General features: G+C 56.2%; 50 protein-coding genes and 1 tRNA gene (1 of these 51 running past the window's edge). 11 read left to right on the top strand and 40 right to left on the bottom strand.

What is annotated here, in order from left to right:
- On the bottom strand, positions 1 to 1,007 hold the 5' portion of the coding sequence (gene pdxB / locus GRPL_RS14365; protein WP_032695484.1) for a 4-phosphoerythronate dehydrogenase PdxB. The gene continues 130 nt to the left of window position 1, outside the view; only the first 1,007 of its 1,137 coding nucleotides appear in the window; it begins with the start codon at positions 1,005 to 1,007; its stop codon lies beyond the left edge, outside the window.
- 108 nt (positions 1,008 to 1,115) lie between these two features.
- Here pdxB and flk point away from each other — a divergent pair, with 108 nt between their 5' ends.
- Positions 1,116 to 2,090: a flagella biosynthesis regulator Flk gene (gene flk / locus GRPL_RS14370; RefSeq protein ID WP_032699072.1), complete on the top strand. Its 975-nt coding sequence runs from the start codon at positions 1,116 to 1,118 to the stop codon at positions 2,088 to 2,090.
- Between the two features lie 95 nt (positions 2,091 to 2,185).
- Here the strand turns inward: flk and GRPL_RS14375 are convergent, their stop codons facing one another.
- The 4 genes from GRPL_RS14375 to GRPL_RS14390 form a co-directional block, all read right to left on the bottom strand.
- Positions 2,186 to 3,859, bottom strand: a complete 1,674-nt coding sequence (locus GRPL_RS14375) for a carbohydrate porin (RefSeq protein ID WP_032699071.1) — start codon at positions 3,857 to 3,859, stop codon at positions 2,186 to 2,188.
- Positions 3,860 to 3,918: 59 nt separating this feature from the next.
- A complete protein-coding gene (locus tag GRPL_RS14380; protein ID WP_032699070.1) occupies positions 3,919 to 4,230 on the bottom strand; it encodes a PTS lactose/cellobiose transporter subunit IIA in 312 nt (103 codons plus the stop codon).
- 24 nt (positions 4,231 to 4,254) lie between these two features.
- Positions 4,255 to 5,577 carry a PTS sugar transporter subunit IIC gene (locus GRPL_RS14385; protein WP_032695487.1) on the bottom strand — a complete coding sequence of 441 codons (1,323 nt, stop codon included), beginning with the start codon at positions 5,575 to 5,577 and terminating at the stop codon, positions 4,255 to 4,257.
- Between the two features lie 112 nt (positions 5,578 to 5,689).
- Positions 5,690 to 6,004, bottom strand: a complete 315-nt coding sequence (locus GRPL_RS14390) for a PTS sugar transporter subunit IIB (protein WP_032686631.1) — start codon at positions 6,002 to 6,004, stop codon at positions 5,690 to 5,692.
- Between the two features lie 196 nt (positions 6,005 to 6,200).
- Between GRPL_RS14390 and GRPL_RS14395 the strand changes: the two genes are divergently transcribed.
- Entirely contained in the window at positions 6,201 to 6,920 is a 720-nt protein-coding gene (locus GRPL_RS14395) for a GntR family transcriptional regulator (protein ID WP_032686630.1), read from the top strand.
- 15 nt (positions 6,921 to 6,935) lie between these two features.
- Here the strand turns inward: GRPL_RS14395 and GRPL_RS14400 are convergent, their stop codons facing one another.
- Together GRPL_RS14400 and fabB are read right to left on the bottom strand one after the other, a co-directional pair.
- Entirely contained in the window at positions 6,936 to 8,111 is a 1,176-nt protein-coding gene (locus tag GRPL_RS14400; RefSeq protein WP_032699069.1) for an MFS transporter, read from the bottom strand.
- 216 nt (positions 8,112 to 8,327) lie between these two features.
- Complete coding sequence (gene fabB / locus GRPL_RS14405; RefSeq protein ID WP_032686628.1) at positions 8,328 to 9,545, bottom strand: beta-ketoacyl-ACP synthase I; 1,218 nt, start codon at positions 9,543 to 9,545, stop codon at positions 8,328 to 8,330.
- Between the two features lie 158 nt (positions 9,546 to 9,703).
- On the opposite strand from fabB, the gene mnmC reads away from it, so the two are divergent.
- A complete protein-coding gene (mnmC, locus tag GRPL_RS14410; protein WP_032699068.1) occupies positions 9,704 to 11,692 on the top strand; it encodes a bifunctional tRNA (5-methylaminomethyl-2-thiouridine)(34)-methyltransferase MnmC2/FAD-dependent 5-carboxymethylaminomethyl-2-thiouridine(34) oxidoreductase MnmC1 in 1,989 nt (662 codons plus the stop codon).
- 109 nt (positions 11,693 to 11,801) lie between these two features.
- Here the strand turns inward: mnmC and GRPL_RS14415 are convergent, their stop codons facing one another.
- The 6 genes from GRPL_RS14415 to prmB are packed head-to-tail and all read right to left on the bottom strand — an operon-like array spanning position 11,802 to position 16,341.
- Positions 11,802 to 12,077, bottom strand: a complete 276-nt coding sequence (locus GRPL_RS14415; protein WP_032686625.1) for a YfcL family protein — start codon at positions 12,075 to 12,077, stop codon at positions 11,802 to 11,804.
- A 31-nt stretch (positions 12,078 to 12,108) separates the two neighbouring features.
- Positions 12,109 to 12,657 (bottom strand): elongation factor P hydroxylase, encoded by a 549-nt coding sequence (locus GRPL_RS14420; RefSeq protein WP_032699067.1) that lies wholly within the window; start codon positions 12,655 to 12,657, stop codon positions 12,109 to 12,111.
- Positions 12,657 to 13,466 carry a sulfite exporter TauE/SafE family protein gene (locus GRPL_RS14425; RefSeq protein WP_032686624.1) on the bottom strand — a complete coding sequence of 270 codons (810 nt, stop codon included), beginning with the start codon at positions 13,464 to 13,466 and terminating at the stop codon, positions 12,657 to 12,659. The genes GRPL_RS14420 and GRPL_RS14425 overlap by 1 nt, the downstream gene beginning before the upstream one ends.
- Positions 13,466 to 14,290 (bottom strand): penicillin-insensitive murein endopeptidase, encoded by an 825-nt coding sequence (gene mepA, locus GRPL_RS14430; RefSeq protein WP_004865256.1) that lies wholly within the window; start codon positions 14,288 to 14,290, stop codon positions 13,466 to 13,468. Before mepA ends, GRPL_RS14425 begins: the two co-directional genes overlap by 1 nt.
- A 3-nt stretch (positions 14,291 to 14,293) precedes the next feature.
- Entirely contained in the window at positions 14,294 to 15,379 is a 1,086-nt protein-coding gene (gene aroC, locus GRPL_RS14435; RefSeq protein ID WP_004865259.1) for a chorismate synthase, read from the bottom strand.
- Between the two features lie 29 nt (positions 15,380 to 15,408).
- Entirely contained in the window at positions 15,409 to 16,341 is a 933-nt protein-coding gene (gene prmB, locus GRPL_RS14440; protein ID WP_015583759.1) for a 50S ribosomal protein L3 N(5)-glutamine methyltransferase, read from the bottom strand.
- A 166-nt stretch (positions 16,342 to 16,507) separates the two neighbouring features.
- Between prmB and smrB the strand changes: the two genes are divergently transcribed.
- On the top strand, positions 16,508 to 17,059 hold the full coding sequence (smrB, locus tag GRPL_RS14445) for an endonuclease SmrB (protein ID WP_015583758.1): 552 nt from the start codon (positions 16,508 to 16,510) through the stop codon (positions 17,057 to 17,059).
- A gap of 20 nt (positions 17,060 to 17,079) precedes the next feature.
- On the opposite strand, the gene sixA is transcribed toward smrB, so the two are convergent.
- The 4 genes from sixA to GRPL_RS14460 all read right to left on the bottom strand — a co-directional run bounded on the left by sixA (position 17,080) and on the right by GRPL_RS14460 (position 21,672).
- On the bottom strand, positions 17,080 to 17,565 hold the full coding sequence (gene sixA / locus GRPL_RS0125635; protein WP_032699066.1) for a phosphohistidine phosphatase SixA: 486 nt from the start codon (positions 17,563 to 17,565) through the stop codon (positions 17,080 to 17,082).
- 209 nt (positions 17,566 to 17,774) lie between these two features.
- Positions 17,775 to 19,919 carry a fatty acid oxidation complex subunit alpha FadJ gene (gene fadJ, locus GRPL_RS14450; RefSeq protein WP_032699065.1) on the bottom strand — a complete coding sequence of 715 codons (2,145 nt, stop codon included), beginning with the start codon at positions 19,917 to 19,919 and terminating at the stop codon, positions 17,775 to 17,777.
- Positions 19,919 to 21,229, bottom strand: a complete 1,311-nt coding sequence (gene fadI, locus GRPL_RS14455) for an acetyl-CoA C-acyltransferase FadI (RefSeq protein ID WP_032686615.1) — start codon at positions 21,227 to 21,229, stop codon at positions 19,919 to 19,921. Before fadI ends, fadJ begins: the two co-directional genes overlap by 1 nt.
- 158 nt (positions 21,230 to 21,387) lie before the next feature.
- Positions 21,388 to 21,672 (bottom strand): YfcZ/YiiS family protein, encoded by a 285-nt coding sequence (locus GRPL_RS14460; protein WP_032686614.1) that lies wholly within the window; start codon positions 21,670 to 21,672, stop codon positions 21,388 to 21,390.
- A 365-nt stretch (positions 21,673 to 22,037) separates the two neighbouring features.
- Between GRPL_RS14460 and fadL the strand changes: the two genes are divergently transcribed.
- The gene (gene fadL, locus GRPL_RS14465; protein ID WP_094897952.1) at positions 22,038 to 23,366 is read left to right on the top strand and encodes a long-chain fatty acid transporter FadL; all 1,329 of its coding nucleotides are present in this window, start codon (positions 22,038 to 22,040) and stop codon (positions 23,364 to 23,366) included.
- 68 nt (positions 23,367 to 23,434) lie between these two features.
- Here the strand turns inward: fadL and mlaA are convergent, their stop codons facing one another.
- Complete coding sequence (gene mlaA / locus GRPL_RS14470) at positions 23,435 to 24,196, bottom strand: phospholipid-binding lipoprotein MlaA (RefSeq protein ID WP_015583753.1); 762 nt, start codon at positions 24,194 to 24,196, stop codon at positions 23,435 to 23,437.
- Positions 24,197 to 24,464: 268 nt separating this feature from the next.
- On the opposite strand from mlaA, the gene GRPL_RS14475 reads away from it, so the two are divergent.
- Positions 24,465 to 25,370 (top strand): formate/nitrite transporter family protein, encoded by a 906-nt coding sequence (locus GRPL_RS14475; protein ID WP_032695493.1) that lies wholly within the window; start codon positions 24,465 to 24,467, stop codon positions 25,368 to 25,370.
- A 74-nt stretch (positions 25,371 to 25,444) separates the two neighbouring features.
- Positions 25,445 to 25,516 (top strand) — tRNA-Arg (locus GRPL_RS14480).
- Positions 25,517 to 25,796: 280 nt separating this feature from the next.
- Here GRPL_RS14480 and GRPL_RS14485 read toward each other — a convergent pair.
- From GRPL_RS14485 to tssB, 21 genes are all read right to left on the bottom strand, one after another.
- Positions 25,797 to 27,191, bottom strand: a complete 1,395-nt coding sequence (locus GRPL_RS14485) for a VasL domain-containing protein (RefSeq protein WP_032699064.1) — start codon at positions 27,189 to 27,191, stop codon at positions 25,797 to 25,799.
- 82 nt (positions 27,192 to 27,273) lie between these two features.
- Positions 27,274 to 27,729, bottom strand: coding sequence for a type VI secretion system baseplate subunit TssE (gene tssE, locus GRPL_RS14490; protein ID WP_032695495.1), 456 nt, complete (start codon positions 27,727 to 27,729; stop codon positions 27,274 to 27,276).
- Entirely contained in the window at positions 27,729 to 28,274 is a 546-nt protein-coding gene (tssJ, locus tag GRPL_RS14495) for a type VI secretion system lipoprotein TssJ (protein WP_032699063.1), read from the bottom strand. The genes tssE and tssJ overlap by 1 nt, the downstream gene beginning before the upstream one ends.
- Complete coding sequence (gene tssG, locus GRPL_RS14500; protein WP_032699061.1) at positions 28,252 to 29,337, bottom strand: type VI secretion system baseplate subunit TssG; 1,086 nt, start codon at positions 29,335 to 29,337, stop codon at positions 28,252 to 28,254. The genes tssJ and tssG overlap by 23 nt, the downstream gene beginning before the upstream one ends.
- Entirely contained in the window at positions 29,301 to 31,055 is a 1,755-nt protein-coding gene (tssF, locus tag GRPL_RS14505) for a type VI secretion system baseplate subunit TssF (RefSeq protein WP_032699060.1), read from the bottom strand. Before tssF ends, tssG begins: the two co-directional genes overlap by 37 nt.
- A 42-nt stretch (positions 31,056 to 31,097) precedes the next feature.
- Positions 31,098 to 32,699, bottom strand: coding sequence for a type VI secretion system protein TssA (gene tssA / locus GRPL_RS14510; protein WP_032699059.1), 1,602 nt, complete (start codon positions 32,697 to 32,699; stop codon positions 31,098 to 31,100).
- A complete protein-coding gene (locus GRPL_RS14515; RefSeq protein WP_032699058.1) occupies positions 32,699 to 36,151 on the bottom strand; it encodes an ImcF-related family protein in 3,453 nt (1,150 codons plus the stop codon). The genes tssA and GRPL_RS14515 overlap by 1 nt, the downstream gene beginning before the upstream one ends.
- Positions 36,135 to 37,274 carry a hypothetical protein gene (locus GRPL_RS14520; protein WP_032695501.1) on the bottom strand — a complete coding sequence of 380 codons (1,140 nt, stop codon included), beginning with the start codon at positions 37,272 to 37,274 and terminating at the stop codon, positions 36,135 to 36,137. Before GRPL_RS14520 ends, GRPL_RS14515 begins: the two co-directional genes overlap by 17 nt.
- Entirely contained in the window at positions 37,271 to 37,528 is a 258-nt protein-coding gene (locus tag GRPL_RS14525) for a PAAR domain-containing protein (protein WP_032686604.1), read from the bottom strand. The genes GRPL_RS14520 and GRPL_RS14525 overlap by 4 nt, the downstream gene beginning before the upstream one ends.
- A 19-nt stretch (positions 37,529 to 37,547) precedes the next feature.
- Complete coding sequence (locus tag GRPL_RS14530) at positions 37,548 to 39,989, bottom strand: T6SS phospholipase effector Tle1-like catalytic domain-containing protein (protein WP_032699057.1); 2,442 nt, start codon at positions 39,987 to 39,989, stop codon at positions 37,548 to 37,550.
- Positions 39,977 to 40,507, bottom strand: a complete 531-nt coding sequence (gene tli1 / locus GRPL_RS14535; protein WP_032699056.1) for a T6SS immunity phospholipase A1-binding lipoprotein Tli1-KP — start codon at positions 40,505 to 40,507, stop codon at positions 39,977 to 39,979. The genes GRPL_RS14530 and tli1 overlap by 13 nt, the downstream gene beginning before the upstream one ends.
- Positions 40,508 to 40,573: 66 nt before the next feature.
- Complete coding sequence (gene tli1a, locus GRPL_RS14540) at positions 40,574 to 41,098, bottom strand: Tli1a family immunity protein (protein WP_032686599.1); 525 nt, start codon at positions 41,096 to 41,098, stop codon at positions 40,574 to 40,576.
- Positions 41,099 to 41,185: 87 nt separating this feature from the next.
- Positions 41,186 to 41,938: a toxin Tle1 chaperone Tla1 gene (gene tla1, locus GRPL_RS14545; protein WP_032686598.1), complete on the bottom strand. Its 753-nt coding sequence runs from the start codon at positions 41,936 to 41,938 to the stop codon at positions 41,186 to 41,188.
- Entirely contained in the window at positions 41,939 to 44,317 is a 2,379-nt protein-coding gene (locus GRPL_RS14550) for a type VI secretion system Vgr family protein (RefSeq protein ID WP_032699055.1), read from the bottom strand.
- Entirely contained in the window at positions 44,314 to 46,968 is a 2,655-nt protein-coding gene (gene tssH, locus GRPL_RS14555; RefSeq protein WP_032699054.1) for a type VI secretion system ATPase TssH, read from the bottom strand. Before tssH ends, GRPL_RS14550 begins: the two co-directional genes overlap by 4 nt.
- Before the next feature lie 302 nt (positions 46,969 to 47,270).
- Positions 47,271 to 47,762 carry a type VI secretion system effector Hcp gene (gene hcp, locus GRPL_RS14560; protein WP_032686595.1) on the bottom strand — a complete coding sequence of 164 codons (492 nt, stop codon included), beginning with the start codon at positions 47,760 to 47,762 and terminating at the stop codon, positions 47,271 to 47,273.
- 4 nt (positions 47,763 to 47,766) lie between these two features.
- Positions 47,767 to 49,479, bottom strand: a complete 1,713-nt coding sequence (locus GRPL_RS14565) for an OmpA family protein (protein ID WP_032699053.1) — start codon at positions 49,477 to 49,479, stop codon at positions 47,767 to 47,769.
- A complete protein-coding gene (gene tssL / locus GRPL_RS14570) occupies positions 49,476 to 50,165 on the bottom strand; it encodes a type VI secretion system protein TssL, short form (protein WP_032699052.1) in 690 nt (229 codons plus the stop codon). Before tssL ends, GRPL_RS14565 begins: the two co-directional genes overlap by 4 nt.
- Positions 50,162 to 51,502, bottom strand: coding sequence for a type VI secretion system baseplate subunit TssK (gene tssK / locus GRPL_RS14575; protein WP_032699051.1), 1,341 nt, complete (start codon positions 51,500 to 51,502; stop codon positions 50,162 to 50,164). The genes tssL and tssK overlap by 4 nt, the downstream gene beginning before the upstream one ends.
- A gap of 17 nt (positions 51,503 to 51,519) precedes the next feature.
- The gene (gene tssC, locus GRPL_RS14580) at positions 51,520 to 53,010 is read right to left on the bottom strand and encodes a type VI secretion system contractile sheath large subunit (protein ID WP_463666966.1); all 1,491 of its coding nucleotides are present in this window, start codon (positions 53,008 to 53,010) and stop codon (positions 51,520 to 51,522) included.
- A 95-nt stretch (positions 53,011 to 53,105) separates the two neighbouring features.
- Positions 53,106 to 53,603: a type VI secretion system contractile sheath small subunit gene (tssB, locus tag GRPL_RS14585; protein ID WP_032699049.1), complete on the bottom strand. Its 498-nt coding sequence runs from the start codon at positions 53,601 to 53,603 to the stop codon at positions 53,106 to 53,108.
- Between the two features lie 629 nt (positions 53,604 to 54,232).
- On the opposite strand from tssB, the gene GRPL_RS14590 reads away from it, so the two are divergent.
- Both GRPL_RS14590 and GRPL_RS14595 read left to right on the top strand, forming a co-directional pair.
- Positions 54,233 to 54,715, top strand: a complete 483-nt coding sequence (locus GRPL_RS14590) for a WbuC family cupin fold metalloprotein (protein ID WP_032686587.1) — start codon at positions 54,233 to 54,235, stop codon at positions 54,713 to 54,715.
- 210 nt (positions 54,716 to 54,925) lie between these two features.
- On the top strand, positions 54,926 to 55,723 hold the full coding sequence (locus GRPL_RS14595; protein ID WP_032699047.1) for a MipA/OmpV family protein: 798 nt from the start codon (positions 54,926 to 54,928) through the stop codon (positions 55,721 to 55,723).
- 10 nt (positions 55,724 to 55,733) lie between these two features.
- On the opposite strand, the gene cynR is transcribed toward GRPL_RS14595, so the two are convergent.
- The gene (gene cynR / locus GRPL_RS14600; protein WP_032686585.1) at positions 55,734 to 56,633 is read right to left on the bottom strand and encodes a transcriptional regulator CynR; all 900 of its coding nucleotides are present in this window, start codon (positions 56,631 to 56,633) and stop codon (positions 55,734 to 55,736) included.
- 142 nt (positions 56,634 to 56,775) lie between these two features.
- On the opposite strand from cynR, the gene GRPL_RS14605 reads away from it, so the two are divergent.
- Both GRPL_RS14605 and GRPL_RS14610 read left to right on the top strand, forming a co-directional pair.
- A complete protein-coding gene (locus GRPL_RS14605) occupies positions 56,776 to 57,234 on the top strand; it encodes a nucleoside deaminase (RefSeq protein ID WP_032686584.1) in 459 nt (152 codons plus the stop codon).
- The coding region (locus GRPL_RS14610) for an MFS transporter (protein WP_032699046.1) at positions 57,231 to 57,671 on the top strand (441 nt) is incomplete at its 3' end. The genes GRPL_RS14605 and GRPL_RS14610, both read left to right, overlap by 4 nt.

Here is a 57,671-nt window from a genome sequence, read left to right as displayed (position 1 = left end):
AATTCACCCGGCACGCCGGCCACTTTTCGCAGCGGCGCATCATCGCGGCGCACATCATACACCAAATGCACCAATCGTTTCAGCGTTGGCTGATCGAGCGCGCCGTGCAGGGTAATGCGACCAAACTCCGGGGCTGGCAGCAACGTGTCCAGCGCTACCTGTTGCGGATGGCCGATAAAGGCGCTGTAGGCTTCAAAAACCTGCGTCGTCCCGCGCGCTTTCCCTTCGAGGGTGTAGCCTGCAATGTGCGCAGTGCCAATATCGACGCGATCCAGCAGCGCAAGGTTCAAATCCGGCTCAGGTTCCCAGACATCAAGCACGACGCTCAACGCCTGCCCGCTTTGCAGGCAGGCCAGCAGCGCAGCGTTATCCACCACCGGTCCGCGGCAGGCATTGATCAGCACGCTTCCCGGTTTCAGACGGCGAATCAGCGCCTCATCGGCCAGATGCAGGGTTGTGTAACGACCTTCTTTATATAAAGGGGTGTGGAACGTCAGAACGTCCGCTTCCTCTACCAGCTCATCCAGGGTGCGGAAGTCGCCTTCATCTCCCCGATCGGCACGCGGCGGATCGCACAACAGCGTTTTGATCCCCAGCGCTTCCAGACGCTTTTGCAGGCGCCCGCCGACGTTGCCGACGCCGACGATCCCGACGGTACGATCGGTCAGCGCGAAACCGTCGCGCTCAGCCAGCATCAGCAGCGCCGAGAAAACATATTCTACGACCGCGATCGCGTTGCAACCCGGCGCGGCAGAAAAGCCAATTCCGGCCTGCTGCAGCCACGTCCGATCGACATGATCGGTACCGGCTGTCGCGGTGCCCACGAATTTAATTGCTTTGCCGGCGAGCAGCGCTTCATTGACTTTGGTGACCGAGCGAACCATCAACGCATCGGCGCCGGTCAACGCATCGACGGGGACCGGACGGCCGGGGACCGCCTCGACTTCGCCCAGGCGACTAAAAAGCTCGCGGGCATAGGGCATATTTTCATCAACGAGGATTTTCACGGTTCAGTACCTGTCTGAGAACGAGAGTAAACCGGGGAAGTGTGCCATAATCTCGCCGCCAGGAACATCATCACCGGGCCTCTGTACAGCAATACGGAAAGGATTAATATGACACAACCCGTTTCAGGTATGTCCGATCGTCCCCCGGGGACCGGCGCTTCCGTCGCCGGAGAGCCCGCGCTAACCATGCAACAACGTACCGTTCTCGAGCGACTGATTACGCGCCTGATGGCGTTAACCTCGCAGCAGAACGCGGAAGTGTGGGCGGGAATCAAGCACGATCTGGGGCTCAAAGGCGATGCGCCGCTGCTGGCTTGCCACTTTAGCGCTGCCGAAAACAACCTGAATCAACGCTTAACCGTGGCGCAGCAAAACCACCATCAGCGCCAGATGCTGGCGCAGTTGAGCGAGTTGCTGAGTCAGGGGAACAACCGTCAGGCAGTGAGCGACTATATCCGCCAGCATTATGGGCAAACAACGCTGCACGCGCTGACGCAGGAGCAGCTGCAAAATGTGCTGCAGCTCCTGCAAAACGGCCAGCTGTCGATCCCTCAGCCGCAGCAGCGCCAGCCGACTCTGCGTCCGCTATTGCCCGCGGAGCACAATACGCTGAATCAGCAGGTGAGCAGGCTTGCCGCGGCGACCGGCGAACCCGGCAAACTTATCTGGCAGTCAATGCTGGAGCTGTGCGGTGTGAAAACCGGTGAACTGATTCCGGCCACCCATTTCACCCCCCTCTCCTACTGGCTGCATGCGCGGCAGACGCTGAGCGCGCAGGCCGCTCCGACGCTCACCTCGTTACAGGCGGCACTGAAGCAGCCGCTGGAAGCTCAGGAGTGGCAAAAGATCGTCGATTTTGCCCAGCACAGCTGGCACGTCACGCCGCAAACGGCGTTGAGCGCAACGCAGATTCTGACGCTACTGAATAAGGTCTTTGTGCTTCGTGTCGCCCGGGCGCAAGAAACGCTGGCTATTCCCGCGCTGCCACCGGAACCCGCTTCACTCGCCGGGAGGCTCAAAAAGCCGGGAGTGATTGTTGTGGTGTTGATACTGCTTATCGCTCTGCTCTGGCTGGTGATGTAATTCCGCGTAGCTCGCGGTCAGACAGGGTATCGTTGGCGATTATCTTTTTACTCAAACGCCCGCATGATGCGGGCGTTGATGTCTTGATGAGGCAATTACCACCACACCTCGGCCTGCACGCCCAGCATCAATTCATCCTTACTGTCGTCGTTGAACCGATACTGTGACAGGTCGTTATCCAGAATATTGATATAGGTTCCGTAGAAACGAATTTCCGGTCGCGAACCTAACAGACTCGGCCCGACTTTCAGCGCATGATAGAGCGTCGTTTTATATGCCGATTCTTTCAAATCTCTGCCTTGCTCCGTTTTGTTTTTCTGCGCAAACCAGCCTAACTCCACCCCGGTCTGATTCCAGGTATCCCAAATCCATGCCGGACGAATCACCGCGCGGAAGCTGTCAAAATCACTATGCGCGCCGCTTTCGTAACTGTAGATATCGTTCCCGTGCGACCAGACCAGCGCATTAGCCATAATCACGCGATCGGCCAGGTACATTTCGCCCTGTGAAATCAAACGTAAAGCGACACCGTTAGTATGATCGCCATAGTAGTAGCGCCCGTGGGCCATGGAGTTACTGGCACCGGAGAAGTTCGAGAAGCTGCTGGCATAAGAGTTATTCGCCACCTGGAGCGTAAATTCATTAAAGCCCTTACGCTCCAGCTCCTGACGGATGATCCCGGTGGCCATCCAGCTATCCTTGAGCCTAAAGTAGCTATTGTTATCCTCGTTTTTCTCCTGTTCATCATTCTTGTTTGCAAAAGCATATTTGCCCATCAACGACAGCGAGCCGTTGTTCCACAGCGGAATATTGCGGTAGCGCAGATCCAGCGAATTGGTGTTCATTTGTGTGGTCTGCGTGAAATCACGCGAATAAACATCCACATCATTGCGACTGAGAGAAGCGTCAAGCTGCCCGACGCCCAGCGCCCAGTTCTGGATCCCGACACCGGCTGCAACATCGGTGGTCAACGATTTCCAGTCAAGCATCTGGATCTCATATTCCGGCAGTTTGTGTTTACCTACCCAGAAATCAGCCTCCGGCGCAAACGGCAGGAATCCTTTGGTGGTGAGATAGATATCGCTGAACTGAAGAATATTCTCGTTATTGGTGTCGCCAAACCAGGCATCGTTATACTGCTCACCAACATTACCATCGTAGGTCACGACGGCATTGGCGGTTTTCCCATCCTGGTTATAAACCCGCTGATTTAAGGTCAGATCAAACCAGCCGCTCATTTCATTACCAAAGCGGCCCAGCGAACCCGCTGCATAGGTCTGCGACGACCCGTGATTTGAGGTGCCCCAGCCGGAACGTAGATATCCCTGATAGCTGAAACCAATATCCTCTTTGACGAATTTGCTGAGATCTTTCATGGTCACGCTCTCAACTTTCGCCTTCTTACCGTCGGTATTAATGACCGCCACCTGCTGTGTCGCTTTGACTTCTGCCGGCGCCGCCCGTTGGCTGATTTCATTATTTTCATTGGCGATATTTTCTGCCGCCGGAGAGGTCGCCGTCGGGTAACCCGCGGTGACATTTCTTTTCTCATTTTCTTTTATACTTTTTTGTAACACGGCCACTTTATCTTTATACGTCGATAATTGTGATTGCGTTTTTTGCAATTCTTTTTTATTGGCTGATAATTCTGCTTCCAGCAATTCAAGACGTTGTTCAATAGTTAATTTCGCCGCTAAAACAGAGGGTGACGAAATAGCCAGAAGTACCGATAAAGACAATAAGCTAACCTTCAATTGACTTGAATACATAGAGTACCTTTCATATTTTTATAATACGCCTTCAGCCGGATGGCTGAAGGCAGAGAAAGTCAGGCAGTGAGTTCTTGTCGCAACGCAATAATTTCTTTAGCTAAATCCTGGCACAGCATCGCGGTCATTAAATGGTCCTGCGCGTGAACCAGAATAAGATTGACGGTAATTTTCCCGCAGCCTTCATCCAGACCAATCAGCGCCGTTTGTATCTTGTGCGCCTCCCGGCAGGCCATTTCTGAACTGGCCATTAGCTTCTCAGCGGTCCCCCATTCCCGGCGGCGTGAGGCGACGATGGCCTCCATGGCATCCGAGCGGGCCTGTCCGGCATGGATAAGCAGTTCCATCACCGTGCTTTCATCAGCAAACATATTTATTTCCCCACGTCTTTTTCATTACTCAGCGGTCGCTGCGGTATTCACCTTATTCGCCGCAATAACAAACGGTAAATAGATCAGCGTTGAAACAGCAAGGCACAGAATGCCGACAAAGAGCGCTAACCAGTTACCGCCGGTACCAAAGAAGGCAATCAGCGGACCTGGCGTGGTCCACGGAACCGCGTAGGCAATCGGCGGGATAAATTCCATGCTAATAAAGAAGTAACCGATCAACGAGTTAATAAAAGGAACCAGAATAAACGGAATCACCAGAATCGGGTTCAGGACTATCGGTAAACCAAACATCACCGGTTCGTTGATATTGAACAACCCCGGTACGAAGGCCATTTTCGCCAGATCGCGATAATCTTTACGCCGCGAAGCGATGAAGATTGCCAGCAGCAGACCCAGCGTCATCCCCGAGCCGCCGCAGTTGGCAAACGCATCGTTGATGCCGGTCCAGGTTATCGGATAAGGCGCCCCCCATGTGGTGCCGTGTGAGGCCGCATAGGAGAGGTTTTCCAGATTCGCTTCCGAGAAGATAGTTTCACGAATCGCCGCAACGGTATTGGGACCGTGGATCCCCAGCACCCACAGGAAGTTTGCCACCAGTCCCAGAATCAGAACGGTGATAATGTTGGTGCCCATATCCTTTAGCGGGGCCTGAATCAGCGTATAGATCAGATCGTTAAGGCCGTTCGGCGAGATGCGGGTCAGCAGGTAGTTAATGATGGAAAAGGAAATCATCACAAAGAAGATCGGCAACAGCACCTTGAACGAGCGCGCCACCGCCGGCGGTACCGCTGCCGGCATCGTAATCGTCACTTTCGGGTTACGCGCTAGCCGGCAAAAGACCTCGCTGGAAATCAGCGCAACGATAATGGCCACAAACAGCCCCTGCGGCCCGAGATATTTTGTCGTCAGATAAGCCTGACCATCGATGATGGTATAAGGTGTATAGACCACAAAAAAGGCGCCAATGGCCGTTAGTCCGCACAGCAGATCGTCCTGCTGGAAGCTAATCGCGATATTGCGTGCAACGAGAAAGGTAATCAATATTGCCATAATATTGACTGAGCCATTCATCACCGGAGTAAAAATTTGCTGCGCGTCAGCAAGATTCGGGAATATTGTTCCCAAATGTAAAATGCTTGCAATAAAACCATCAGGAGACAATATTGCAAAGTTAATTAAAATAATCAGCGAACTGGCCATCACGATTGGGAAGGATAAGATAAATGCATCCCGAATCGCCGATACGTGAATCTGAGAATTTAGTTTTATAGCCACAGGGACAAGGATTTTCTCCATGCCGCGTTCAAAGGCATTCATAAAACTCATGATGAATCCTTATTTTTATCGATAATCTGCGATAGCGCCCCAGCAGTGGAGCAGAGGTATCCGGCGGCACGACGCTGATATTCAGGCGTTAACCGGGGTAATAGATAAAAAATTATTTATTGGCCAGTAAGGTGAGCGCGCTGTCTAACACGGCCGGACCATCCATTTGCCCGTAATATTTCATATCAATAACCGCAACCGGCATTTTACCGTGAGCGACCTCTTCTATTTCACTTTTCTGGAAACGAACCTGCGGCCCTAATAAAACCACATCCACTTCGTTTTTTTTGATTTTTTCTTTGGCTTCAGAAATGGCCAGCGCATTGATATTTACCGCTATCCCCACCGCCGCAGCATGCTCCTGCATGCGTTTCACTAACATACTGGTGGACATCCCGGCAGCACAAACTAACAATATATTTTTCACTTTCCTTCCTTTTCCTGTTCATCAGTCTCAATTGACGAGCACTGTAATAATTGTTAATTTTCTTATCCGCAGTTGCGATCACAGTTAGCAAGAGAAAAGTTGTTCAAAAACCAGGAAAAAAATGAACGTGTTAGCGTAAATTTAACGACACACAACGACAACCCAATGTTTTAAAAGGGATTATTGAGGTTCAAAAGTGGTTTATAAAAATGTAGTTAATTTACTGAAAAACAAAATTAATAGCCCGCTCTATAGCATTGGCGATCTTCTGCCATCAGAAAAAGAATTAGCAGAACTTTATGATGTTTCGCGAAATACACTGCGTAAGGCGCTAAAGACTCTGGAGGAGGAGGGTTTAATCGAACGGAGACACGGTTCGGGAACCTGGATTAGAAATAAACATTTCCAGGCGTCGGTAACGCATTTAGACAGTTTTACCGAAATTGCCCGCAATGAAGGTAAAACGCCCTCTAGCCAAATTCTCAAATTTGAATTGCAAACCGCATCAGAAGAAATCGCAAAAGCGTTGCAGTTACAGCACGGTGAACCTGTATATTATGCTAAAAGATTGCGTTTTATCGATAGCATTGCGATGCAATTAGAAGAAACCTGGCTCTCGGCAACGCGCTTTCCTGACCTGACCATCGCCCATATGAAAAAGTCGAAGTTCTCGTATATCGAAAACGAATGCGGGATACGCATTGACGGTTGCTACGAATCCATAGTGCCGATACTTCCCTCTCCGGAACTGGCCACGCTGCTGCATATCAGCCCCAAAGATCCGATCATCAAAATGCAAACCCAGGCGATTGATGAGCAGCATCAGCCGATAGACTATTCCATTCTCTATACCAACATGTTTGAGTTTCAGGTGAAGTATTACCTTCCACGCAAAGCCCCCGGTCTCCCTCGCTGAAGACCGGGAATCGCGTTATCGACGTAGGGAGAACAGCGTCATGAGCATGCCCAGCACCGCGCATATTGCGCCCGCCAGAAAGACAGAAGAGTAGCCCAGCGACGTGGCAAGCAGCCCGGCAAGCGGGCCGGTGACACCGTATGAAATATCCTGAAAGGCCGCAAAGCCGCCGAGCGCGGTACCGCGAACCTGAGCCGGTACGCGTTTGACAACTTCAACGCCGAGGGACGGGAAGATGAGCGAGCAGCCGCAACCGGTCAGCGCCGCCCCGGCCAGGGCAACCCAGGCGCTCGGCGCCAGCCACAGCAGCGTCAGGCCAATGGCCTCGATCAGCAGTGACACCATCGCTACCTTTACGCCGCCAAAACGGTCCGGCATCCAGCCAAACAGAATACGCATCAGCACAAAGGCGCCGCCGAACGCGGTCAGCGTGAAGCCTGCCATTGCCCAGCCGCGGCTGGCGAAATAGAGTGAGACAAAGGTGCCAATCACGGCAAATCCCACCCCTTGCAGCCCCAGGCCGATACCCGGGCGCCAGATCATACCGACGACGCTCCATAACGATGGCCGTTCGCCCCCGTGCGCCGGAACTTTACTGACCGTACCATTGATGGCCAGCGCCAGCAGCGGTAGTCCCATCGTGACGCAGGCGAGAACCACAACGCCAAAGTGTGAGTAGATCATCAGTCCCAGCGGCGCGCCCACGGCCAATGAGCCGTACATCGCCATCCCGTTCCAGGACATGACCTTGCCTGAACGCGCAGGGCCAACCAACCCCAGTCCCCAGCTCAGGTTTCCGGTCAACAGCTGGCTTTCACCAAATCCGAGGATCAAACGCCCCAGCACCAGCAGCGCAAATTTTACCAGCACGGAAACCGGCAGTAACGCGGCCAGCAGCCACGCCGCCCCGGCTAATGCGCAGGCTAACATGCCCTGCAGCACCGAGCGCTTGGCACCATACTGATCGGCCAGACGACCGGCATAGCCGCGGGTCAGCACCGTCGCCAGAAACTGAATGCCCACCGCTACGCCCACCATCGTGTTGCCGAAGCCCAGCTCATGGTGGACAAAGAGCGGGATCACGGGTAGCGGCAGGCCAACGGTCATATAGGTCAGAAAAACGGCAAAGGTAATACGAAATAATGGAATATTCGCTGAAGAGGTATTTGTTGTTTCAGTTGCTGCGGACATGCTTTACTCCAGTTCGCAGAGTAAGGCGAGGTAGTAGCCACGCCCCCTCCACCTGATTATCAGGGTTAAGGCGCGTTGGTTGACGTTAAACGCTTACGCATTACCGGGGTGATAATGTTTCGCAGCAGTTTGCCTGTAGAGGTCCGGCTCTGTCAAGACGACAAAAAAGGGAGCCCGCAGGCTCCCTTTTTACATATCGGTTGAATAACCAGCCGATTATGCCTTGTGTTTACGCATGACCAGCGTGGCGTTGGTGCCGCCGAAACCGAAGCTGTTGGACATCACGGTCGTCAGCGCTTGTTCGGTCGGTTTGGTGACGATGTTCAGACCCGCCGCCTGCTCATCCATCTCTTCGATGTTAATGCTTGGCGCAATAAAGCCATGTTCCAGCATCAGCAGAGAGTAGATCGCTTCCTGCACGCCCGCGGCGCCCAGGGAGTGGCCGGTCATCGCTTTGGTCGCGGAGATAGCCGGGCTGTGGTCGCCGAAGACTTCGCGAATGGCGCCCAGTTCTTTCACGTCGCCGACCGGAGTCGAGGTGCCGTGGGAGTTCAGGTAGTCAATCGGCGTGTCTACACCGGCCATCGCCTGTTTCATACAACGCACTGCGCCTTCACCAGACGGAGCAACCATGTCCGCGCCATCAGAAGTTGCGCCGTAGCCGACCACTTCCGCATAAATGTGCGCGCCGCGCGCCAGAGCATGCTCCAGCTCCTCAACCACAACCATACCGCCGCCGCCGGCGATAACAAAACCGTCGCGGTGCGTATCATAAGTGCGGGACGCTTTATCCGGCGTTTCGTTGTATTTGGTGGACAGTGCACCCATGGCGTCGAATTCACAGGCCATTTCCCAGCACAGCTCTTCGCCGCCGCCAGCAAAAACGATATCCTGTTTGCCAAGCTGAATTTGTTCAACCGCGCTGCCGATACAGTGAGCTGATGTCGCGCAAGCGGAGCTGATAGAATAGTTCACACCGTGGATTTTGAACGGCGTGGCGAGGCAAGCGGATACCGCAGAAGCCATCGCTTTGGTCACAACATAAGGACCCACTGCTTTCAGGCCGCGCGGGCTACGCATCGCATCTGCGCCAAACACCTGAGATTTAGAAGAACCGCCGGAACCGGCAATCAGACCCACGCGAGGGTTGTTTTGATAAACTTCTTCTTTCAGTCCAGCATCGGCTACAGCCTGCTGCATAGAGAGATAAGCATAGATAGAGGCATCGTTCATGAAACGGACCACTTTGCGGTCGATAAGACCTGTGGTGTCCAGTTTAACGTTACCCCACACGTGGCTGCGCATACCAGAATCTTTGAATTCTTGAGAGAAAGTGATCCCCGAGCGCCCTTCACGCAGAGATTCCAGGACTTCCTGCTGGTTGTTACCGATGCTGGAAACGATGCCCAGGCCAGTAATCACTGCACGTTTCATTCAATACCTCTGTAAGTCACACTATTTTAAGTTTCGAGTCGCACAATAGCGTACACTTGTACGCCGAACAAGTCCGATCAGCCATTTTGTGTATAAATTTGCGCCCCCCGGCACACATCGTTAAGATCGTTCTACGCCTTGAGATTCGAGTAACTTACGTGAAACAAAACGCCATACAACCTGCCAACCTGGAATTCAACGCTGAGGGTACACCTGTTTCCCGAGATTTCGATGACGTGTACTTTTCCAATGACAATGGTCTGGAAGAGACGCGCTACGTTTTCCTCGGCGGCAACCGCCTCGATGCACGCTTCCCGGTCCATCCACACCCGCTGTTTGTGGTCGCCGAGAGCGGATTCGGCACCGGTCTCAACTTCCTGACGCTTTGGCAGGCGTTTGATGTTTTTCGCCGTGATAATCCTGAAGCTACCCTGCAAAGATTACATTTCATCAGTTTCGAAAAATTTCCGCTGACCTCCGCCGATTTACGGCGGGCTCATCAGCACTGGCCGGAACTGGCGCCGTGGGCGGAACAATTGCAGGCGCAGTGGCCGCAGGCGATCGCTGGCTGCCATCGCCTGCTGCTGGATGACGGGCGCATCACGCTGGATTTGTGGTTCGGGGATATCAATACGCTGACCCACGAGCTCGATGATTCGCTGAATCAGCAGGTCGACGCCTGGTTTCTTGATGGTTTCGCCCCGGCGAAAAATCCGGATATGTGGACACCGGAGCTGTTCGGGGCAATGGCCCGCCTGGCCAGACCGGGCGGCACGCTGGCCACCTTTACCTCCGCCGGTTTTGTCCGTCGCGGCCTGCAGGAAGCGGGCTTTACCATGCAGAAACGCAAAGGGTTCGGCCGCAAACGTGAAATGCTGATCGGTGAAATGGCCCGGACGCTGAATATCCCCGCCCGCACGCCCTGGTTTGCGCGAACCGGCAGCCAGCAACGCGATGCGGCGATTATCGGCGGCGGTATCGCCAGCGCCCTGCTTGCGCTCGCGCTGCTCCGCCGCGGCTGGCAAGTCACCTTATACTGCGCTGATAACGCACCGGCTGAAGGCGCATCCGGTAACCGTCAGGGCGCGCTCTATCCTCTGCTTAGCCAGCACGATCCGGCGCTGGCCCGCTTCTTTCCGGCGGCATTTACCTTCGCCCGCCGCCTGTATGACGCCCTTCCGATCATGTTCGACCATCAGTGGTGCGGCGTCACCCAGCTTGCCTGGGACGAGAAGAGCGAACAGAAAATCGCGCAGATGCTGGCACTCGATCTGCCGGCAGAAATTGCTGCGGCCGTCAGCGCGCAAACTGTCGCGCAGATCGCCGGCGTGGAAACCTGCTGCGGTGGCATCACCTATCCCTCCGGGGGCTGGCTCTATCCGCAGCAGCTGACGGCAGAACTTTTTGCGCTGGCGGCAACACGGGGCCTGCGCACCCGATATAACGTTAAGGTCACAACGCTTGCTGCTGACCATGACGGCTGGCAGCTCAATGCGCAGCTGCGTCATGAGGTGGTCGTACTGGCAAACGGCCATCATCTGACCGACTTCCCTCAGACTGCGCGATTACCGGCATATCCGGTGGGAGGACAGGTGAGCCATATTCCGACCACGCCTGCGCTGTCAGCTTTGCGCCAGGTATTGTGCTACGACGGCTACCTGACGCCACAAAATCCACGTTATCAGCAGCACTGCATCGGCGCCAGCTACCACCGCGGACAGACGGAGGCGACCTTTAGCGCCGATGATCAACAGCAAAACCGTCAACGACTGATCGACTGCTTCCCGCAGGCAGCATGGGCGCAGGACGTGGATACCCGCGGAAATGACGCCCGCTGCGGCGTGCGTTGCGCCACCCGGGATCACTTACCGATGGTGGGAAATGTACCGGATTATGACGCCACGTTAGCGCAGTACGCGACGCTGGCCGAACACAAAGCGCAGGCACCGACGGCACCGGTTTACCGCAATCTGTTCGTGCTGGGGGCGCTGGGTTCGCGCGGACTATGTTCCGCCCCATTGACGGCGGAAATACTGGCGGCGCAGATGAGTCACGAACCGCTGCCGCTGGACCGAGAGACGCTGGCGGCGCTGAATCCGAATCGATTATGGGTGCGGAAGCTGCTGAAGGGAAAAGCGGTGAAATAAGCCGGGCGGCGGCGACCGCCGTCGGTTGGAGGCAAAAAGCAGCGCGACATCAGGATGATACCCGGTGTCGCGCCGCCTGGCCGCTTTTTCAGGCCAGGCGGTCAGGGGATTATTGCTTTGCCCGCTGATATAAGTTATTCCACATTCCCTGCACCAGAATCTGGTCCGGCGGCGACAGTTCGCCTGCGCCGATCGCTTTCTCCAGGCTGCGCACCACCCGATCGTTGATTGCTTTCGCAGAGTGATCGTCCCCTCCTTCCAGCTCGGCTACCGCCAGCGTCAGGTGGCCGCGCAGATAGCCGCTGGCAAACAGTTCATCATCACTGGCGTGGTCTACCATTTCATCAATCAACGCCAGAATGCGTGATTCAAACTCCGCGAGCATTGTCTTTCCTCTTCTAGTGTCAAACGTGGCTTTATTGCAGGTCTTCCGGCCACGGGAATTGTTCTGCCGTCAGTGGCGGCGTCTGATAATATTCTTGTAACGCGCGGATAAACCGCGCCGGACGTTCAGGGATCCCTTGCTCCAGCAAGGTCATAACCTGGGCATGAACTCGCCGCTGAAAGGCAATGCGGTCAGGTTCGAAGTCGCCTTCCAGATTGTCACAGCTCACGTTAAACGGAAAACCTGCCGCCACGCAAAACAGCCAGTCCAGCGCCTGCGGTTTCACCTCAACATCTTCAAACTGACACTGGGTCATGGCATCACGGCCATCCGGGCAGTACCAGTAGCCGAAATCAACCTGCTCGCGACGCGCTTTGCCCGCGATGCACCAGTGAGAAATCTCATGCAGGCCGCTGGCGTAAAAACCATGGGCAAACACAATGCGGTTATACGGCACGTCGCTATCTGCCGGAAGATAGATCGGTTCGTCATCGCCTTTAATCAGACGGGTATTAAAATCATCGGTAAAGCAGCTGTCAAAGATAGCGATCAGCTGCTGATAATGGTGTTGCTGTTGCATTAATGAATTCCCAACCACTGAAGAATTTCAGCACCGTGGCTGTCATAAAGAAGTTTCGCGCTCATCACGGCGGAGACAACCACAATCATCGGACGAATCAACGATTGTCCTTTACTCAGAACCAGACGTGAACCGGCGCGAGCGCCAATAAACTGCCCCGCCATCATCACAAAACCGGTCGCCCAAATCACTTTGCCGCCAATGATAAACAGCAATAGCCCACCGACGTTAGAGGTCGCGTTCAGCACTTTGGCGTGAGCGGTTGATTTGGCGAGGTTAAACCCGGCAAGAGTGACGAAAGCCAGCGCGTAGAAAGAACCCGCGCCAGGGCCGAAGAAACCATCATAAAAACCCACGCAGCCGCCGGCGATCAGGGCAAACGGCAGGCCGTACAGCCGACGCTGACGGTCTGCTTCGCCTAATTTTGGCATCAGCAGGAAGTACAGGCCAATGCCGATTACCAGCACCGGCAGGATCTGGCGCAGAATATCGGACTGGACGTGCTGCACCAGCAGCGCACCGGCGGTTGAGCCGATAAACGTCATCAGGATATTGAGCTTCTGATCCGCCAGGTTCACCACCTTGCGGCGGATAAAATAGAGCGAAGCAGAAAGCGATCCCCCGCAGGCCTGCAGCTTGTTTGTCGCCAGCGCCTGCGCCGGAGGCAGCCCTGCCGCCATCAGCGCCGGAACCGTCAGTAACCCGCCGCCGCCCGCCAGGGAGTCAATAAATCCCGCCAGAATAGCCACGAAAAAAAGCGCCACCAGTACCGTCGGCGACACCATAAACAGCTCAATAAAGCTTTCCATTACAGCACATGCTCATCCAGTAGCGCCTGGCAGGAAGGCGGCAGCGGAGGCGGCGTCTTCTTCACAGGAGAGGTTGTTCCGGGTTTTGGGGGTTCAAACCAGCTTTGTAGCTCGGCTCCGCAGCCATCGCCTGGCGGCGGTGGCGCCTGTTCTTCGCACTCCAGGCTGCCCGCCGGGCAGCGCAGACGAACATGCATATGTGCGCGATGCTGGAACCATGGCCGGACTTTGCGTAGCCACCCGCGATCGTTGCCAGCATCGAGGCAGAGCTGCTGTTTGATTGCCGGGTTAACAAAGATACGCGTGACGTCGTTATCTTCTGCCGCCAGTTTAATCAGATGACTGATTTGCGGGCTCCACAGCGACGGCACCACGCGCTTGCCGTCGCGAGCCACCAGATCCAGCGCCTGCGGTTTCAGGAGCTGCGCTGAACTCCAGCGCGTCTGCGGGAGCTGAAGGAAAATATCAACATCCAGCCCGCTCTGGTGACTGGCATGACCGCCGTTAAAGCGTCCGCCCGCTGGCATCCCCATATCGCCAATCAGCAACGTCCCCATGCCCTGACTCTGCACCTGATTGCCCAGGCGCTGAATAAACTGGATCAGGTCCGGATGGCCGAAGTAGCGGCGCTGGTCGGTGCGCATGACCTGGTAACTGGTCGCGCTCAGCGGCAGCGCCTGCGCGCCGACAATACAGCCGTTGGCAAATGCGCCAATTGACTGCGCGCTGCCGCTAATCGGCTGGGTGATTTTTTGCCACGGCGTCGCCGCAAGGCAGGCAGAGCTGGCGACCAGCGCCAGCAGAGCGATAACGGTTTTTTTCATCGATTACCAGCGTGGAATTGATGTCGTCACGTCGCCATTTTGCGCGCGCTGACGCATAAAGTGATCCATTAGCACGATCGCCAGCATGGCTTCCGCGATCGGCACCGCACGGATGCCCACGCAAGGATCGTGGCGCCCTTTGGTGATCATCTCGACTTCTTCACCGTGACGGTTAATCGTATGACCCGGTACGGTGATGCTGGAGGTCGGCTTCAGCGCGATATTCGCGACGATCTGCTGACCGCTGCTGATACCGCCAAGAATGCCGCCCGCATGGTTGCTCTGGAAACCGTTTTTGGTGATTTCATCGCGATTTTGGCTGCCGCGCAGTTTCACTACCTCAAAACCATCGCCAATTTCCACGCCCTTCACCGCATTGATGCTCATCAGCGCATGGGCAATGTCGGCATCCAGACGGTCGAATACCGGCTCACCGAGCCCCGGAGGCACGCCGTCCGCGACCACGGTCACTTTAGCTCCGATGGAGTCGCCCTCTTTTTTCAGGCCGCGCATCAGTTCATCAAGCGCTTCAATTTTATCCGGATCCGGACAGAAGAACGGGTTTTGTTCAACCTGTTCCCAGTCTTTGATCGCCAGAGGAATATCGCCCATCTGGGTCAAACAGCCGCGGATAACAATGCCGAATTTTTCCGCGAGGTATTTCTTGGCAATCGCGCCAGCCGCCACCCGCATCGCGGTTTCACGCGCTGAGGAACGTCCGCCGCCGCGATAATCGCGCAGGCCGTATTTCTGCTCGTAGGTATAGTCAGCGTGCCCAGGACGGAAAACGTCTTTAATCGCGCCGTAATCCTGAGAACGCTGATCGGTATTCTCAATCAGCAGACCAATGCTGGTCCCGGTCGTCACGCCTTCGAAGACGCCGGAAAGGATCTTCACCTGATCCGGTTCACGGCGCTGCGTGGTGTAGCGCGAGGTACCCGGACGACGACGATCCAGATCGTGCTGCAGATCGGCTTCCGTCAGCGGAATGCCCGGCGGCACTCCGTCAACAATGCAGCCCAGCGCCAGACCGTGCGACTCGCCGAAGGTAGTGACGCGAAAGAGTTGTCCAATTGTGTTTCCTGCCATCACGGCTCCGTCATGTTTGCGTGTTGTTTTTAGTCTTTATAAATGCCGAAATGCGCGCGGGCGGCGATCAGCTGTGGTTTGGTCAGCATGAACACGCCATCCCCGCCATTTTCAAACTCAAGCCAGGTAAACGGCACGTCCGGATACTGCTCAATCAGATGTACCATGCTGTTACCGACTTCACAAATCAGAATACCGTCGTCGCTGAGATAATCCGGCGCATTACCGAGGATACGGCGCGTCAGCTTCAGCCCATCGCTGCCGGAAGCCAGACCCAGTACCGGCTCATGACGATATTCGCCCGGCAGATCGGACATATCTTCTTCGTCAACGTACGGCGGGTTGGTGACGATAAGGTCGTACTGCACTTTCGGCAGATCGCGGAACAGATCGGAACGAATCGGCGTGACCTGATGGATCAGGCCGTGCGCTTCAACGTTCTGCTCGGCAACGGCCAGCGCGTCAACGGAGATATCCACCGCGTCCACTTCCGCTTCCGGGAAAGAGTAAGCGCAGGCGATCGCAATACAGCCGCTGCCGGTGCACATATCCAGAATGTGCTGCGGTTGATGGTCAATCAGGCCGGCGAAGTGATTATTGATAAGCTCACCGATCGGAGAACGCGGCACCAGCACACGTTCGTCCACGAAAAATTCATGGCCGCAGAACCAGGCTTTATTGGTCAAATAGGCAACCGGAATACGTTCGTTGATCCGGCGAATCACGCGCTCAACGATGCGGTGTTTTTCGCTGGAAGTCAGACGCGCGGAGTGCATATCCTCCGGAATATCCAGCGGCAGGTAGAGCGATGGCAATACCAACTGCAGCGCCTCATCCCACGGGTTGTCCGTGCCATGGCCGTACCAGATATTCGCCGCGCTGAAACGACTGACCGCCCAACGCAGCATGTCCTGAATGGTATGCAGCTCATTGACCGCTTCATCAACAAAAATTTTATCCACGCCATCCTCCAGGACACGCTCTACTGTAAATTCGGCGGCTAGTTTGCCACGAAGACGGCGATAAATCAGCATTCTTACGTCAGGCGGACGGGGAAAAATACGTTTTGCTTGCCTGAATACAGGCCGAGTCGGGTAAACTAGCGAAAAGAAATGATGAGAGTGGGCAATGAAAAAGAAAACATCGCTAAGCGACGAGGATCAGGCGTTGTTCCGCCAGTTAATGACCGGCACGCGTCAGATTAAGCAAGACACCATCGTGCACCGCCCGCTGCGCAAGAAAATCACCGAGGTACCGCCAAAACGCTTACTTCAGGAGCAGGCCGATAACAGCCACTATTTTTCCGATGAATTTCAGCCGCTGCTGAATACCGAAGGGGCGGTCAAATATGTCCGTCCGGACGTGAGCCATTTTGAACTGAAAAAACTGCGCCGCGGGGATTATTCGCCGGAGCTGTTTCTCGATCTGCACGGGTTGACCCAGCAGCAGGCTAAGCAGGAGCTGGGGGCGCTGATCGCCGCCTGTCGTCGCGAACATGTCTTTTGCGCCTGCGTGATGCACGGGCACGGCAAACACATCCTCAAGCAGCAAACGCCGCTCTGGCTTGCGCAACATCCGCACATCATGGCTTTTCATCAGGCGCCAAAAGAGTACGGCGGAGACGCCGCACTGCTGGTGCTGATTGAAGTTGAAGAGTGGCAGCCGCCGGAGCTTCCGTAATACGGATGCTCCAGGGGGAGTCAGATAGCCTTCGCCATCTTCAGATTGCAGGGGCTCATCTGCCAGTTGAACTCGCCCTTGCCATCGGCATCAAGGGTGACACAGGCAATAGCCGAAGTGGTGAACATCGGGGGAGTTTCTCCCGGGCACAGCTCTGAGACGAGGTACCCCACCAGCGGCAGGTGCGAAACCACCAGCACCGTTGAAACACCTTCATTGGCCAGCGTCTGAAGCCAGGCGCTGACCATGCCAACATCGCCACACGGCGTGAGCTCCGGCATCACGTCGACATTTTCAGGCAGGTCCATGCACTCTCTTACCACATCCAACGTCTGTTCAGCACGCAGGTAAGGACTGACAAGAACCCGTTCAATATCCACTTTTTGACCTTTCAGCCAGGTTGCCATCTGACGGGACTCGTCACAACCACAAACGGTTAAGGGACGAACCGAGTCACTGGCTGCATCGAGGGCAGCGTCGCCGTGACGCATGATAAAAACTTGCATATTGCACCGCTTTTGTTAACCAGAAGCACCGCAGTCTTACCTGCGTAGATAGCACGCAGTCGACCCGGTGGCCGGGCATTGTGCCTGATTCATCCAACGAATGAAACGCTGTTTTTTACCTCAATGGCGTAAGTATAGTCAATGATCGTTTACAAAACAGCCAACCAACAGCGTCATTCATCGCCGGATTTATCTTCTTTGACCAGAACTTAGGTCGTCCGTTCAGCAGCGGGCCAAAAGGTTGCCCCCTGCCCGGCCATGCGCAATAAATTTTCGCATGGGGTAAACCGTGGGCCGTACTGAGCGGCCAGACGTTGCAAGATGGCAACAACTTCACTCGCCCCGAGTTGATCCATATAACGGAACGGGCCGCCAAGAAACGGCGGGAAGCCAATACCGAACACCGCGCCAATGTCGCCATCGCGGGCGCCGCGGATGACCTGCTCATCGAAGCAGCGCGCGGCTTCGTTAAGCATCATCATGACGCAACGCTCAGCTATCTGCCGGGCGGATAAGCGCGCCTGCGGAGCAGAAACGCCCAGCAGCGAATAGACCGCAGCATCGGGTCGTTTTTTGCTTGTACGCCCTTTTGGCTCATAAAGATAGAAACCGCGGTTATTTTTTCTCCCTTTGCGATCGTCATTCAAGATCGCATCAATGATGTTTGCAGGCGGGCTAAAACGTTCTCCCCACGCGGCTTCCAGAACCGGCAGAATTTTGGTCCCGGTATCAATTCCGACCTCATCCAGCAGCTGAATCGGCCCCACCGGAAAGCCGAATTTCACCAATGACTTATCGATATGATCAATGGGCTCACCTTCCATGAGTAAGCGCATCGCTTCGTTGATGTAGGGCGCCAGAATACGGTTGACGTAGAAACCCGCTTTATCAGCCACAACGATCGGCGTTTTGCCCTGCATTTTGGCCAGCTTGACTACCGTCGCAATCGTCTGCGGATCGGTATGCTGATGGGGGATCACTTCAACCAGCGGCATTTTCTCGACCGGGCTGAAGAAATGCAGGCCAATCACCTGCCCCGGTCGGCTGGCCTGCGCCGCAATGTCGCCGATGGGCAGCGAAGAGGTATTGGAGGCAAAGATCGTCTGCGGGCTGCAGTGTGCTTCGATCTCAGCCACCATCCGCTGTTTAAGAGCTAAATCCTCGAAGACAGCCTCGACAACCACATCGCGATGGGCGAAGCCCTGATAATCCGTGGTGCCGGAAATCAGCGCCAGCTGACGATCCCGTTCGCTGGCGCGCAGATAGCGGCGACGCACCTGCTTGTCCAGCAGTTCCCAGCTGTATTTCAGCGCATGGTTAATTCCCCGTGCCTGAATATCTTTGATACGCACCGCAAGCCCGCCTTTGCAAGCGGTAACATACGCAATCCCGCCGCCCATCAGACCGCCACCGAGAATGCCGATGCGATTCAGTGGCCCGGCCTGCGCATCGGCGCCGCGATCTTTCTTCAAATCCGTGCTGGCAAAGAATATCGATCGCAATGCCTGAGACTGCGGAGTCATCGCCAGCTCACCGAAGGCACGCGCTTCCTCGGCATAGCCGCTGCTACAGCCGTGAGCTAATCCATTTTCAATCACCTGCAGAATGCGCTCGGCGGCAGGATAGTTGCCCTGGGTTTTCTGTCGGGTCTTTTTCCCCACCAGCCGAAACAGCAGATTACGGCCCAGCGGTCCGGCAAGCACCCGTTCGCGGATCGGCATACTGCGGCTCGCCGGCCGTCCTTTCAGCGCCAGCTCCACCGCCGTCTGCAGCAGAATCGATTGCGGAACCACCTCATCCACCAGGCCCGCTTTTAACGCCTGACGCGCGCGAAGCTGCTTGCCGGTCAGAATCATCTCCAGGGCGCTGCTGACACCGATCAGTCGGGGTAATCTCTGAGTGCCGCCGGAGCCAGGCAGCAGCCCCAGCTGGACCTCAGGCAGACCCAGACGCGTTTTCTCGTCATCGCTGCATACCCGTCCATGACAGGCCAGCGCCAGCTCAAGGCCGCCGCCCAGGCAGGCGCCGTGGATGGCGGCAATCACCGGAATCGCCAGCCCATGGATCTCCGCCATAATTTGTTGCCCCTGGCGGGCGAGCGCTTCCGCTTCCTGAGCGCTGGCGCAGCGGGCAATCATATTGATATCCGCGCCGGCGATAAAATTGTCCGGTTTTGCGGAAATCAGCACGACGCCGCGCAGAGATTTATTATCACGAATCTGGCGAACGATCGCCCGCACCTGCTGGCCAAATTCGGCCTTCAGGGTATTCATCTTTTCACCGGGCGAATCGATAGTGATGACGCCGACGTTATCCGGGCGAATATCGAGGGTAAATGCCGATGCCATGTCCATTATTCCACCTCCAGAATCATCGCCGCGCCGAGTCCACCCGCCGCACAGGCGGTAACCAGGCCAAATCCGCCCCCCCTGCGCCGCAGCTCATGCAGCGTCTGGGTAATCATCCTCGCGCCGGTGGCAGCAAAAGGATGCCCGTAAGCAATTGAACCACCGAGGACATTGAATTTACTTTCGTCGACTTCCCCGGTCGCCTGCGAGCGTCCAAGCACCTCGCGGGCAAAGCGGTCGCTGGCCAGGCACTGAAGATTCGCCAGCGTCTGCGCGGCAAAAGCCTCATGCATATCGATAAGCGTTAAATCAGCCAGGCTCAGTCCCGCCCTTTCCAGCGCCAGCGGCGTTGACCACGCCGGCCCCAGCAGCATATCCTGGCGGACATCGATGGCGGTAAAGGCATAGCTGCGCAGGTAGCCAAGCGGGGTTAAGCCCAGCGCTTTGGCCTGAGACTCGGTCATCATGATCACCGCCGCGGCACCGTCGGTTAGCGGCGTACTGTTTGCCGCAGTGACCGTGCCATGCTTGCGGTCAAAAGCCGGACGTAACTTTTGGTAATCAGCCAGGGTTGAATTTTTACGAATATTGTTGTCGTTTTCCAGCGGTTCACGGAACGGCGGCACATACGCGGTCATCACCTCAGAGGCCAGTTTCCCCTCTTCCCAGGCTTTCGCCGCCAGCTGGTGCGAACGGTGCGCCAGCGCGTCCTGCTGTTCGCGGGTGATACCCCATGTTTTTGCCATTTGCTCTGCGGTATCCCCCATCCGCAGCCCGGTCGAATACTCGGCCACCGCAGGCGGTACCGGTAAAAGATCGCGAAGGCGTAAACGGGAGAAGAGCTTCAGACGCTGCCCGAGAGTGCGCGCTTTATTGGCATCCACCAGCGTTCGGGCCAGCTTTTTACTGACGCCGATCGGCAGAACGGATGAAGAGTCGGCGCCGCCGGCAATACCTGCGCGGATCGTTCCCGCCATCAGGCTCTCCGCGACGTTGGCAACCGCCTGAAAACTGGTGGCGCAGGCGCGACTTACGCTGTAGGCATCGGTGTGTACGCTCATGCCGGTGCCAAGCACAATTTCGCGCGCAATATTTGGCGCTTCGGGCATCTGCACCACCTGGCCAAATACCAGCTGCTCAATCATTTCCGGGGGAATATCGCTACGAGCCAGCATTTCGCTGATAACCATTTTTCCCAAATCAACGGCGGGAACACCGTGAAATACCGTGGCCTGGCGGGCAAACGGCGTACGTAAACCGCTGACAATGGCAATGCGATCGCCTTGACGGGTGACAAGCGGTAATGGCTGACTCATGACTTTCCCCTGTTAACCGATAAAACCAAGTGGTCTGACCTGATAACAGTTTTAACTAATTTTTTACATTAAGCCAATCAGCGAAGAGAAAAAGTGGGAGCCAAAACACATACAAAGCAGGAGATAACGCCCCTGACGGGAGGGGCGTTGAGGAGAAATTAACGCAGACCAAGCTGGAAAATCAGCGTTTCGGCTTCACAGCAGAAGACAAAATCGATATCCATCTGCACTCCGCCTTCAACGTCGGTAAAAGTCGGGGTAATTTTGCACGGTTCAGATTCCACACCCCGTGCTTTCTCAGTCAATGCGGCGAGAGTTTGTTCCGCTTCGGCGCGATTGGCAAAAACCCGGCTGTAAGAGGCGGTGCAATCGGTGTTGTCCATAATGGTGCCAACATCCATACAGCAGCAAACCGGGGTTTCATCAGCACTACATTTACTCATCGTAGATTTCCTCTGTATATGCACTCAAGGTGCCAGACAAATAATGAGGTTATTTTACGCGCGGCGCCTCCCGGCCTCCAGTCGTTAATGGCGACAAAAGTCCTAAGTGACCGAAATCACACTTAAAAATGATCCAAAACAAAAAATGCCCTGTTTAGATAATGCGAACGAGGCCAATTTTGCTAACTGGATCGCTTTTTTCGTATCACAACTGAAAAATCTCATAAACAAACTTGCAACATCTCATCTGGTCAGACCTATACTCAGCGCACTGGTCTGATTTCTCTGTCGTAAAGCAGACCCTACACTTCGCGCTTCTGTTACGGCATGTAACATAGTTTAAATAAAAATAACTCAATGAGGTTATGGGCATGAGCCAGAAAACCCGCTTTACCCAATCTGCCCTCGCAGTGGCTGTAGCACTTGTTTCAACACAGGCCTGGTCAGCAGGCTTTCAGTTAAATGAATTCTCTTCATCAGGTCTGGGCCGCGCCTATTCCGGTGAAGGTGCAATTGCTGACGACGCGGGCAATGCCAGCCGTAACCCAGCATTGATTATGATGTTCGATCGCCCGACGATGTCTGCGGGCGCGGTGTTTGTCGACCCTAACGTCAATATTTCCGGCCAGTCTCCAACAGGCAAAAGCCTGAACGCCGATAATATTGCGCCAACCGCATGGGTGCCTAACTTCCACTTTGTATCGCCGATTAACGATCAATTTGGTTGGGGGGCCTCTATCACCTCTAACTATGGTCTGGCGACCGAGTACGCCGATGATTATGCCGCCGGCAGCATGGGCGGAAAAACGGACCTGACCACCGCCAACTTCAACCTGAGCGGCGCCTATCGCCTGGACAGCCACTGGAGCTTTGGCTTAGGGTTTGATGCGGTGTATGCGAAAGCGAAGATTGAGCGCTATGCAGGCGATTTGGGGCAAATCGTTGCGGGCTCTGGCGCGCTGCCGCCGCAGCTGGCCGGCCCGGTATCGAAAATTCCTGCCGATACGCAAATTGCTCACCTCAACGGTAACGCGTGGGGCTTTGGCTGGAACGCCGGTATTCTTTATGAACTGGATAAGAATAACCGCTATGGCTTCACCTATCGTTCTGAAGTGAAAATCGACTTTGACGGTAATTACAAAAGCAGCTTACCTTCCGCATACAACCAGATCCTCGGTAACTTCGGGCTTCCGGCAGGCACCAACGGTCAAACTACCGATGGTTCTCTGACGCTGAACCTGCCTGAAATGTGGGAGCTGTCCGGCTATAACCGCGTTGCACCGCAGTGGGCGGTCCACTATAGCCTGACCTACACCAGCTGGAGTCAGTTCCAGGAGCTGAAAGCAACGGGTAGCAACGGTGAGACGCTGTTCTATAAAGATGAAAGCTTTAAAGACGCCTACCGTATTGCGCTGGGTACCACCTATTACTATGACGATAACTGGACCTTCCGTACCGGTATCGCCTTTGATGATAGCCCGGTCCCTGCAAGCACCCGTTCTATCTCCATCCCGGATCAGGATCGTCTGTGGCTGAGCGCGGGTACCACCTATGCCTTCAACAAAGATGCTTCGGTTGACGTGGGTGTTTCATACATGCACGGTCAGCACGTAGAAATTAAAGAAGGTCCTTATACCTTCCGCTCTGAAGGTACCGCCTGGCTGTACGGCGCGAACTTCAACTACCGCTTCTGATCGGTCTGGCAGCATAAAAAAAGGGTGAACGCGAGTTCACCCTTTTTTATTGTCATATTTACTCGCGTTTACTGCGAGTCGATATCTTTCAGATCGCCCTGAATCGCCTGAGCGTTAGGGTTCTCGACCGGCGTAAGTTTACCGCCGTTGGCAATAAAGTCATGACGCTGGAAGTAGGCTTCGCGAACCATGATATACGGGTCGGAAGACTGGCGCAGCAGGCCGTCGGAATCCAGCAACTGAGCACGGGTCTCAACCCCTTCAACCGCCCACTTACCGATAGACATCGGCCAGGTCAGCCAGGAAAGGACCGGATAAAGACCATCAGCCATATCACCGCCTTCATCACGCAGCGTAAAGCTGCCATAGAACGGCAGTTGTACGTAAGGGCCGTAACCCACGCCATAATGACCCAGGGTGCTACCAAAGCGATGCGGTTCAACACGCTGCAGTTTCGGGTTCGCCATCCCGGCGACATCAATCAGGCCGCCCATCCCGAGAAGGGTATTAAGGAAGAAGCGGGTAAAGTGCACCATACCTTTATAGGGATCGCCCTGCAGGAAGTAGTTCGCCATCACCGCCGGTTCTTCAAGGTTGCTGGTGAAGTTACTCAGCCCATTGCGCGCCGGCTGCGGGACATAATCACGCCAGGCAACGGCAACCGGACGCAGCACGTACGGATCCACCACGTTAAAGTTGAAGTCGAACATCGTACGGTTAAACCCTTCAAGCGGGTCTGAACGCCCCTGCGGCAGATCGCCAGAGCTGGAACTGGCACATCCCACCAGCAATGTGGCGCCAAGCGCAAGCGCCGACAGGCGAAAATTCATAGGTGTCTCCCTGTTAATTTTGGCTATTGCGGTGGGCTATCCGGGGACCACTGCCTCCATGACGATACCACCCGAAGCAAATTGCAATCTGGTGCCTGCTTTCAGCATAGCCTTCTTTGGCATAATTGTTGCGCCCTGATTCTATACATATTTTGCAATATTCGTATTGCTATTCTTGCCATCAGCAAAAATTTAGGAGGTTATCCCGGGCCAGTCGGGTGAAACATCTCTACGCTTATGAGAATGAAAAAACGCAGGAGGAAATGCCATGACGACAGATCCCAAACCTCACGAGCGCCCTCATAGCGAAGAGGTGGAGGTTGAAAGCGATGAAAAACAGGATGGCGAACCGATTGAGGTCAACGAGAAACGCCTGCCCTCGCGTGCAATGGCCACCCATGAAGAGATCCGTCAGGAGGGGGAAAAAGAGCTGGAGCGCGATGCCCTTGCACTTCTGTGGTCAGCGGTAGCCGCCGGTCTGTCGATGGGGGCCTCGATGGTGGCGAAAGGGATTTTCCATGTTCACCTGGGCGAACTTCCCGGTGGTTATTTAGTGGAGAATCTGGGTTATACCTTCGGGTTTGTTATTGTCATCATGGCTCGCCAGCAGCTGTTTACCGAGAATACCGTCACCGCGGTATTACCCATCATGCATAAGCCGACGCCCGGGAATATCGGCCTCCTGCTACGGCTCTGGGGCGTGGTGCTTATTGGTAACCTGGTCGGTACGGCAATTGCGGCCTGGGCCTTTAATATGATGCCGATTTTTGACGATGCCACCCGCGGCGCGTTTCAGGAGATCAGTTTAAAGGTCATGGAAAATACGCCGTCTGAAATGTTCGCCAATGCGATTATTTCCGGCTGGCTGGTGGCGACCATGGTGTGGATGTTTCCCGCCGCCGGCGCGGCAAAAATCGTGGTGATCATCATGATGACCTGGCTGATTGCGCTCGCCGATACCACCCATATCGTTGTCGGCAGCGTTGAGATTTTTTACCTGGTCTTCAACGGCTCGCTGCCCTGGCAAGACTTCATCTGGCCTTTCGCGCTGCCGACCCTGGCTGGCAACATTTGCGGCGGCACTTTTATTTTTGCGCTGCTCAGCCATGCGCAGATTCGCAACGACATGAGCAACGACAAAAAGGAGCGGCTCAAGGCAAAAAAACACCCTTAAGTGGCGAGAGTTTAAGCATTCAACCCATAGATGCTTAACGAACAAGGAAAAAAACGCTATACTCCCGCCGCTTCGTCCCCTTAGTTAAATGGATATAACGAGCCCCTCCTAAGGGCTAGTTGCAGGTTCGATTCCTGCAGGGGACACTTCTTAGCCGTTCGCCACACTCCGACACAGTTCGCTCAACCCCTTACGTACCCACTATTCAATAAAACGCCTGTTCGACAGCAACGGACTCTATCTCATGGTCAACATAACGGCTCAACGTGTCCGCGCATGAAATATCTCTTGCTCACGCTTACAGACTTGCAAACCGTCGGGCGGTGGATGGCGGAATAGAGGGAAAGCGATTGTCAGGAAAGAGTAAAAAAGCCGACAGGCTATCTGGCACGCCAATAAAATTAACACAATGAATAATATAAGTTTTTATTCTGATGCCTTCTGTTTTATTTCAGCATAACGGGCAGCCAATTGCTTCAGATGCATCTCCAGTTGAGTCCTGTCAGCAACCGGTAAAGGGTTGCCGGCAGGCGTTTGTGATAATGCCCGCAATTGCTCTTCAGCGGGTATGGCTTGATTAAAGGACTGCATAGCGGAAAAGACCACTGATTTCAGCTCACTGACCGTCATGTATTTCCCCTTCTGCTCATCAAGCCGGTTCAGCCTGTCGCTCAGTTTTTGTAGCGTCGTCATTCCCTGATACCAGCCATTGAGATTTTCTGCCGGCAATGAGGCAGCAGTAAGCTGTTGCTGCCACTGTTGTGCCAGAGATTTAGCCTGCTCCGGCCAAAGCGTCTGAGCCTGTTCCAGAAGCTGCCTGCTCCAGGCGATATTCCAGTCAGGGGGAAGCTTGTCCAGTCGGGCAAGCTGCTGCTGCGTTTGTGTGATAACCGCAGGTGATAACGAGGATCGCTGGCGCAACACATCCAGCTGTGCAGGTGTGAGCGTTGCAGGTAACGGCGCAAGTGAGGCGGCGAGCTGAGTCTGGAGTGGATCAGACCGCAGTAAGGTATGCCAACCCCACGCCGTCGCCACGCTTACCACCAGCATGGTGCACATCCCGGCAACAAAGGATTTCGTTTTTTTTACCGGCGCGGGCATTGCCGCCTGTACTTCGATATTCGCCTGGTGTTCTGCTTGCGCGACATACACCCACTTCGCTGTACTACCCACCGCGCGACTCCCTTCCGGCGGACCATCAGCCGGAGCGCTCATTGCTCCCCCTGAACCATTCATTACCGTGGCAGGCAGCCCGATCCCCGTCTCAATGCTCGCCCCAGCACAACCGGAGGTGTCATCACCGTTTTCCAGCCGGGCGGCATTGTTGTGCATCAGTGTACGCAAGGCAGCAAACTGACTGAGGTGTTTAAGTTCCAGGCGCTGTAACACGACGCAGAGAGCGGTAAGCAACTGCTCTGCCCGATATAGCTGGCAGAGGTCGCTGTAATTCGGCAGGAGCGTGCGCATCCGTTGCTGCAGACGCTGACTCAGACCACTGAGGATTTCGATGCGGGCATGTACAGGTTGAGGCCAGAGCGCGCCCCACTGATGGCTTATCAGGGCCTCCAGGATTGCCAGCCCTTCATTTAAACCAGACAATCCGGCCAGATGCGTCCGCGCAAGCGTATACCAGGCAGCCGTCTGCAGTTCAACACCGTTTTGTTCAAATAATGAAAGGCAGAGCTTTTCGGCATATTGCCAGTTCACATCCGGGCGCGCCGGATGGGTCAGCTTACTCAATTCATCACGTAGGGCTGCATAATCCGGCAGGGTACGCGGATCGCCGCCGGTTTTAATTTTATGTGGGGTAATGTCATTCATGACCAGATATCCATCTGACGTGTCTGAAACTATGGAGGATTTTTGAGGCCCGGAGATATGACTGATATGGCGCTATCCGGCCTTACATGCGGGTTGTCGTGTCGAGATACTGCCGTTGCTTCAGGTGTCGCAGCAGGACCCGCCCTTCGGGCATAAACTCGGTGCCGTAGCGCACCAGGCCAACACCGTTGAGTTCAGCGTCAATGGCATAGTGCAGTTCACCTGGAATTTCCTGTTTCTCCAGGACAACGGTTATTTTTTTCAGGCGCGGCTCATATTTCAGCAGAACCGCAGACAATGTCGCCATCAGCTCATGGGCGCTACCCGGCATCCCTTGCAGGATTCTGGTCATATCCGGCAGCCCGTAATCCGGCAGGTGCGCCAGCGTCCCGGCACGGCAGTTGAGAACCCGCAGCATGTTGTCCAGCACAGACAGGATGACCTGATTTTCTTCACTGACCTGATTGACAGCAAGGCCACCGGTAAAATGACCGGTGAGCATTTCATACAGCGAAGGCGTGCGATGTTCCCGGGGCATTAGTCGTCCTTGAGCGGTTGCAGCGTCAGATGATTGTTACCGGCTTCCAGAATGCGCGGCTTATCCGGATCGAGGTCTTCACGCTGAATCACCCGCTTCCAGGTATTGTTAACCATATCCGGGTGACGAAACAGTCCCGCCACTGCCACAAACTGCGCACCGGCTTCCATTGGCATGTTGAGGCTCGCATCTCCGCCCGGCTTCACCACCACATCACGGCTCGCCAACAGGTCAGCTTTCAGAATGCTATCCCCATCCTGGAGCAATTGCTGGTAAACCGTTTTGTCGAAGGTTTTGCGGTCTTTCAGTTGGTAGACACGGACCACCACTGGCTCAGACAGCGAGTTACTCTCGCGGGAGTCGGTGTTCAGCGCTTCACGGGCGGTGAAATCCAGGTGCAGCACCTTAATCTTTTTGTAGAACACGGCGTTAAACGCCGATTTGGTGCCATCGGTGATGCCCTGGGTCACCCCACAGCCCGCCAGACTGAATCCCAGCAGGGGTAACAGCCAGCGCGCAGTTTTAGTTAAATTTGTACGTAACACGTCGGTTTCCTTGTTGTGGTGTCGCAGGCTCCAGCCCGGTGTAGTCACCCAGTTCTGTCGTAAAGGTCTGAGGGAGATCCTCCGGGAGGTCATCGCCTTCCATGCCCAGTACGCCGTTCATGCCGAGCCAGAAAGGACCGTCGCCGAGCGGCGGAGCGGCCAACAGACGGGTCCGGGTGGTGAAGGTGATTTTTGCCTTAAAGCGCCAGCCGAGATAAACACGCAGCATCACCAGGAAATCGTGGTACAGCAGACCATCCGGTTTCCAGCCCTGCGCCTCCTGCTCGTTATCCGTCGTGAGCGCAACCAGCAGTTGGCTGCCCGCATCCATCGCTTCGTCACCCAGGGGGGTGTTGCCGTCCAGCAGAAAATCATCATCGCCGTAAAAGCCCAGTGGCCGGCTGACTTCCACCGGCCGCAGGCAATACGGGCTGACCCTGACGGTGGTCTCCGGGGCCAGCAGGGTCACCAGCGCCTGCATCCCCTCCTGGGTTTTACCAGGCTGGCGCAGCACCCCCAGCAGCGCCAGAAATCGGGATACCGGTGTGGCAATGTGGTTCGCCGTGCCGGGAATACCCAGTCCCACCAGGCCCAGCAGTGACTGCGAAATGGTGTCGGTCCCCCCTGGCTCAAACGTGGCGGGGTAAGAGTATTTACGCCAGATGCGATAAAACTGCGTCAGGATGCGGTGGCTGAAAATATCCAGAAAGCCCTGCAGCGCCTCATGCCCTTCCCGGCGCTGGGTGATGTCATCAAGATAGGCGGTCGGCAAGGGGGAATCCACGCCATACATCCCCATAAATGTGGCGCGGATAACCGGCGGTTTGCTGTCATCGTCCTCATCATATTCAACGGCTTTCAGCTCACTGGCCGGAAACCCCATCCCCGGATGCGGGGCAAAGCGTACCGGATCATCCACAGGGTGGCTGGTCGAGCCCATCAGCGGCCTGTGCGGATTACGTTTCTCCAGCAACTGACAAAAACGATAAAAGTTAATGCGGTGAAGATCGGCCTCCAGCCGCGGGGTCAGCCGGGAATGCGGCGGTTGTGCTTCTCTTGCCATTCCAGGCGCTCTCCGGTCGGTTGTAGAATGATAATCAGGCGGTTAAACAGATAGATGTCGGTGTAAAGCGCAAAGAAGCGGCTCAACATCTCGCCGAACAGGCAGATGTCACCGCGTCCGGCAAAGCCGTGACTATCCAACGTCACCTCAATCTGCACGCCGCGCACCAGATAGCCCTGTTCGAAGCGTTGAGCTTCACCGTGCTTCACATCGATGATGGCTTCCAGACGTCGGCGGTTCATCTCACTATCAGTCCACTCATACAGCGCCAGAGTGCCACGCAGCACGTCAGCGTTATCCATCATTGAGAGAAAACCGCTGCCAAGGTGGCTCAGCACGCGCCAGTGAAAACGGTCCTGCGCCGGCGGATAACAGGGTAGCGTCGGCGCGCACAGATTGCGCACGGCGATACTGGCCGAAGTGTTTTTCATCACCGTATCGAGCACGGCGCTTTGTAGCGCCCGGCGAGGCAACTGACCATTGGTGCCGGTGAGCGTCAGCGACAGGCTTTCATCTTCCGGCACCGTGTGGTTATCAAACGCTTCGCCACCGAGGATAAGCCAGGTATTGTGTAGCCCGGACGGGCCGCGGCGCACGCGGGTATGATAGAAATACTCCGGCGCGTCGTGTCGCAGCATTCCGCCCTTGTGGCGAAAGCTCGAGAACGGCACGTAAGAGTGCTGGCTGGAAGACATCACCGAATCCACTGCGTAAATCTCAGTATGGCCATCCTGCACGCGCATCGGGCGCAGCATGTATTCGGTTTGCAGAGAGTTGAGCGTCAGCGGGTCAGATTCCAGCGGGAACAAGTTAATCACCGGCACGCAGTTCAGGCGCAGATGCTTTTCGGTAAAGCTGAAGTCATGCTCCCAGCGTTCCGCCAGCACCACGTCGATTTCAAACCAGGGGAGCTCAGCCGGGAATTCCACCCTCTCCAGCCCACGCAGGCCGGTGAACATAAATTTCTCGCGGAAGGTGAAATATTCCAGCAGCAGCTGGTAACCGCTAAAACTGCTACCCCCTCTCGGCCACAGGTCGTCGTCATCGCCAAACCCCAACGCGGTGAAATATCCGTCCAACGGTCTTCTGTCCACGTCGCCTGGCATTCTCAACCAGAGACGCGCAGTGTTCATGGTAAAGGCTTCATGCATGGCGCAGGCCAGCGGTGCATCGGCGTTAAAGTAGAACGGGATCTGGCTGAGATCGACACGACGCCAGTCAGCAAGATGGCTGCAGTTAAAGCGCAGGCTGATGACCGAGCGCCCGTCAGGGTCTGACGACAGGCGGGCGTGCTCCAGCGACAGCGGCTGAAGCGCGATCTCTTTGGTGGTCGTATAGCGGCAGCGGGTGCCCTTCTCACCGATCGGCCGCGAGTTCACCTCGAAACCTTTGACAATGCGCATCTGCTCTTTCATCTCGCGCCAGTCAGGGGTGAACTCCACCACCGACATTGACGGAATGGTGCGCAGGTAGTGTGGCCAAAGCAGGCTGACCAGCCCTTCGGTCAGTTCCGGCAGATCGTCATCGAGCTTCTCTCGCAGCCGGCCCATCAGGAAGGCAAAGCCTTCGAACAGGCGTTCCACGTACGGGTCCCGCGCCCCCGCTTTATCGAGATTGAGCATTGCCGCCTGCTCGGGATGAGCACGGGCAAACTCTTCGCCAGCTTCCAGCAGGTAGCGCATTTCGGCGTCGTAATAACGCAGGGTTAAGTCGTCCATAAAAACCTGAATATATGAATTTTAAAGGTATGCCAGGCGTTTTTACCCGCAGAGCACCGCGCTGCTTGCCGGGTCGAGCACAATGAGACCGGCCAGAAGCTGGTCCATCTCAGGCTGTAACCGTGATTTATCGGTTTCACCACGTGTGGCTTTCATGCGCAGCAGTCTGAGGCGACGCGATTTGACTTCGAATAACAGTGTCGGCGTCCACTGCGTGAGGGTGATGGACTGCGCAGCGCTATCGAGTTCCCTCAGCAGATGCAGGGCCAGTTCATTCTTACCTTTCTGTTCGGCCACGCGGGCCATCAGCAGGCGCAGTAGCCATTTATCTTTTATGGCGTCGGTGCCCGGGCGTGTTTGCAGCCAGTGAAGAGTGGCATCCAGTCCGTCACTGTCAGCTTTCTCCAGTGCTTCTGGTTCAAGTGCCAGAATGTCGTTGTCAGCCCCTCTGGCGGCACTGGCCGGTTCATCCCGCCAGCCGGATATATCGTCCAGCACGTTCTGATTTATCCAGTTCAGCGTGACCTCATCGGCAAAGGGCGTACCGTCATTAAAGGCCAGCGTTTCAAGTCCGGTGAGGCGGCGCAGCAGCCCTTTCAGGTCGGCGGTGATGATGTCGGCCAGCACTGCTTGCCCGGACTTCAGCAGGGCCTGATGGATATACCACTGCAAATCCAGCCAGAGATGATTAGCGCCGCGTGAGAAGGTGCTGTCCGCCTGCTCCAGTATTTCCAGCCAGCTCTGCTGCAGGTACAACCGCTTGAGCATGGCCCGCTGGTCAGCCCGCGGCGGTTCGATACGCGTTTTCCCTTCGGCATTCGGTGCCGGAATAGCGCTCAGCGTGTCATGGCGTAGGCTTTTCATTAGCCGATGTGCCGCAAGCCAGCCATCGGGTTGTTCACGCAAATATCCGGTCAGGATTCGGGCCTGGGCCAGTAAATCCTGACCGGACGTGATGCGACTCAGGACCGGCGCGTCAGGCTCGGTCGTAGGCGCGGAGGTCTGTAACTGCCCCTTGTTACCGGCGTTTTGCGGCACCACCGCATTCACGCCACCGGCCTTCATCAGGCGAGATTCCAGCGCGCTGTACAGGGCATTCATCTCCGGACGTGACGCTTCCGGCCCGGTTTCCAGACTGTTGCGGATGAGCAGCAGCGCACCGGCAGTGCGCAGGGCATCCTCGCGCACCACTTCCGGCCAGAGTGACAGGCTATCGAGAACACGGGAGCCTGCGAGCCACTCCAGCGCCGGTTTACGGCTCCGCTCCCGCTGAGGGTGAAGTTTCGTCCCATAGTGCTGCAACAGCCCCGCCAGCAGCTCAAGCCCTTCGGCAAAACCAGCTTCGCCGTCCTGGTGCAGGCGCGCCCAGCAGTAATAGGTGGCAACCCGGATATCTTTAGCGGTGCCAGTCAGCAGCTTTTCAGCAAGCGTGCAAATCAGCCCGGTATTGATGCCGGAAAGTTTGTTGATCTCTTCGCGGATACGCTGAAAATCCTCGTCATATCCCGGGTCTTCTCCCGTCGGACTGGCATCGCTGACCGGGGCAAGCCAGGGATGCCAGCTTTCCGTGCGTACCTGCGCCTGTTGCGACAGCAGGTTTTTATCCGCCTGACAGGCGGCAACCAGATCCTGCAGAGTGCTCATCATTCGCTCCCATCGATGTCACTGTTTCCGCTGTTGTCCATCAGCGCCTGAGCGGTGGCCGCGCTGTCGACACTGAATATCTGATCCGGCAGCGTGAAACCGCGCAGATCCAGCAGCGTCAGCGGACCTTTTCCGAGTTGTGAGCGCAGTACCCACTGCAGGATTCGACCGTCCGGGGCGGTAAAGCTCATCATCCACTGGCTACGATCAAGCTGCTGGCGCTTGCCCTGCTCCAGCCAGCGAATAAAGCCCCAGGTGCCGCTGTAATCCCCAAACAGGCGCGCACCGGCGCTGGTTGAGGTCCAGGTCAACATCGTGCCTGGCTTATACGTTTCTCCCGGCCAGCGGAAAGATTGCCAGTCGGCCATCTGGTTAAAGTAATGCAACTTTTGTCCATCAATTGTCAGTTGGGTTTCCACCACCTGCGATGCAGGACGCGCCTGCAGTTCGAAGCTGATGCCCTGACTGCCATCGGTGAACAGAATGTCTGACAGCTGGCTAAGCTGGTTAATGGCCCGCAGAAAGGCCGGGTTAAAACTCAGCCCCTGGCTGTTGACCTTATCCGGTACCCACTGGCTGCCTTCCTTGTGCAGCACACCGCTGAGCTCTGTCGTCAGGAAGCGATCAATTCGTCCGCTGTCCTTGCGCACAAATTCAGCCAGCATCGGCAACGAGGCGTCACTTTTGCTGGCGGCAAACGGAAAGCGTGCGTCGAATGCGGTGTGCCAGTTCGCCGCCACCGAGCGGCTCCACTTATCATTCAGGCTCGCTGCCGACGGCTGCAGTACGGTCTCCCAGGCCTGGGTCAGCGGCTGCACAAACATCGTGTTACCGAAGCCGCTCCACTCCTCGCCAAGGCTTGCCGAAATCAGGCTGCCATATTGTTGGGTATCGGTCAGGTCAACGCTTTTACCCTGAAATACCGTCTGCGCCAGGGTCTGCATCATCTCCTGCGGGTCAGAGGCGCTGGCTACCTGCTGCAGACGGAGACGTACGCGGGTGATGCGAGTCAGGTAAGTTTGCAGGCTCAGTGAGTTATCAGCCGACATCACATTGCTGCTGGTGTTTTTGCCCAGAAGCTGAAGCAGCGGGCCAAAGGTTTCATCCAGTGGCCCCTGTGGGCCTGACGCAGACTGGTCAATCACCGGTTTGTCTTTCCCGCCCACCAGGTCTTTAGCCGATTTGATGAGGGAGTCCGAAAGCCCTTCGCTTTGCTGGCCGGTCTGCCCCTGCCACGCCAGCGTATTCATCAGGGCAATCAGCGGTGACTGACGGACATCACTCATCAACGTCAGTTGGTCGGTGACGTCAGCGATATTGTTTGCCGGGTTAAGTCGCAGACTATTCAGGAAGCTCAGCCAGCTGCCGGCAAAGTCGGTGAAGTAACGTTGCGTCAGACGCGCTTTCAGTGCTTCCGGCGACAAGTCTGAGGAGACAGCTTTTCGACTGTCGCTCAGCACCCAGTCAATTTCATCGCGGCGCGAACTGGCCGCTTTCTCGATGGCCTGCTGAATCCCCCCTTCCCATGCCTGGCGGGTAAACATGCCCGGCACCACCTCCTCGGTGGTGAACAGGCGGCGAGCATCGGTGCCGCTGGTCATGTCTTCCAGAGACACATCGGCGAAATTACGGCGTACCGATTTGAGCATGTTTTCATACAACGTGCTTTCGGCATTGCGGTGCCCAATTTGCTGCAACAGCACCTGGCGGCTCTGGCTGACCAGTTGCGTATTCGGTGTAATTTTCCACTGCGGCTGCTTTGGTAGTTCGGAGATGTAGAACGCCCACAAATCCGGTGACAGGCTTTGCCACAACCCGGTTGAGATGCCTATGCGCGTCGGCTGCACCACTTTCATGGTCTGCGCGTAAAACGCGCCGTCGGCTTTATCTGGCCGGGCCATCATCAGCCAGGCTTTCAGCTGGTCATAGCCCGGTTTCGCCAGCTGCGCACGCTGATCACTGTTCGGCGCTGAGTTAGCCAGCGCGCTGAGCTTTTGCGTCAGGGCGACATTCGCCGGATCGCGAATCAGTCGGTTGTTCACCACGCCGTACCAGGGCAGCATCGCGTTCAGCAGCTGCGGGTTGTGGTCGAGACCAAAGCGCTGATACCAGGGCGCTCCCTCCCGGACACGGTGCAGCAGGCGACCGGCGTCATTACGCAGAGTATGCAAGGCCGTCAGTTGGTAATCCGATACGGAAGGATGCTCTACCAGGGCATGAGCCTGCTCAGCAACAGAAACTATCTGCATGCGGTTGACAGAGAACGACAGCAGCGTCCCCACTCCCCAGACACCGATAATGGCCATCAACGTCCAGGCAAGCGTCTGTTCCCACGCCATGCCGACACGGCGGCCACGTATGCGGGCGCAGTCGTCAACGATACCCTGCCAGGACACCGGCAGGGTCAGCGCATGGCGTTGTGATTCCGGGACATATTTCTCAGCATCGGCAGATGCAGGTGCTGCTGCTCTCTCAGATGTATCAGCGGTTTTATCGCCTGGCAGGCTGAACATCAGGCCACGCAGTGGAACGCGCTGCTGAGAGTCGAAGAGCCATGGCACCAGTTGCTGAGCCCAGCGGGCGATACCGCCGTCTTTCAGACGCTGGCCCAGGCGCAGCAGGAAGTCGTGACCGTTGTTCTCAGCGACCTGACTCACCCCCTGCGTTCGCAGGACCGGCAGCATCAGTTCTAGCTGGCGGGTAATATCATCAGGCTTAGCACGCAGCGGGAAACGGGCTCCGACCGCCTGCTCAGGGCGTGTAGTCTGCGACCAGGCGCTGTCGCACAGTTGCCACAGCCAGACCGGGGCGGAATAACGGAGCAGTTCGCTGATTTTCTCCAGCCCGCGTAAATCGCTGTCGCTGGTTTGTGGGGTCAGGTTTAGCGACGCGGGCATAACGCGAACAATACCGTCCAGTGGGCGCCCGCGGCGCAGTTTACGCAGCGCGGTGTATTTTTCGCGATCGGGCTCAGCAGTCAGACTGCCGCCGTAAATCAGCACGGTACGGCTGCCTTCAAGCCACTGGTTTTCCTGCAGGCCTGGTACCAGCTGTTCGATCGCAGCGTCGTCACCGGTAATAAGCAACTGGCGGACCTTGTAGCGCCAGAAGAGGCTATAGCGCGATCGGAGGAGTGTCTTCAGCAGTCGGTAAGCCGCTTCGTGCTCCGTAACCTTTGCAGGTTTACGCTTGCGGGATGACGACGGGCTAACCTTATCCTTAATCAATAACCGAAAGGCCATAAACCCCAGTACCAGCATGCTGAGCGCAATTCCCCAGACGATAAAGCCAGAAACGATAAGCGGACGCAGCGTTTCCCATTCCGTTGAACGTTCGGTCGCCCACAGCCACCATGCCACTCCACCCAGTAATACCAGTAAAGTGGTCACAGCAATACAGGCTGTTGCCGTGGCTGCCACAGAGATGGCAGCAGGTTTATTGACGTTGTCCATCAGGTTTTACGATTCCAGTTGCGAGGGTGTTCATCGGGTCGCGGGCAATCCAGCCGCACGGTTGTTGGTGGTGCGCGGCATAGATTGCCGCCAGCGATAAAACGATTAGAGCGTCCATATCGCCAATCTCCCCCCAGTTGGCGTCCTGCAGATGCTGGCTGACATCCCAGCCACTGCTCGCCAGCGCCTCGATGTCAGGTCGGGAAAACAGCGTACAGGCGTCCGGAGGGTCTTTCAGTTCGCTCTGTTCCAGTGCACGGGCAAACACGGTGAGCAATATGTCGCCTTTCTCTGGAGAAAAAGTTTCACCACGCGTCAGTTGTACCGGGCCATTAAGTCCGGCCAGCCACAGTGCGGCAGACTCCCCGGCGGGACGCGTTGTACCTGGCAGCGCCGCGATCACCTGACACCCGGCGATCAGCATCGTGTCATCGGGTTTGGCTTCAGCAAGGTCTCTCGCTATCTCTGCCAGAGTGGCTTCCCCATGCCAGGGCTCAGGCTTTGCTGGCAGCGCGATTTCCGGGAAAGCGATCGCCATTTGTGCGCAAAATGCCTGCCATATGATGTCAGCCCCCTGCCAGTAGCAACGCAGCGGTGGAGTGAGCGTTTTTTCACTGCGCTGCTTTTGCCACTCAATCACCAGCAGTTCCGCCAGTCGCTTTTCACGTGCGGGGGGATCCGTAGCCGAAATTTGTGACAGTCTCAGTGCACTGCCGCCCCCCTCTTTTTTTTCCTCCGGCGGGCGTTGTTCACGATTAAGCACACGCAGCCAGTCAACTGAACGCGTACCTGCTGGCCCCAGCAACAGACCTTCTTTTAACCAGAGCGGCTGCCGATGCGCCGCCCACCACTGCTGCTGTTCATATGCCACCAGTTGATAGTAGAAAGCGGCGTTATGCACGCTGGCGCGGTAGTACAGCAGTCGTACAAGCCAGCCTGCGCCCGCCAGCAGCAGTGCCGCCAGGATACCGACGGCCACCAGCGAGCTTTTACCCTCGGCAGAGGGCAACAGTCCGCCCGCACCGCCGCCGATCAACACCAGAAGAGCCGTGGCCGACAGCCACCTGGCGGTACCCGGTGGACGCGCCGTTTTGTACGCCGGATAATCAGGAACGGACCTCACTGGTCAATACCGCAGTCAGGAAACGAGCTGACCAGCGTACAGCCGCAGGCACAGCGGTGGCCATGCAGCGCTACCGGCTGTCCATCGACCGTGGTCAATGCGCTACCTTCAGCAATGGTGGTCATACCGTGTTTGTTACAGCGAACCAGATCCCCCTTACAGGCAAATCCCTGACCAAAACACTGGTAATGTCCCCCTAATACCTTGCCGCCATATTCCCGCAGGCGGTCTCCTTTACGGATGACTTTACTCATCAGTTCTCCTTTCTCTGTCTCAGGCCGTAGCCGTCAGGACATCCTCCAGCCAGCTGGCCGGGATTGCAGCCTGCGCCCGCGCCAGCTGTTGTTCAGCCACCAGCGCTTTTCGCTGTGCCACCACCACTCCCGGCTCCCGGGTAAATGCCCGCTGCTGTTCCCCGCCCGGCAGTTCCGGCACGGGTTCACCGGTGATCCTGTCCAGCACCTCAGCCTGCAGCGATCGTACAGCGCCTGTCGCGGCCAGCCCCGCCAGCTTTCCGGTCAGGGTCTTTTGTCTGAAACTCAGCACAACACCCGTGGTCAGGGTGGCAAACCCAATAAGATCCCCGGCGATCACCAGTGGCGACAGGGACTTATTACATTTGTCGCTGAAATAAATCATCCGGTAACGGAAGTAGCCGCCCCACATCTCGCGCGTACCCAGCGCCGCGTGCATAAACCAGGCACGCGAGTCGTGCACCTGGTCGTCGAACAACGCCCTGACCAGCCCGGCTGGCTGCTGCGCATTACTGGCCTCACCGGCTGCAGGGAAAAGGACTGCCGCCCGGGCGTCTCCGTCAGCCTTTATTCGCCGGTATTCCTGGGGTTCATCATCGGTATTGAGCACGAAAATCATCGGCTGCAGCACGGTATCCAGCACCGCCTGCGCCAGGTTCTCCGGAATGCGGTAGCCGTCGTGGTAATCCTTACCAAACTCCTTCGCCGCTTCAAACAGCTGGGTCTGCGCCATATCCGGGTCAAAATCCTTGATGCCCGGATAGAGCACCAGCTCATCCATCTTGTCGGCAGGCTGTTTTGCTATCTGGTCCTGACGCGTTTTGAGCACCTCTTGCTGCTTCTCATCCCGTGCGTCTTCTGCCGCCTTGCGCGCGGCAGGCAGTGCTTCGGTATTCGTGGCGCGCTGGTAAAATGGCGTTTTCAGCATCGAACCTCTGGCATAGCGATCGATACGCCAGGTGGTGATCCACGCAATCTGGTTTTCAACGACGGTTTCCAGACTGCCGCTGGCACGGGCGGGTTCGTATTCGCAGGCCTCTTCGGGCGTGATTTTTTCTGGAGTGGTCAGATTCAGGGTAAGTTCGCGCCAGGCGTTGAAGCGTTTGACTAGTTCTCCGTGGATTAGAAATTCTTTTAAAGAATCTAAAGGCATCAACCGCCAGTTGTCCGTCTTCTTGTCATCAGGTAATGCTTGTACGGGTATTTTTAATGGCGCACCGATGGAAAACGCTGAAGCATACATATCATGCAAGGCGATTTGAGATAGCAATAAGCTGTCATCCTCACCATTAGCCTTCCCCTGATCCCCCGGTGGGTAACCGCCCCCCAGATCGGAGTGCATCCCCGGGTAAACCACCTCGGTGGCATAGGGCGGGTATTTGCCGTCACTCCGGCGCACCGAGTCCAGCGGGAAGCAGAGGCGCTGCTCATGCCCTGACACCAGATGCACGCATTTTTTTATCAGCCCGCCATAGGTTTTATCGTCCGGCAGCTCCATCGTACCATCCGCCCAGGACATATGCCCCTCGGCAATCGGCACCACGTGCGCCACCCCGACTGAGGCCACAGTATCCAGCAGCCCGAGAAATTCCACGCTGACGGGCAACTGCATCTCGCCAGTCTGCAGGCACTGCGGGGGGTTTTCGCCTTCCGCTTTTGGCGGGGGAAGCAACTCGCTCAGCCAGCGTACAAACGTACGCGCAGCGGCAGCACCGCGGGAAAACCCATAAACGTACAGTTTGATGCCTAACACCTTAGGCTTCCCCGGTTCCGGCTGCGTGAGCAGTGGTTTCAGTTGCGGAGCTAACGCATTCAGTAAACGACTGAACTCTTCGTAACGGTTGTGGCTGCCGCCAAACCACAGCCGGTTCCAGCTGGTACCCATATTGCTGAGAGATTGTCGGCTCTCTGCGGTGGTTAACCATTTTTCAGTAGCGGAAAATTTCAGTACATCAATAATGCGCAGCAGCGCCCAGTTAATACGCTCTTCACCTTTAGTTGCGCCCACCAGTCCCATGGTTGAATAATCCGGGTCGTTCACTTCCGGGAACGGGGTGCCCACACCGGGCATGTAGAACTTAAAATATTTCCCTTCACCGTCTTCAGCACCATCTAACAGTGTTGTCTGCATTCCAGTCGGCACCCCGCCAGCCGTACCGGTTCCTATAGTGGCACGAAACAACCGCGCGATATTGGTCGGATGCTTCGGGTCAGACAGCAGCAGGTCATTGTTCAGGTTATTCCCCGTACCGTCGAAAAACAGACTGATATGCAGCGTCTTGCAGCACGGCGGCTCGACACGTCGTCCGGCCGCCAGACACAGTTCCTGACGGTAGAGCCGCTCGGCGCTGTTCTGCTGATGACAGCTCTGCCCGACCTGCAGCGCCTGCGTTGGCAGGCGTCCCTGCGCCGGGAACGGCGGCGGCACCCAGGCTAAATCGGTTTCCGTTATTTCGGACATACTTTGGGCTCCTTCATCCTGATGGGCTCTTTTATCGGGTAGTTGGCATTTCTCGGTGACCAGCAGCTGGTCGTCACCTTCACGTCATCGCAGGGCAAAAAGTGCACCGTGATGCCGCAGACATCCTGACCGTTATAGTCGGGAACCGGGACGGTTTTGCTGTGCTGACGGTTCTGGGCGCTCATCTTTTTCTCCCAGGCTTTATATTTTTCGTAATCAGTAAATCCCGGGAAACCATCTGTCGATGCTTCTCCGCTTTCCCAGTCAATACGTACCGTCATACCCGGCGCCCAGCGGGCGGGCACGCTGTAGCAGCAGCCGCCACCGCCTCCCTGGAACGGACCAATAATGTCGATGCCCGACTGGTTATCGACGCTGAAGTGGTTAATTGCCCATCGGGTGTGGTTGATGGCTTTAATCGTGCCGCCACCGCCGCCTCCGGCCTGAGCAGCGGGCTGTGAGCAGCCGGTTAACAGCAGCAGCCCAGCCAGCAGCGGGCTTAACAGTGAATGTTTCATCTGACTTTCCTTGCAGAAGAGGGAGTTAAAGAAGAAGCGGAGAGGGTCAGGCTAAATCGGTTTCCGTTATTTCGGACATACTTTAGGCTCCTTCATCCTGATGGGCTCTTTTATCGGGTAAGACGGACTGCTGTAGGTGTAGCAACTGGTCGTCACCTTCACGTCATCACAGGGCAAAAAGTGCACCGTGATGCCGCAGACATCCTGGCCGTTATAGTCAGGAACCGGGACGGTTTTGCTGTGCTGACGGTTCTGGGCGCTCATCTTTTTCTCCCAGGCTTTATATTTTTCGTAATCAGTAAATCCCGGGAAACCTTCTGTCGATGCCTCCCCACTTTCCCAGTCAATACGTACCGTCATACCCGGCGTCCAGCGGGCGGGCACGCTGTAGCAGCAGCCGCCACCGCCTCCCTGGAACGGACCAATAATGTCGATGCCCGACTGGTTATCGACACTGAAATGGTTAATTGCCCATCGGGTGTGGTTGATGGCGTCAATGGTTCCGCCGCCTCCGGCCTGAGCAGCGGGCTGTGAGCAGCCGGTTAACAGCAGCAGCCCAGCCAGCAGCGGGCTTAACTGTGAATGTTTCATCTGACTTTCCTTGCAGAGGCGGGACTAAAGGGGAAACGGCGGCGGTACCCAGGCTAAATCGGTTTCTTTTCACCATCAGGATCTTACTTATGCGGCAAGCCACTTTTTCATGACCCAGGCCTCGCGAGCTTCATCCAGAATAATGCCGTGGTTGGTTGCCTCCACCATGCCCTGGTAACAATCAGAAAAAAGCGCCTGTTGTGATGCATACCTGCCCGCTGGCGGTGCTCGGTGCGACAAGAGGGCCATGACATCACAGACACACATCAGATGCTCAAGCTGGCGATCGCTGAGGTTGATTTTGTGAGGTTTTTCATCGCGAGTCTGGGGCGTACCGCTACCTTTTATACCTCTGGCGTTACCATCCATATCCTGCCATGCCCAGAACAGTACAGGACGCAACAAAGGCTTTTGCTGTTCCTCGCTAAGAACGTGCGTAAAAAGCAGGGGGAGAATCCGCGTATCGTAAAAACGTAAAATCCCGCTCCGCCCTTCCTGCAGAATATCCATACACTGTGTGAGCCAGCCAGACAGGGCAGAAAAAGGCCAGTGTGAACACAACAGCAGCAACGGAGCCTGGACGACAACTTGCTGACTCATGTCCTTCAGCCACTGCATCTGCTGAAGATCATCAAGCGTAATGCGTGCAACCAACGGAGCATCATCGACGATGAACGCCTCCGGAAGCCCGTGATAAAGTGACTGCCACTCCACCGACAGTGCGTTCAGGGCCGGAATAACGCTGAAATTCAGCCCAGCCTGATCAACGATAATATCAAGATAATCAGTTCCGAATGTCCGGCAGGTAACAGCGACTTCTTCAATCCATTGTGCAGTCATTTATGCCTCCCTGGGGACAAAGCCCTGCGCCAGTTCCTGGGCTTTTTTAAGGCACTCTTTACATACTGATGCCGGCAGTTCTGGCAGAGGAAAATCCTCGCTGGCTGGCCCCTGCAAATCGTGCAGGCCTTTGAGACTGATTAATCCCGGCCCGTGAATGTGCACCTCTCCCTGTGGCGTAAGACGAATATAAGCCCCGCCACAGCCCAGAGTGATGCCATTTTTAGCTGTCAACTGCAGGTGCCCCTGTGTTGACTGGACGGTGACATCTTTCAGGGAAGTTAGCGACAGCACATCGCTATGTGACTCAATCTCCAGCGAACCCTGGGCGGATACCAGTCGCATCCCTTCTTGTTGGGCAAGTAACGAGACCGCCTGGCTCGCGTTCACCGAATAGCGCTGTGCTGCGGTGATATTGACTTCCCCCAGGCTCTGCAGGTACAGCCCTTTCCCGCTGTGCATCAGGGTCGTTTCGGGCGTGACGGCGGCAATACCTTTCGGTGAAGACAGCAGCAACGCAGGCTCTTTAAGCTCACTGGCACCGGAAACAAATGCTCTTAATGGCTCAACATCAGGGGTAACGTTGTGGTGAGTCTGCGTAATAGTCCCCCATCCGGTTACCTGATTCAGCGCCCCTTTTAGCAGACTAATGGCTGGCTGCATGTCCAGCATCACCCCCTGTGCCTTCGCCTGCCCGTCCGCGCTGATGAAGATGCCCTTCTGCGCACGGATGGCGCCCCAGCTGTCGGTTCTGAGTTCAAAACCCTCACCGCGCTGTTGTTTTTCGCTGTCGACCAGGTGCCCGAGATTCAGCTGGCTCTTGCCGCCGTACTCCGTGCTGACCTTGATATGCTCTTTCCCGCGTTCATCGTCGAGGCGGATTTTGTTGTTCGCCGGGGTGCGCAGGACGTTACGTTTGTAGTTGCGGATGGTAACGTGATCGCCGTGGGCCGAGTCGTGTAGCACGCCGGAAATGTACGGTCTGTCCGGGTTACCGTCCTCAAAGCCAATCGCCACTTCGGTGCCCGCCAGCAGCGGCAGGTGCAGACCGTAGGTATCTCCTGCATATTGGCGTGACTGGCGCACCCACAGGCTCTCGAACCCGGTCTCCCGGTTATCACGATCAAACAGCATGTTGACCCGGTAACGGCCGTCTTTATCGATATGGCCGTAGGTGTCGTTTTCGGTGGTACTGGTGACGCGGGCCGGTAAGGTACCGGCCATCACCGGGCGTGAGCCAGGCTCAGGACGGAAACTGAAATCAGTGCTGTCCGGGATCCCGTCAAAATCAACCGCCAGGTCCTTATCGCGGCGGGCATGCGTGCGCAGGGCTGTGATAACCACGCCATGAGCAAACACGTCGGCCACTTCGTAGCCGCCGGTGACTTTCAGTACCTGACCCGGCGAGAGGGTCGGGCAGCTGGTGATGGCACGGGTCTGCGTCTGGCCATTCAGGTAACGCTCATGACGAATGCGGGCGTAAAACGCCCCGGACTCCGGGGCCGGATTGCGGTCATGGTGACTTCCCGGTGTCAGGTAGTTATCGGCATAGTGATAGGCATCACCGTAGGTGGTGGCATCCCCGCGGGTCGCATCCACCTGGGTGTTCATGTCTTCCGTCGCCTGGCGGTAGTTGTAATCACGGGTGCTGACCTGCTTCTGCACCACGTTATGATGGCTCTCCATTCCCCACACCGCGTCCACACCCTGCGAGTGCTGGCCTGACGGTGGCACCGATGGCAGGGTCAGGCCTTTTCCATACCCCTGCTGACCGTCGTAAAACTCCACCACGTCGATGTTCAGGCGGGTATCGGTGGTAAAGCGGAACCAGATACCGACTTCGCTCAGCAGGCGGGAGATAAAGCGCAGGTCGTCCTCGCCGTACTGCATCACCTGCTCACGTCGCGGGTACTCTTTTGCAAGCGAGAACAGAAAATCCTGACCGCGCATGCCGTGGCGCTCGCGCAGGATTTTTTCCACGATTTGCGGCACTGACATATCCTGATAAATGGCATTCTGGTGCGAACGGTCAAGCAGCGCCAGGCGCGGCTGCAGCGTCAGGGCGTAATGGGTTTCATCTTTTGAGGTGCCGAAGCGTTCAAAGCCCGTCACCACTCCCTGAATCACCCGCACCGGCTGCTGCATTTTACTGCCGTAACCCTGATCAACCGGGGCCTGCAGCGTCAGGGAGGCGGGCTTCATCAGCATCATCTCTTTACTGATGGCATGGTCGCCACTGGTAAATTCAATGCGGTAGCTGAACGGTTTACTCAGGGCTTCGTTGCCTTCAAATGCCAGCACATCAAGCTCGGCTTCACACCCCTTCACCGAAAGCCAGTGGTGGTTGTGGCTGAATCTTATCGGGGGATGGTTGCTCATGCGTTCACTCCTTCAGTGCGGTTGAAATCCAGTGAGATCCCCTCATCCTCGCTCCAGCCGAGCGTCAGGAATTGCGGCTTCTGTTTTGCAGCCATATAGGTCAACAGCTGCTGGCTCAGTACAGGCAGGATTTGCTGATTGAGTAAGCTCTCCACGTTACGCGCACCGGTATCCGGAAGCAGGCAGGCGGCGGTCAATACGTCGTACAAGCGGTCATCGATACAGGTGATCAGGCCGTAGTGGCGGTGCAAGCGTTTACTGACCAGGGCGAGCTTCATTTCCACGATAGTGCGCATGGCGGTTTCAGCCAAAGGCCGGAAAATTACGGTCTGGAAGCGGGCGAGTAGCGCGGGCTGAAAATGATCGCGCAGGATCGGGCGCAGCAGTTCGTGCAGGTCGCCCTCGCTGGCTTCCGGTTGTTCGTCCAGAAGCTGCATCAGAGAGTCGCTGCCGAGGTTGGAGGTCATCAGAATAACCGTGTTGCGGAAGTCGATTTCTCGACCTTCGCCGTCGCGCATAAAGCCGCGATCGAATACCTGATAGAACAGATTCATCACATCACGGTGGGCTTTTTCCACTTCATCGAGCAGCACCACGCTGTACGGGCGCTTGCGCACGGCTTCGGTGAGGATCCCGCCCTGCCCGTAACCGACGTAACCCGGAGGTGAACCCTTCAGTTGAGAAACGGTGTGCGGCTCCTGGTATTCCGACAGATTGATGGTAATCAGCGATTTTTCCCCGCCGTACATCACGTCCGCCAGCGCCAGCGCGGTTTCGGTTTTCCCCACGCCGCTCGGGCCAACCAGCAGGAACACGCCCTGCGGGCCATTCTCGGAGGTGAGTCCGGTTTTGGCGGCACGCAGGCGTTGCGCGATGGCAGTCAGCGCCACATCCTGTCCGACCACACGTTTGTCGATTTCATTTTCCAGGGTCAGCAGCCCGGTCTGCTCGTCTTTCATCAGCGAGGACAGCGGTACGCCCGTCCAGTCAGCAATCACCGTTGCAACGGTACGCACATCCACATCAACGCAGAGCAATGGGTGGCTGCCCTGCATGCCGTTCAGCTCCTGTTGCAGCGTGTGAGTCTCACTCTGACGGGAGATATCCTGGCGGCTTTCCAGCAGTTGTTCGGTGAGTTTCAGCTCCTGACCGTACTGGGTTTCCAGCTCGTCGAGCGCAACGATGAGGTCGTTCTCTTCCTGCTCAATGGCGCTCAGGCGTTTACCGTGGCTCTGATTGCCAAGCGCGATATCCTCCAGCAGCGCCTGCTTCTCCATTTCCAGAGCGGTAATCTGTGAGCGGATGCGGGTCAGCGGTTCCGGGACGGTATCGAGGCTCATGCGCACGCGGGCGCTGGCAGTGTCGAGGAGGTCAACGGCCTTGTCCGGCAACTGACGGCCCGTCAGATAACGGCGAGAAAGCGTGACGGCAGCTCGCACGGCATCATCGGTAATGTGCACGTTGTGGTGCTCAGCATAGCGGGATTTCAGACCACGCAGCATCAGACACGCCGTGCCATCATCCGGCTCGTCCACCTTCACCATCTGGAAGCGACGCTCCAGGGCAGCATCGCGTTCGAAGTACTGCTTGTATTCGGACCAGGTGGTCGCGGCGATGGTGCGCAGTTCGCCTCGCGCCAGCGCCGGTTTCAGCAGGTTGGCGGCGTCTGCGCCCCCGGCCTGATTACCGGCACCAATGATGGTATGCGCCTCATCGATAAACAGCAGAACCGGTGTGGATGACTGTTGCACGGCATCGATGACGTTTTTCAGGCGCTGTTCAAATTCGCCCTTCACGCCGGCGCCCGCCTGCAGCAGGCCGAGGTCAAGCGTGCGTAGAACAACAGGTTTGAGCGATTCCGGTACATTGCCTTCGGCGATTCTGAGTGCGAGACCTTCCACCAGCGCGGTTTTCCCCACGCCTGGCTCACCGACCAGGATCGGGTTGTTTTTACGGCGACGCGAGAGAATGTCCACCATCTGGCGGATTTCCGTATCACGGCCAAACACCGGGTCGATTTTGCCTTCCTTCGCTTTGGCGGTGACGTCGAGGGTGAACTTATCCAGCGCGTTTTGTAATGCCGGGCTGAGCTCGCTCTCTTGCACTTCAGCTCCAACCGGGCGCCCGACAAACGCCACTCCCCCGCCATGGCTCTGCGCCAGTTCAGCTTCCTGCTGTACTTCGGGACGTTCATCAGACTGTGCATCAAGCAATGGACGCAGGCGCACCAACTGACTCTGACCCATCGTCAGCAGTGGCCACAGTCCGTCACAGTGGGCCAGTTTTGGCTTACCGACCAGCGCCATCAGCAAATGGAGGCTACGGATTTGCTCTTCTCCATTAAGGGAGGCAATCAGCCAGGCTTCCTGCATCAGCGTCTGGATGTTTTCCGAGAGCCGCGGTCGGTGGCGCACTGAGCGCGGTTGTTTATCCAGCCAGCCGAGCAAATCCTGCCAGATGCTGTCCATATCCCATTCGTAGCGACGGGCCAGCACCGTGAGATCGCCTTCCCCCTGCTCCAGCAGTTTCAACAACCAGTGCTCCGGAAGAATTTCCGCATGCGCGCGGCTCTGGCAGAGCGAGGCCGCCCCTTCCATCGCACGGGCACAGTAAGGGTTCAGACGTCGCAGCAGGATGGCTGGATTTTCCATGAGTCTCTCTCTTTGTCGGTTCCTGGACACGCTACCGCCCCTCGCTGTTTCCCGTGAAGGGGACCAAAGCGCATCCGGTCGGCTGGCAGATTGTGGGTTCTTTGCTCAACGCCCGCGTGGGCAGACGCTCAGCAAAGACAAAAAAAGCGGACAGAGAGGACTGTCCGTCTGAGTGGTTACTCTAAATAGTTCGTGCAGTAACAAGGCGGCAAGTTCGCGAATCCCCGGGAGCTTACAGCGGTAAGTGACCGGGGTGAGCGAACGCAGCCAACACCGTTACCGCGCGAAATATGACGAGTAACTTAGGCGGTGGCGCGTTCGTTCCACGAATCGGAATGAATGATGTTGCCGTCTTTGTAGGTCCAGGTGATTTTTTCGTAACGCAGCTCAATCTGCTCAAGGTGGTTGTGTTTCTCGAAAGAGGGATCCTTGATGTCGTGCATCACCGGGTTCACTTTCACCACTTTTACGTTTTCGAGTCTGGTGTTGAAGTACTCCACTTCCTGGCCTGCGTCGTTGATTTTGTACCACTTGAATTCCGCAGACTTGAGGGTCTGACCGGTGGTCACCGCCTTGTACAGATACGGGCTGGACGAATCGATTTCCTTGGTGAACAGGAACGGCGTGTGGATACGGGTACCCGTCAGTTTGCCGGTGTTGTTATCGGTCGGGATGTACAGGTTATGCTGCTGCGCCACCACTTCGATGCTGCCTTCGCGATCCTGAACGTCCACAGACCCTTTAATGTCCGCGCCGCCGTCGTCTTTCAGCCAAAGATAAACAGGAATTGCCATGGAATTACTCTCCATTGTGTAGTGATGCGCCATCATCCTGCGATGACGCCGGGGTTTTGCCAGGTATCTGACAGGCACTGGCCTGCGGTACCAGACTGATTTCGACACGGCGGTTGAGCGCACGGCCCTCCGGAGTGTCGTTGGTTGCAGCAGGACGGCTTGCGCCATAGCCCTGCACTGCAAAACAGCTTTCCGGCACGTCGCCGGTATCGCGCATCCAGTCGCGCACGGCTTCGGCACGTTTCTGAGAAAGCCTCTGGTTCAGTTGCGAAGTGCCGGTGTTATCCGTGTAGCCGGCGACCACAATCAGCCAGCCCGGCTTTGCCTTAATGCCGACCAGCGAGTTGACCAGCAGCTTGGTCGAGCCGGGTTTCAACACGGACTGCCCGGAGTCGAACAGCGACATGCTGTCGAGGCGCGCAATTTTCGTTACCGGTTTGGATTTCGGCTGCGGTTCAGGCGGCGGGGGCGGGGGCACCCAGGAGCGGATCGCATCCAGCACAGGCATTCGCAGACGCTCACCCTGATACAGACCGAAGCTCATCCGGGCCGGTACGCCATTGCGCACCCAGCCATCCAGCTGTTCCGCATCGTCACGCAGGACGGTAACGGCGTCGGCTTTTGGTCCGAAATCATGCATCGGGATACGGTCATAGCGGGCAATATCGAAGCTCACACGCTGCAGCAGCTGGTGATTGTTCCAGCCACTGCTGAGCAGCGCAGCAATGACCGCCAGCGTGAAGATCCCGAGCGAATAACGGAAGGCTCGCCCACGCGGCGTCAGGCCTCGCCCTTCAGGCAGCAGCGGCAGGATAAAATCCGGCAACGGGGAGATAACCGTACTGTCCGTTCCCACCGGCTGCCAGCCCGCAACCTGCTGCATCGCAGTGTGGCGGGAAAGCCACGCCGTCCAGGCCGATGTGGCCAGACTTCCGGCAAGAATCGGCCCCATTCCCCACAGCACCGCAACAGGTGCAATGACGGGAACATCGGGGTTTTCATCCATAAACACGGCTTTGACGTGCTGATGGAACCAGCTCATCAGGCTGTTCATCAGCACCTGTTGCTGCATCGCCATAGCACCACCGGTGGCAACCCAGGCTGCAATGGAGCCCGGCGCTGAAGATTCACGCCAGACCCTCCCCCCTTCCCCCGGGATAGCCGCCTGCCAGAGCATGTCATTCGTCATCGCGCTGCCAACCTGACCATTCAGAACCAGCGGCACAGAATGACCGGTTTCTTTACGCAGCCGGCTGATTTGCCAGCGCAGGGCCAACAGACGACTGGTAAGGCGCTCGCTGTCATCGTGTTGCTGTGGGCAGACGCTGACCATCACCGACAGCTGACGCCCCCAGTCAGGGCGTAGCCACAGTACCTGGCGGGCTGCCTGCTGCAGATCCTGATGATCTGCCACGCGGATCCAGCATCCCTGGGTGACAGTGAGCACCAGTGACTGCTGCATACATGCCAGCGGCAAATCACCACAGACCAGCACCACGGGCTGACGGTAAGTGGCTTCCGGTAGGTCATCCAGACGCAGGATGACATCATGCTGCGCACGACGACTGGCGGCGTACCAGAACGCCAGGATAAGCCCCAGCACCACCAGCAGAACGAGCGCAGAAACCAGTCGGGTGACCGGCAGGAAACCCAGGCAGACCACGGCGCTGAGCAGGGCGGCCCACAGCGCAAGCCCGCACTGTTGCGCCGGACTCATTTCACGGCTCCCGGCAACAGGGTCAGCAGCGTCTGATCCAGCCAGTGATTCAGTCCCAGCCAGAGTGCAGCCACCGCCACCACACTCAGGCCAATACGCACGGGCCATGACGCCAGCCAGCCGCCCATTCCCCATCCGGTACGGCTTTCGGCCAGGACCGAATGGGTTTGTGGGTAGCTGAACGGCGTGACATGCTCACTGAGCGCGCTGACGAGTTTCTGGCGCTCCGGGTCGTTCAGAGAGCGGAAACTGCCGAGGAACCCCAGCATCATGACTCGCTGGAAGCAGGTCACGACGGCGTGGTCTGGAGCCGGTTCGCGCAACACATCACGCATCCGATCGCACAACGTATCGCCAGCGTCCATGGTGCCGAGGAAGTGCCCCTGCAGGGGAGTGTCATACCACTGCACACAGGCGTCATCCTCCACGCCGCGATTTTTGACCGCCTCATCGAGCAGCGCACACTGTGCAGTGAGAATATGCTGACAGCTGGCTTCATCGAGTTCGCTCGCTTTCAGCTCACGCTGGACACGTTCGACATCAGCAATGCAGCGCTCCCACAGCGTGCGCCCTTCTCCATCCTGAAATTTCGGACCATGACGCAGGCTGATCGCCTGCAGCCAGGTGTCCTGCAGGAGGGCATCAATATCAATGAACGCGGCAGCGCCGCGTTTACGCTCACTCATGTTCTCAGTACCGCAAAGAGTTCAAGTTCAGGCTCGCCGAGCATTCCCGGAACGTAAAACATACAGGTGCCGCTCTGGAGCATTTCGATGGCCAGAGGATGAGAGACATCAAGGCTGAAATACTGGTTTTCCAGGCGCAGTGGAATAGCTGCCGGCACATGACGCAGCGGCGTCAGAGGAACGCCCACCCGCGATGAATTGACGATGCTCCTGACATGATCGGGACTGCCGACTTTGCACAATTGCGGGAACTGTTCCTGCAGCTGTGCCACCGGCATCGGTGAACGCACGGAGAGATAGTAATCAGCGCCTTCGCGCAGACGTGGGTCATGCAGACGAGCCTGCGAGAAGTGAAGTCGGGCATCATGCTCAAGCTCAATCGCCACCACCCGCGACGGCAGGCTGGCTTCCAGCAGGTCGCCCAGTAAATCAAACAGCGGCGGGAAGACGTTATTCAGTTGCTCATGCTGCCAGACCGGAATAGCACTCACCTGATGCTCCAGTGAGAAGGTCAGCAGGCTGCCCGCAAGCCGTGCCAGCTCCGGATACAGACGCTCAGGCGGGATTTGCGGGTGGCGCAGAAACTGTCCGAGCACGGGCTCAGCGCTGTTCAGGGCATTGAGCAGCCAGAACAGTGACACGTCGGCCACGGCAAAATCTGCCATTCGTTCGTTACTCTCCCGGCGCATATCCATCAGGCGACTCAGACGGGCACGCAGTTGCGTCATCAGCTGCTCCAGCTGGGTCACCAGCCAGCGGTTGCCCTGCAGAGCCAGCAGTGGCGGGAGATAGGTTTCATCGAGTGCCCAGTTCCCCTGCGAATCCTGCTGCAGACGGGCGACCGGACAGGCCAGATAATCGCTGTTGTTTTGATGGGCAAACCGCAGCGTCAGCTCTGGCTGCATCACCGCAATCTGGCGGGTATCATCTCCGAAAATATTGCGGACATCCCGCCAGCGCTGGCGATAGCGAACAGGACGCTCGGCCACCTCATCAGGTTTAAGGCAGTTACCGCCATTTGCCCGCAGCAGCGGAAGGGCCAGAACTACCACCACGTCCTGTGATTCACCTTCAAGCGCCAGCACCGGCGGCAGGTCGTCAGCATTATCCGTGTCGATAAGCGTCCCGTCCGGGAACCGGAGATGCAGATGACGGGCCTGCAGTCGGCCCAGCTTCAGTGTTTCCGGTTCGAAAGCGACATTTATCACGCCCCAGGGCTGTGATAAACCCATCCGGGCAATACCTTCGACGGACCAGGCCGCATACGCGGCCTGTTGCTGGAAGTGCTGGGGCGAAACCATAATCCCTCGACCCCATAACGGTTGTTCCGTTTTCATCGGCTTCCTGCCTTACGTTACGATTTGGCTTTCGGCATCTGGGAAACCAGTGACAGGTTGACATCCATCCCTTCCACCTGGAAATGCGGCACGGCGAACAGCTTCACGCGGAAAAAGCCCGGGTTGTCTGCAATGTCTTCCACCACCACTTTTGCATCGCGCAGCGGGTGAGAAGCCTGAAGTTCGTCACCGGGGTCGGTCATTTCAGTGACCAGACCGCGCACCCAGGTATTGAGTTCCAGCTCCAGCAGGCGGCGATCTTTGGTAGTACCGATATTTTCACGCTGGATAAGCTTCAGGTGGTGCGCGATGCGCGACAGCAGGAAGATGTATGGCAAACGCGAGTTAATGCGGCTGTTGGCCGTGGCATCGGCAGTGTCATACAGGGCGGGTTTCTGGGCGGAGTTCGCAGAGAAGAAGCAAGCGTAGTCGCGGTTTTTGTAATATGACAGCGGAATAAAGCCGAGGCTGGAGAACTCAAACTCGCGGGTTTCCGGGATCATCACTTCGGACGGAATTTTCACCTGGTTGCCGGTACCGAGGTCATACAGGTGGATCGGCAGATCTTTCACTGCACCACCGGCCTGCGGGCCGCGAATTTGCACGCACCAGCCATTATTGATGAAGCTTTTCACCATGTTGGCTGCAAAGGCGAAAGACGCATGAGTCCACAGGTATTTGTTGTGATCCGGACCTTTCACTTCTTCGACATAGTTGAAACTGCGTACCGGTACGGTGTCCGGACCATACGGCAGGCGAGCAAGCACGCGCGGCATCACCAGGCCGATATACCGCGAGTCGTCGGTGTCGCGGAAGGATTGCCACTTGATGTACTCGGCGCGCTCGAAATAGTTGCTGATATCTTTGATAGCCGCCACCTCTTCCATCGTCTCTTTGAGGAAGAATTTCGGCCCCGCAGAGCCAATAAATGGCATGTGCGCGGCGGCGGAGACTTTTGAAATATGACGCATCAGCGCTACGTCCTGCGCGGTGGCATCGAACTCATACGCTGAAATCACTGCCGCAATCGGCTCACCGCCAGGGGTATCGTATTCAGCGATGTAGGTCTGCTTGTACAAGCCGCTCTGGACAATTTCCGGCGAATCTTCGAAATCCTGACGCAATTCTTCTTTGGACAAATCGAGGATTTCCAGCTTCACGTTCTGGCGAAAGTCAGTCTTGTTCACCAGGGACTGAAGGCCACGCCACACGGACTCCACTTTCTGGAACGCGTCATTGTGCATGACTTCATCAAGCTGGCGGCTGATCTGGAAATCCAGTTCAGCGATATGGTGGTCGAGTAATGTCTTATCGAGCTTCTCGACCTTCTGACCGGACTTGTGCAGACACTGCATGAAAACCTGAACAGCGGCGGTAACACGTTCATCGGCCGAGGTTTCCGCCATTACGGTATTATCTTCAAATCCATTCAGGCCGCCGATTTCAGCAACCGGCGTTAAATTAATTTTGTCGAACAGTGAGGCATATACACCGTTCTGCGGCAGCATTTTTTCAACTGTGGCTGCCCTTCCCTCATTCTGGATTTCGTTATTTACTGACATCAGCATTTTTCTCGTTAATATTCCGTTAAAGTTTCCAGAAATTAATCCTGGCCCAGGGCAAGCGCATTCAATTCACTGCGTAGCTCGTCGGAAAGAGCAGGGTCTTTTAAAATGATTTCCAGTTCTTTCCGGAAAGTAACGTTGTCCAGCAGATTGGATTTCAAATCACGTAATAAATTACGCATAGCAAGCATCACACGAAGCTGTGGAATTTGCCGCGCTACCGCCTCTGGTTCAAAATCCTTCATATCCTGAAAGGCCAGTTTCACACTCTCTTCGGAACCATCGTTGGCGAGGGTATTTTTAACGGTGAGATAAACTTCGGGATTGAGATCCGCGAGAACGCTGTTGAAATTGCGCATAGTGATATTGATTTTTTCGCGCTCTGAAAGCGTCCCTTGAGCCTTGCCGTTGCTGAAGTCACCAACACTCAGGAGCTTCAACGGCAGTTCAACTTTCTTCTGAGCGCCACCCGTCACCAGATCCAGTTTTATATTTACACGCGCACGAGGTATCTCATTCTGAAATGATTCAGACATATATATTTATCTCCTGAATAAATTAGTCCTTTTGCCGGACAGAGTATCGCTATATAAAAATATGTTTTTATTTTAACCAGTAATTTGCTTTAAGGTAAAGCAGGCAAAAAAGGTGATAATTACAGCCAGCAGCTGAAATATTTAATACTGGTGTAAACACCGCATCATCACTGGATTTTCAGATTAAATCGCTCAACTATTTAAAAAATTCAAAACAACAACCTCACTCAAACAATAAATATTGCGCAGGCATTAAGAGAAAAAACTCTCCTTTAAAAACGAAGTTATATAAAACTTGCCATGTCTTTGTAAGAAGATATTCATAAAATGAATGGGTTTTATTTTTGCGCCGCAGACATAAGAGAATAATCATCCGAATTTATGGAAGGTGTCATATATATAAAAAGGAGCGTGCTATGGTCCACCATGTTCCAGGAAGTCACCAAAAGGTCAATGGTGTGAGCGTGTTGAATTTGCCAGGCGATACGGCACTTGATGCACTGAAAAACAGTGCGCGCCGGCCAAGGGAAATGGATACAATGCGGCGACTGGCTTTCGACAAAGCAGTGCAGAGCTCATCCACCGTAGCGAAACCATTCGCAATCTCAGATCTCACGTCAGGCGGCTAAATGAAATACATCACTTTCAGCGACATGCAACAGCAGAGCGACGCGGCAGCGCGTTCACCTCGTTTACGTGCACATCGTAATTTTCACCCGGAATTAACCGATCCCGTACAACGTCTGGCGATCGCGATGGAACCGGGAACCTATATTCGCCCTCACCGTCATCCGCACACCTTTGAGCTGCTGTTAGCTCTGAGCGGGCGCTTTGTGGTACTGACTTTTGATGATCTCGGTTACGTCACTCGCCGCATCGTATTAGGCGAAGAGTGTACGGCGCTAGAGATGGATGCCGGGACCTGGCATGCGGTTCTGTCGCTGGACGCCGGCGGCGTTATTTTTGAGGTCAAACACGGCGGTTATCAGCCGGTTGCTGCCGGGGATTATGTCTCGTGGGCTCCGGCGGAAGGTGAAGCGGGGACGTTTGAACTGATGGAGTGGTATCGTCAGGCTCAGGTTGGCGACGGCGGGCACATTCGCTCACTCTGACCGGGCCGGTTAAAAAAACAGTCCGCTGCCGGGAAGCGGCGGATTAGAACCTTTCTATCTCATCAAACCGGCCAGCATAAATTTAGAAAAAACAAAAACTCGCCCACTGACTGACCTGCGCTGGTATATATTCACATTAGCAATGCTTTATCTGCAAAACAGCATCTACGCGTATTAGCTCTATAATCCCTCATCATATTTGGAATCCGGATGAAACCATTTCGCTACCCTGCTGCTCTCTGCTCCCTGATGCTGTGTTGTTCGCCCGCCAGCGCCGAGGTTGACCTGGGTTCCATCGATATCTTCTCCGCATCGAATCCAAATAGTCCGGTACCAAAAGGAGTGGTGCTGGGAGCCGCAACCATCAGCGGAACGGCGCGCTACGAGAAGCAGAATAATGAAACTTACGTTATTCCCGGCGGGCTCTACTTCGGCGATCGGTTTATCTATCTCGGCGATCGCGCCCGCTACTATTTTCATATCGACGACAACGTTGCTTTTTACGGCTATGGCCGCTGGCGATTTGGCAACTTAGATCCCAGCGATAATAGCGCGTTCAAGGGCATGGAGCAGCGAAAAGGCGAGTTTGAAGCCGGTATCGGCGCCACGCTGATTACGCCGTATGCGCTGCTGAGCGCCCGTATCAGTTCCGACGTTACGGGTCGCAGCAATGGGCAAGAGTTGCTTTTGTGGGCAGACTTTCCCGTCATCAAAGATAATCTGCTGATCATGCCGGGGATGGGAATGATGATCCGCAGTAGCAATATGGCCAACTACTATTTTGGCGGCGTCTCGGCCAGCGAAGCCACCAGCCAGCGCCCACAGTGGGATACCGGCACCACCGTCTCACCAATGGCGGCGATTATTACCAGCTACCGTTTCAGCCCCCACTGGGTCGGCATGTTCGCCGCGAACTACGAGCTGTATGATAAAGATATCGCCGACAGCCCCCTTGTTCAGCACAACGGCGAGCTGTATGGCATTCTGGCCGTCGGCTATAGCTGGTAAGTGGACGCTATCACGAGGTTTCCCCACCGCTAAGTTCCCCGGCTATCTGGAATGCCATCGCACGAAACGCGCGCGTCGCGGCGCTCTGCCAGGCCTCTTTGTGCTGCAGCAGGCAGGCCGTGCGCTCCAGCAGCACCGGCGTGAGCGCCACCGCGACCAGATCGTCGCGGCCCCGTACGATGGCGGCCGGTAACAGCGTCCCAAGCTGGGTATGTTGAATTACCGTCAGCACCGCGCTGATAGAATTGGCCTCCATGCGCACCGTTGGCTGAATACCGTGCTGCCGGCAACAGGAGTCGATTTGCCCGCGCGTCGCAAACTCCTCGCTCAATAAAATCAACGATTGCTGATTGAGCGCCTCCAGCGTCATACGGCGCTGACCCGCCAGCGGATGATGCCGCCCCACCACCAGCGCCAGCGTTTCGCTGAATAAAGGTGCGGCCACGATATCCCGTGAGCCGCTATCGGCAAAAGCAATCCCGGCATCCAGCTCATCGTTAAGCAATAACGCTTCCATCCGTTCCTGGGCCATTTCACGCATCGTCAGCGTGATGTTCGGATAACGCTGATAAAAAGCCGCTACCAGCGGCCCCATAAAGTAGGTCGTAAACGTTGGCGTCATCGCCACCCGCAGCGTTCCCCGCTGCAGGTCTTCTACCTCCAGCAGGGCTCGTTTGCCCTCTTCCAGCTCCTGTAGCACCCGGCGGGCATAAGTGAGCCAGACCTCGCCGGAATCGGTCAAACGGATCTGCCGCCCGCTGCGGTCAAATAACAGCACGCCCAGCATCTCTTCAAGCTGGCGGATCTGTTGTGAAAGTGCCGGCTGCGAAACATGCAGCGCCGACGCGGCTCGGGTAAAACTGCGATGTTCCGCAACCGCCAGAAAACAGGTGAGATGGCGTAGCAGCATGGGCCCCCCTATAAGCAAAACCAATAGAGTCAATCATAAATAAGTCTTTTAACTTATAAAACAAAATGCGTACTCTGGCCCTGTGCACAACCGTAAAGTTCCTCTTCCCGCAACATCTCAGCCTTTCCTCTCCGGAGCCGCTATGTCAGTTCACGATAACTATCTTCAGCATGCCATCGCCCTCGCCACAGCCAATGTTGAAAACGGCGGGCGTCCGTTTGGCGCGCTCATCGTCCGCAGGGGTGATATTGTCGCCCGGGCCGTCAATACCCTGCATCAAAACGGCGATCCGACCGCGCATGCCGAACTCAACGCCATTCGCGACGTCTCGCAGCGTCTGGGTAGCCAGGTGCTCAGCGAGTGCATCATTTATGCCAGCGGTCAGCCCTGCCCGATGTGCCTGAGCGCTATCTATCTGACCGGCATACGCGAGGTTTATTTCGCCAACAGTAACCGGGATGGCGAGCCCTTCCGGCTCTCCACCGCCGCTATCTACCACCAGCTAAGTCAACCACTGGAAACGCAATCACTCCCGATTCACCATAGCCCTCAGCCCGAGGGCCTCGCGCTTTATCAGCGGTGGGCGGATAAGCACAAATGAACCCGACGTCGCGCAACGGCCTGATGCTTCTGGTGCTGATGCTGATCGGCATCAATATGCGCCCGCTTTTAACTTCCATCGGCCCGCTTCTTCCGCAACTACAACAGGCCAGCGGAATGGGGTTTAGCCTCGTTTCGCTACTCACCGCGATCCCGGTCATCGCGATGGGACTGCTGGCGCTGGCAAGTCCGTGGACTCAGCGCCATATCAGCGAAAGTCGCGGGATTGTCCTGAGTCTGATGATGATCGCCTCAGGCGCTGCGCTTCGTGAATTCACGCCGCACAGCGGGCTGCTGCTGAGTAGCGCCCTGCTCGGCGGGATCGGAATTGGTATTATTCAGGCGACGATTCCGGCGGTGATAAAGCGTCAGTTCCCCCACCGAACGCCGCAGGTCATGGGCCTGTGGTCAGCGGCGCTGATGGGTGGCGGCGGCCTG

This window comes from Klebsiella planticola ATCC 33531 (assembly GCF_000735435.1).
Taxonomy (GTDB): Bacteria; Pseudomonadota; Gammaproteobacteria; order Enterobacterales; family Enterobacteriaceae; genus Klebsiella; species Klebsiella planticola.
The sequence above is the reverse complement of the archived record's forward strand: the minus strand, read 5'-3'. Positions and strand labels throughout refer to the sequence as shown.

Coding starts and splice junctions, on each gene's coding strand:
- tssH (WP_032699054.1), bottom strand. CDS start 46,968: ATGGAAAATCCAGCCATCCTGCTGCGACGTCTGAACCCTTACTGTGCC.
- sixA (WP_032699066.1), bottom strand. CDS start 17,565: ATGCAAGTTTTTATCATGCGTCACGGCGACGCTGCCCTCGATGCAGCC.
- GRPL_RS14605 (WP_032686584.1), top strand. CDS start 56,776: ATGTCAGTTCACGATAACTATCTTCAGCATGCCATCGCCCTCGCCACA.
- mlaA (WP_015583753.1), bottom strand. CDS start 24,196: ATGAATTTTCGCCTGTCGGCGCTTGCGCTTGGCGCCACATTGCTGGTG.
- GRPL_RS14530 (WP_032699057.1), bottom strand. CDS start 39,989: ATGTCCGAAATAACGGAAACCGATTTAGCCTGGGTGCCGCCGCCGTTC.
- hcp (WP_032686595.1), bottom strand. CDS start 47,762: ATGGCAATTCCTGTTTATCTTTGGCTGAAAGACGACGGCGGCGCGGAC.
- tssA (WP_032699059.1), bottom strand. CDS start 32,699: ATGAGCACTCTGCAGGATCTGGTTGCCGCCTGTCAGGCGGATAAAAAC.
- GRPL_RS14595 (WP_032699047.1), top strand. CDS start 54,926: ATGAAACCATTTCGCTACCCTGCTGCTCTCTGCTCCCTGATGCTGTGT.
- tssC (WP_463666966.1), bottom strand. CDS start 53,010: ATGCTGCCGCAGAACGGTGTATATGCCTCACTGTTCGACAAAATTAAT.
- GRPL_RS14565 (WP_032699053.1), bottom strand. CDS start 49,479: ATGAGTCCGGCGCAACAGTGCGGGCTTGCGCTGTGGGCCGCCCTGCTC.
- GRPL_RS14485 (WP_032699064.1), bottom strand. CDS start 27,191: ATGAATGACATTACCCCACATAAAATTAAAACCGGCGGCGATCCGCGT.
- tssF (WP_032699060.1), bottom strand. CDS start 31,055: ATGGACGACTTAACCCTGCGTTATTACGACGCCGAAATGCGCTACCTG.
- GRPL_RS14475 (WP_032695493.1), top strand. CDS start 24,465: ATGACGACAGATCCCAAACCTCACGAGCGCCCTCATAGCGAAGAGGTG.
- GRPL_RS14375 (WP_032699071.1), bottom strand. CDS start 3,859: ATGTATTCAAGTCAATTGAAGGTTAGCTTATTGTCTTTATCGGTACTT.
- GRPL_RS14415 (WP_032686625.1), bottom strand. CDS start 12,077: ATGCTCGCGGAGTTTGAATCACGCATTCTGGCGTTGATTGATGAAATG.
- tssE (WP_032695495.1), bottom strand. CDS start 27,729: ATGCCCCGGGAACATCGCACGCCTTCGCTGTATGAAATGCTCACCGGT.
- smrB (WP_015583758.1), top strand. CDS start 16,508: ATGAAAAAGAAAACATCGCTAAGCGACGAGGATCAGGCGTTGTTCCGC.
- cynR (WP_032686585.1), bottom strand. CDS start 56,633: ATGCTGCTACGCCATCTCACCTGTTTTCTGGCGGTTGCGGAACATCGC.
- tssG (WP_032699061.1), bottom strand. CDS start 29,337: ATGGCAAGAGAAGCACAACCGCCGCATTCCCGGCTGACCCCGCGGCTG.
- GRPL_RS14425 (WP_032686624.1), bottom strand. CDS start 13,466: ATGGAAAGCTTTATTGAGCTGTTTATGGTGTCGCCGACGGTACTGGTG.
- GRPL_RS14385 (WP_032695487.1), bottom strand. CDS start 5,577: ATGAGTTTTATGAATGCCTTTGAACGCGGCATGGAGAAAATCCTTGTC.
- tli1 (WP_032699056.1), bottom strand. CDS start 40,507: ATGAAACATTCACTGTTAAGCCCGCTGCTGGCTGGGCTGCTGCTGTTA.
- tla1 (WP_032686598.1), bottom strand. CDS start 41,938: ATGACTGCACAATGGATTGAAGAAGTCGCTGTTACCTGCCGGACATTC.
- GRPL_RS14380 (WP_032699070.1), bottom strand. CDS start 4,230: ATGTTTGCTGATGAAAGCACGGTGATGGAACTGCTTATCCATGCCGGA.
- GRPL_RS14420 (WP_032699067.1), bottom strand. CDS start 12,657: ATGCAACAGCAACACCATTATCAGCAGCTGATCGCTATCTTTGACAGC.
- GRPL_RS14400 (WP_032699069.1), bottom strand. CDS start 8,111: ATGTCCGCAGCAACTGAAACAACAAATACCTCTTCAGCGAATATTCCA.
- tssK (WP_032699051.1), bottom strand. CDS start 51,502: ATGAAAACGGAACAACCGTTATGGGGTCGAGGGATTATGGTTTCGCCC.
- fadL (WP_094897952.1), top strand. CDS start 22,038: ATGGGCATGAGCCAGAAAACCCGCTTTACCCAATCTGCCCTCGCAGTG.
- aroC (WP_004865259.1), bottom strand. CDS start 15,379: ATGGCAGGAAACACAATTGGACAACTCTTTCGCGTCACTACCTTCGGC.
- mepA (WP_004865256.1), bottom strand. CDS start 14,290: ATGAAAAAAACCGTTATCGCTCTGCTGGCGCTGGTCGCCAGCTCTGCC.
- flk (WP_032699072.1), top strand. CDS start 1,116: ATGACACAACCCGTTTCAGGTATGTCCGATCGTCCCCCGGGGACCGGC.
- fabB (WP_032686628.1), bottom strand. CDS start 9,545: ATGAAACGTGCAGTGATTACTGGCCTGGGCATCGTTTCCAGCATCGGT.
- tssL (WP_032699052.1), bottom strand. CDS start 50,165: ATGAGTGAGCGTAAACGCGGCGCTGCCGCGTTCATTGATATTGATGCC.
- tli1a (WP_032686599.1), bottom strand. CDS start 41,098: ATGAAACATTCACAGTTAAGCCCGCTGCTGGCTGGGCTGCTGCTGTTA.
- GRPL_RS14515 (WP_032699058.1), bottom strand. CDS start 36,151: ATGGACAACGTCAATAAACCTGCTGCCATCTCTGTGGCAGCCACGGCA.
- GRPL_RS14460 (WP_032686614.1), bottom strand. CDS start 21,672: ATGAGTAAATGTAGTGCTGATGAAACCCCGGTTTGCTGCTGTATGGAT.
- fadI (WP_032686615.1), bottom strand. CDS start 21,229: ATGAGTCAGCCATTACCGCTTGTCACCCGTCAAGGCGATCGCATTGCC.
- fadJ (WP_032699065.1), bottom strand. CDS start 19,919: ATGGACATGGCATCGGCATTTACCCTCGATATTCGCCCGGATAACGTC.
- tssB (WP_032699049.1), bottom strand. CDS start 53,603: ATGTCTGAATCATTTCAGAATGAGATACCTCGTGCGCGTGTAAATATA.
- GRPL_RS14525 (WP_032686604.1), bottom strand. CDS start 37,528: ATGAGTAAAGTCATCCGTAAAGGAGACCGCCTGCGGGAATATGGCGGC.
- GRPL_RS14550 (WP_032699055.1), bottom strand. CDS start 44,317: ATGAGCAACCATCCCCCGATAAGATTCAGCCACAACCACCACTGGCTT.
- GRPL_RS14590 (WP_032686587.1), top strand. CDS start 54,233: ATGAAATACATCACTTTCAGCGACATGCAACAGCAGAGCGACGCGGCA.